50 protein-coding genes and 1 tRNA gene (2 of these 51 cut by a window edge) are annotated in these 57,671 nt (G+C 38.5%); 9 read left to right on the forward strand and 42 right to left on the reverse strand.

All coding sequences use genetic code 11. The features are described from left to right. Positions 1 to 2,435 carry the 5' portion of a DNA polymerase I gene (gene polA / locus H8S40_RS09215; protein ID WP_186865105.1) on the reverse strand. The gene continues 181 nt to the left of window position 1, outside the view, so the window shows 2,435 of its 2,616 coding nt (coding positions 1-2,435); it begins with the start codon at positions 2,433 to 2,435; its stop codon lies beyond the left edge, outside the window. Positions 2,436 to 2,672: 237 nt separating this feature from the next. Here polA and H8S40_RS09220 point away from each other — a divergent pair, with 237 nt between their 5' ends. Then, positions 2,673 to 3,290: an HAD family hydrolase gene (locus H8S40_RS09220; protein WP_186865106.1), complete on the forward strand. Its 618-nt coding sequence runs from the start codon at positions 2,673 to 2,675 to the stop codon at positions 3,288 to 3,290. A 66-nt stretch (positions 3,291 to 3,356) separates the two neighbouring features. Here H8S40_RS09220 and trpA read toward each other — a convergent pair whose 3' ends face one another. The 8 genes from trpA to H8S40_RS09260 form a co-directional block, all read right to left on the reverse strand. Beyond that, positions 3,357 to 4,136 carry a tryptophan synthase subunit alpha gene (gene trpA / locus H8S40_RS09225; RefSeq protein ID WP_186865107.1) on the reverse strand — a complete coding sequence of 260 codons (780 nt, stop codon included), beginning with the start codon at positions 4,134 to 4,136 and terminating at the stop codon, positions 3,357 to 3,359. Continuing rightward, positions 4,129 to 5,313 carry a tryptophan synthase subunit beta gene (trpB, locus tag H8S40_RS09230; protein WP_186865108.1) on the reverse strand — a complete coding sequence of 395 codons (1,185 nt, stop codon included), beginning with the start codon at positions 5,311 to 5,313 and terminating at the stop codon, positions 4,129 to 4,131. The genes trpA and trpB overlap by 8 nt, the downstream gene beginning before the upstream one ends. A gap of 29 nt (positions 5,314 to 5,342) precedes the next feature. Further along, positions 5,343 to 5,969: a phosphoribosylanthranilate isomerase gene (locus H8S40_RS09235; RefSeq protein ID WP_186865109.1), complete on the reverse strand. Its 627-nt coding sequence runs from the start codon at positions 5,967 to 5,969 to the stop codon at positions 5,343 to 5,345. Continuing rightward, complete coding sequence (gene trpC / locus H8S40_RS09240; RefSeq protein WP_186865110.1) at positions 5,966 to 6,769, reverse strand: indole-3-glycerol phosphate synthase TrpC; 804 nt, start codon at positions 6,767 to 6,769, stop codon at positions 5,966 to 5,968. The genes H8S40_RS09235 and trpC overlap by 4 nt, the downstream gene beginning before the upstream one ends. A gap of 5 nt (positions 6,770 to 6,774) precedes the next feature. Further along, the gene (trpD, locus tag H8S40_RS09245) at positions 6,775 to 7,788 is read right to left on the reverse strand and encodes an anthranilate phosphoribosyltransferase (protein ID WP_186865111.1); all 1,014 of its coding nucleotides are present in this window, start codon (positions 7,786 to 7,788) and stop codon (positions 6,775 to 6,777) included. 17 nt (positions 7,789 to 7,805) lie between these two features. Next, complete coding sequence (locus H8S40_RS09250) at positions 7,806 to 8,372, reverse strand: anthranilate synthase component II (RefSeq protein WP_186865112.1); 567 nt, start codon at positions 8,370 to 8,372, stop codon at positions 7,806 to 7,808. Further along, positions 8,369 to 9,877 carry an anthranilate synthase component I gene (gene trpE, locus H8S40_RS09255; protein ID WP_186865113.1) on the reverse strand — a complete coding sequence of 503 codons (1,509 nt, stop codon included), beginning with the start codon at positions 9,875 to 9,877 and terminating at the stop codon, positions 8,369 to 8,371. The genes H8S40_RS09250 and trpE overlap by 4 nt, the downstream gene beginning before the upstream one ends. Positions 9,878 to 10,327: 450 nt before the next feature. Further along, a complete protein-coding gene (locus tag H8S40_RS09260) occupies positions 10,328 to 12,316 on the reverse strand; it encodes a glycoside hydrolase family 31 protein (RefSeq protein ID WP_186865114.1) in 1,989 nt (662 codons plus the stop codon). Positions 12,317 to 12,488: 172 nt separating this feature from the next. Here H8S40_RS09260 and H8S40_RS09265 point away from each other — a divergent pair, with 172 nt between their 5' ends. The 3 genes from H8S40_RS09265 to H8S40_RS09275 all read left to right on the forward strand — a co-directional run bounded on the left by H8S40_RS09265 (position 12,489) and on the right by H8S40_RS09275 (position 14,765). Continuing rightward, positions 12,489 to 13,394, forward strand: coding sequence for a helix-turn-helix transcriptional regulator (locus tag H8S40_RS09265; protein WP_186865115.1), 906 nt, complete (start codon positions 12,489 to 12,491; stop codon positions 13,392 to 13,394). A 118-nt stretch (positions 13,395 to 13,512) separates the two neighbouring features. Continuing rightward, positions 13,513 to 14,553: an SPFH domain-containing protein gene (locus tag H8S40_RS09270; protein WP_118723848.1), complete on the forward strand. Its 1,041-nt coding sequence runs from the start codon at positions 13,513 to 13,515 to the stop codon at positions 14,551 to 14,553. 2 nt (positions 14,554 to 14,555) lie between these two features. After that, the gene (locus tag H8S40_RS09275; RefSeq protein ID WP_117989646.1) at positions 14,556 to 14,765 is read left to right on the forward strand and encodes a type II toxin-antitoxin system antitoxin; all 210 of its coding nucleotides are present in this window, start codon (positions 14,556 to 14,558) and stop codon (positions 14,763 to 14,765) included. Positions 14,766 to 15,050: 285 nt separating this feature from the next. Here the strand turns inward: H8S40_RS09275 and H8S40_RS09280 are convergent. The 3 genes from H8S40_RS09280 to H8S40_RS09290 form a co-directional block, all read right to left on the reverse strand. Next, positions 15,051 to 15,133 (reverse strand) — tRNA-Leu (locus H8S40_RS09280). Between the two features lie 115 nt (positions 15,134 to 15,248). Then, positions 15,249 to 17,195 (reverse strand): oxidoreductase, encoded by a 1,947-nt coding sequence (locus H8S40_RS09285; RefSeq protein ID WP_186865116.1) that lies wholly within the window; start codon positions 17,193 to 17,195, stop codon positions 15,249 to 15,251. Between the two features lie 131 nt (positions 17,196 to 17,326). Continuing rightward, positions 17,327 to 18,187, reverse strand: a complete 861-nt coding sequence (locus H8S40_RS09290) for a LysR family transcriptional regulator (protein WP_118737109.1) — start codon at positions 18,185 to 18,187, stop codon at positions 17,327 to 17,329. A 92-nt stretch (positions 18,188 to 18,279) separates the two neighbouring features. Here H8S40_RS09290 and H8S40_RS09295 point away from each other — a divergent pair, with 92 nt between their 5' ends. Next, positions 18,280 to 19,053 carry a sulfite exporter TauE/SafE family protein gene (locus tag H8S40_RS09295; RefSeq protein ID WP_186865117.1) on the forward strand — a complete coding sequence of 258 codons (774 nt, stop codon included), beginning with the start codon at positions 18,280 to 18,282 and terminating at the stop codon, positions 19,051 to 19,053. A 210-nt stretch (positions 19,054 to 19,263) separates the two neighbouring features. Further along, on the forward strand, positions 19,264 to 19,440 hold the full coding sequence (locus H8S40_RS09300; protein ID WP_186865118.1) for a hypothetical protein: 177 nt from the start codon (positions 19,264 to 19,266) through the stop codon (positions 19,438 to 19,440). 91 nt (positions 19,441 to 19,531) lie between these two features. On the opposite strand, the gene gpmI is transcribed toward H8S40_RS09300, so the two are convergent. The 9 genes from gpmI to H8S40_RS09345 all read right to left on the reverse strand — a co-directional run bounded on the left by gpmI (position 19,532) and on the right by H8S40_RS09345 (position 28,573). Continuing rightward, a complete protein-coding gene (gene gpmI / locus H8S40_RS09305; protein ID WP_186865119.1) occupies positions 19,532 to 21,070 on the reverse strand; it encodes a 2,3-bisphosphoglycerate-independent phosphoglycerate mutase in 1,539 nt (512 codons plus the stop codon). Positions 21,071 to 21,149: 79 nt separating this feature from the next. Then, complete coding sequence (tpiA, locus tag H8S40_RS09310) at positions 21,150 to 21,899, reverse strand: triose-phosphate isomerase (protein WP_117989620.1); 750 nt, start codon at positions 21,897 to 21,899, stop codon at positions 21,150 to 21,152. A 73-nt stretch (positions 21,900 to 21,972) separates the two neighbouring features. Continuing rightward, on the reverse strand, positions 21,973 to 23,166 hold the full coding sequence (locus H8S40_RS09315; protein WP_186865120.1) for a phosphoglycerate kinase: 1,194 nt from the start codon (positions 23,164 to 23,166) through the stop codon (positions 21,973 to 21,975). Positions 23,167 to 23,313: 147 nt separating this feature from the next. Then, a complete protein-coding gene (gene gap / locus H8S40_RS09320; protein ID WP_118723862.1) occupies positions 23,314 to 24,327 on the reverse strand; it encodes a type I glyceraldehyde-3-phosphate dehydrogenase in 1,014 nt (337 codons plus the stop codon). Positions 24,328 to 24,491: 164 nt separating this feature from the next. After that, entirely contained in the window at positions 24,492 to 25,310 is an 819-nt protein-coding gene (locus tag H8S40_RS09325; protein WP_186865121.1) for a histidinol-phosphatase HisJ family protein, read from the reverse strand. Next, positions 25,307 to 26,377: a tRNA 2-thiouridine(34) synthase MnmA gene (mnmA, locus tag H8S40_RS09330; RefSeq protein WP_186865122.1), complete on the reverse strand. Its 1,071-nt coding sequence runs from the start codon at positions 26,375 to 26,377 to the stop codon at positions 25,307 to 25,309. Before mnmA ends, H8S40_RS09325 begins: the two co-directional genes overlap by 4 nt. Further along, positions 26,377 to 26,820 carry a Fe-S cluster assembly scaffold protein NifU gene (gene nifU, locus H8S40_RS09335; protein WP_118737107.1) on the reverse strand — a complete coding sequence of 148 codons (444 nt, stop codon included), beginning with the start codon at positions 26,818 to 26,820 and terminating at the stop codon, positions 26,377 to 26,379. The genes mnmA and nifU overlap by 1 nt, the downstream gene beginning before the upstream one ends. Before the next feature lie 35 nt (positions 26,821 to 26,855). Next, positions 26,856 to 28,040 (reverse strand): cysteine desulfurase NifS, encoded by a 1,185-nt coding sequence (gene nifS / locus H8S40_RS09340; RefSeq protein WP_186865123.1) that lies wholly within the window; start codon positions 28,038 to 28,040, stop codon positions 26,856 to 26,858. Between the two features lie 44 nt (positions 28,041 to 28,084). Further along, positions 28,085 to 28,573: an RrF2 family transcriptional regulator gene (locus tag H8S40_RS09345; RefSeq protein WP_371297190.1), complete on the reverse strand. Its 489-nt coding sequence runs from the start codon at positions 28,571 to 28,573 to the stop codon at positions 28,085 to 28,087. Between the two features lie 179 nt (positions 28,574 to 28,752). On the opposite strand from H8S40_RS09345, the gene H8S40_RS09350 reads away from it, so the two are divergent. After that, positions 28,753 to 30,078, forward strand: coding sequence for a polysaccharide biosynthesis protein (locus tag H8S40_RS09350; RefSeq protein WP_186865124.1), 1,326 nt, complete (start codon positions 28,753 to 28,755; stop codon positions 30,076 to 30,078). Between the two features lie 50 nt (positions 30,079 to 30,128). Here the strand turns inward: H8S40_RS09350 and H8S40_RS09355 are convergent, their stop codons facing one another. From H8S40_RS09355 to H8S40_RS09405, 11 genes are all read right to left on the reverse strand, one after another. Then, positions 30,129 to 30,668 (reverse strand): stage II sporulation protein M, encoded by a 540-nt coding sequence (locus H8S40_RS09355; RefSeq protein WP_186865125.1) that lies wholly within the window; start codon positions 30,666 to 30,668, stop codon positions 30,129 to 30,131. Positions 30,669 to 30,738: 70 nt separating this feature from the next. Continuing rightward, complete coding sequence (locus H8S40_RS09360; protein ID WP_186865126.1) at positions 30,739 to 31,278, reverse strand: NUDIX hydrolase; 540 nt, start codon at positions 31,276 to 31,278, stop codon at positions 30,739 to 30,741. Positions 31,279 to 31,385: 107 nt separating this feature from the next. Next, positions 31,386 to 32,936, reverse strand: a complete 1,551-nt coding sequence (rny, locus tag H8S40_RS09365) for a ribonuclease Y (RefSeq protein ID WP_022075790.1) — start codon at positions 32,934 to 32,936, stop codon at positions 31,386 to 31,388. Positions 32,937 to 33,020: 84 nt separating this feature from the next. Then, positions 33,021 to 33,635 (reverse strand): regulatory protein RecX, encoded by a 615-nt coding sequence (locus H8S40_RS09370; RefSeq protein WP_118723868.1) that lies wholly within the window; start codon positions 33,633 to 33,635, stop codon positions 33,021 to 33,023. 1 nt (position 33,636) lies between these two features. Next, complete coding sequence (gene recA / locus H8S40_RS09375) at positions 33,637 to 34,725, reverse strand: recombinase RecA (protein ID WP_186865127.1); 1,089 nt, start codon at positions 34,723 to 34,725, stop codon at positions 33,637 to 33,639. A gap of 434 nt (positions 34,726 to 35,159) precedes the next feature. Further along, on the reverse strand, positions 35,160 to 35,636 hold the full coding sequence (locus H8S40_RS09380; RefSeq protein ID WP_022076407.1) for a methylglyoxal synthase: 477 nt from the start codon (positions 35,634 to 35,636) through the stop codon (positions 35,160 to 35,162). A 198-nt stretch (positions 35,637 to 35,834) separates the two neighbouring features. Then, a complete protein-coding gene (locus tag H8S40_RS09385) occupies positions 35,835 to 36,506 on the reverse strand; it encodes an acyltransferase (protein WP_186865128.1) in 672 nt (223 codons plus the stop codon). 15 nt (positions 36,507 to 36,521) lie between these two features. Continuing rightward, on the reverse strand, positions 36,522 to 38,549 hold the full coding sequence (locus H8S40_RS09390) for a DNA topoisomerase (RefSeq protein ID WP_118737106.1): 2,028 nt from the start codon (positions 38,547 to 38,549) through the stop codon (positions 36,522 to 36,524). 23 nt (positions 38,550 to 38,572) lie between these two features. Next, the gene (locus H8S40_RS09395) at positions 38,573 to 39,619 is read right to left on the reverse strand and encodes an aldose epimerase family protein (protein WP_186865129.1); all 1,047 of its coding nucleotides are present in this window, start codon (positions 39,617 to 39,619) and stop codon (positions 38,573 to 38,575) included. Between the two features lie 21 nt (positions 39,620 to 39,640). Then, positions 39,641 to 41,758 carry a polyphosphate kinase 1 gene (ppk1, locus tag H8S40_RS09400; RefSeq protein WP_186865130.1) on the reverse strand — a complete coding sequence of 706 codons (2,118 nt, stop codon included), beginning with the start codon at positions 41,756 to 41,758 and terminating at the stop codon, positions 39,641 to 39,643. Positions 41,759 to 41,770: 12 nt separating this feature from the next. Beyond that, a complete protein-coding gene (locus H8S40_RS09405; RefSeq protein WP_186865131.1) occupies positions 41,771 to 42,628 on the reverse strand; it encodes a patatin-like phospholipase family protein in 858 nt (285 codons plus the stop codon). 285 nt (positions 42,629 to 42,913) lie between these two features. Here H8S40_RS09405 and H8S40_RS09410 point away from each other — a divergent pair, with 285 nt between their 5' ends. Further along, a complete protein-coding gene (locus H8S40_RS09410; RefSeq protein WP_186865132.1) occupies positions 42,914 to 44,551 on the forward strand; it encodes an ABC-F family ATP-binding cassette domain-containing protein in 1,638 nt (545 codons plus the stop codon). 232 nt (positions 44,552 to 44,783) lie between these two features. On the opposite strand, the gene H8S40_RS09415 is transcribed toward H8S40_RS09410, so the two are convergent. Genes H8S40_RS09415 through H8S40_RS09430 form a run of 4 tightly spaced genes read right to left on the reverse strand, consistent with a single transcriptional unit; the run spans position 44,784 to position 48,744 of the window. Next, positions 44,784 to 45,431, reverse strand: a complete 648-nt coding sequence (locus tag H8S40_RS09415; protein WP_118737104.1) for a histidine phosphatase family protein — start codon at positions 45,429 to 45,431, stop codon at positions 44,784 to 44,786. 19 nt (positions 45,432 to 45,450) lie between these two features. Then, positions 45,451 to 45,999: a DUF5662 family protein gene (locus H8S40_RS09420; protein WP_118723876.1), complete on the reverse strand. Its 549-nt coding sequence runs from the start codon at positions 45,997 to 45,999 to the stop codon at positions 45,451 to 45,453. An 18-nt stretch (positions 46,000 to 46,017) separates the two neighbouring features. Further along, a complete protein-coding gene (locus tag H8S40_RS09425) occupies positions 46,018 to 47,715 on the reverse strand; it encodes an alpha-amylase family glycosyl hydrolase (RefSeq protein ID WP_118723877.1) in 1,698 nt (565 codons plus the stop codon). 12 nt (positions 47,716 to 47,727) lie between these two features. Further along, positions 47,728 to 48,744 carry a substrate-binding domain-containing protein gene (locus tag H8S40_RS09430; protein ID WP_118723878.1) on the reverse strand — a complete coding sequence of 339 codons (1,017 nt, stop codon included), beginning with the start codon at positions 48,742 to 48,744 and terminating at the stop codon, positions 47,728 to 47,730. 158 nt (positions 48,745 to 48,902) lie between these two features. On the opposite strand from H8S40_RS09430, the gene H8S40_RS09435 reads away from it, so the two are divergent. Continuing rightward, a complete protein-coding gene (locus H8S40_RS09435; protein ID WP_118723879.1) occupies positions 48,903 to 49,217 on the forward strand; it encodes a DUF1292 domain-containing protein in 315 nt (104 codons plus the stop codon). Here the strand turns inward: H8S40_RS09435 and H8S40_RS09440 are convergent. The 6 genes from H8S40_RS09440 to H8S40_RS09465 all read right to left on the reverse strand — a co-directional run. Beyond that, positions 49,200 to 51,116, reverse strand: a complete 1,917-nt coding sequence (locus H8S40_RS09440; RefSeq protein WP_366482418.1) for an ATP-dependent helicase — start codon at positions 51,114 to 51,116, stop codon at positions 49,200 to 49,202. The genes H8S40_RS09435 and H8S40_RS09440 overlap by 18 nt on opposite strands. 43 nt (positions 51,117 to 51,159) lie before the next feature. After that, complete coding sequence (gene gltX, locus H8S40_RS09445) at positions 51,160 to 52,614, reverse strand: glutamate--tRNA ligase (RefSeq protein WP_022076394.1); 1,455 nt, start codon at positions 52,612 to 52,614, stop codon at positions 51,160 to 51,162. 123 nt (positions 52,615 to 52,737) lie between these two features. Further along, positions 52,738 to 53,667, reverse strand: a complete 930-nt coding sequence (locus H8S40_RS09450; RefSeq protein WP_186865133.1) for a leucine-rich repeat domain-containing protein — start codon at positions 53,665 to 53,667, stop codon at positions 52,738 to 52,740. Positions 53,668 to 53,857: 190 nt separating this feature from the next. Then, positions 53,858 to 55,291 (reverse strand): adenylosuccinate lyase, encoded by a 1,434-nt coding sequence (gene purB, locus H8S40_RS09455; protein ID WP_118687622.1) that lies wholly within the window; start codon positions 55,289 to 55,291, stop codon positions 53,858 to 53,860. Positions 55,292 to 55,363: 72 nt separating this feature from the next. Then, the gene (gene purF, locus H8S40_RS09460; protein ID WP_186865134.1) at positions 55,364 to 56,791 is read right to left on the reverse strand and encodes an amidophosphoribosyltransferase; all 1,428 of its coding nucleotides are present in this window, start codon (positions 56,789 to 56,791) and stop codon (positions 55,364 to 55,366) included. A gap of 194 nt (positions 56,792 to 56,985) precedes the next feature. Continuing rightward, positions 56,986 to 57,671, reverse strand: partial view of an amino acid ABC transporter ATP-binding protein gene (locus H8S40_RS09465; RefSeq protein WP_117989591.1) — the 3' portion only. Its footprint extends 73 nt past the window's final position; only the last 686 of its 759 coding nucleotides appear in the window; the start codon falls outside the window, past its right edge — the gene reads right to left on this strand; the stop codon is at positions 56,986 to 56,988.

A 57,671-nucleotide genomic window follows, 5' to 3' on the forward strand; every position in this document is an offset into this window, starting at 1 on the left:
TTCTTTAATTCCCTGTTCACTCCAATCATTGCTATTTTCATAATATCGGCAGCAGTTCCCTGGATTGGTGCATTCATTGCTACTCGTTCTCCAAAACTCCTCTGCATAAAATTGCTTGATTTCAACTCCGGTACCGGTCGTCTTCTTCCATATAATGTCACTGCATATCCATGCTCTTTTGCATTTTCCACAGATTCATCCAAAAATGTTTTGATTCCCGGATAAGTTTGAAAATAATTCTCTATATATTGTGCTGCTTCTTTTCTTGTAATGCTCAAATCCTGACTTAACCCAAATGAGCTGATTCCGTATACTATTCCAAAGTTTACAGCCTTTGCATTTCTTCTCTGCAGATCTGTCACTTCATCAAATGGAATATGGAATACCTGAGATGCCGTAATCCTGTGAATATCTCTTGCCTCTCGGTATGCCTGAATCAACTGTTCATCCCCTGAACAGTGTGCCAATATACGCAATTCAATCTGAGAATAATCCGCATCTACAAAAACATATCCTTCTTCCGGAACAAACACCTTTCGAAGCAGTCGTCCAAGTTCTGTCCTGATTGGAATATTCTGCAAGTTCGGTTCTGTACTGCTAATACGTCCGGTAGCCGTGATCGTCTGATTAAAGGTTCCATGTATTCTTCCGTCTGTCTGAATAAAACCTGCAAGTCCGTCTGCATAAGTAGATTTCAGTTTTGTTAGCTGACGATATTCTAAGATCTCTGATACAATTGGATAATCCGGTGCCAGTTTATCTAATACATCTGCTGCTGTTGAATATCCGGTCTTTGTTTTTTTTCCGTTCGGCAGCCCCATTTTCTCAAACAAAATCACACCCAACTGTTTCGGTGAATTAATATTAAATACCTCTCCTGCTTTGTCATAAATATTCTTTTCAAGCTCCACAATTTTACTTCCGAGCTGCTCACCATAAGTTTTCAAAGCGTCTGCCTCTATTTTCACCCCTGCATGCTCCATATCATACAAGGTAAATAATAATGGCATCTCGATCTCATCAAACAATTTTTTCATCTTTGTCTCATCGAGCTTTTTCTTTAATATTTCTACAGATGCAAATGCTGTGTACGCTTCATAACAAGATTTTGTTTTTTCATCTGCTTTTTCATCAATTATCAAATTTAACTGTTCTCTGGCAATATCTTCAAAATCATAATCATTTTTCAAAGGATTCAACAAATATGCTGCCAAAATCGGATCAAAACAATGTTCTTCTTTTTCCACAGAAATCAATGATAAATATTTTTTCAGATTACATAATACAAATGTGTCTACCTTCTTTGCAAGTTCTGTAAGCTTTCCAAACAGATAATCCATTGTCACTTCCATGTCTGCCGGAATTGTATAAATTTTTTCTCTATCATAAGCCAGAGAAATTCTTCCGTATCCGGACTCGTGTGCAAATAATGGCAGAACATTCCCCGCATCTTCTGAAATTCCGACTCCCACAAGCTTTGCTTTCATTGCTTCCGCAAATACCTGTTCAATCTCTGCTTTTTCTGTGATTTCTTTAAAATATTCTTCTACATCGTTCGAATCTGCCTCTACATCAAATCGTCCGAGAAGATTTTTAAACTGTAATCTCTGGAAATAATCATGTGCTTCCTTTGTATACATGTTGCCATGTCTGGCAGCCTCCAGATCAAATGGCACATCTGCATGGATATCAATTGTAGCAAGTGTTTTACTCAGCACTGCCTGATCCCAGAATTCATCCAGATTTTTGCTTGCTCTTGGCGGTTTTAACTCTGACACATGTTCGTGTGCATTTTCAATATTCCCATATTCTACAATAATCTTTGTTGCAGTCTTCTCTCCGATTCCCGGAACGCCAGGAATATTATCCGCGGTATCTCCCATCAATGCCTTTACATCAATAAATTCAGTTGGAGTCACGCCATATTTTTCCTTTACATCCGAAGCAAAGTAATCCTCTATCTCTGTACGTCCCTGCTTCGTCTTTGGAATCCTGATTTTGACATGTTCTGTTGCCAGCTGCAAAGTATCCCGATCCCCCGAGATAATCGCCACATCCATCCCTTTTTCTTCGCAGGAATGTGATATTGTTCCAAGCAGGTCATCTGCCTCTAAACCTGCTTTCTCGATCGTTGCAATATTCATTGCCTGCAGTACTTCTTTAATAACAGGAACCTGCTGTCTTAGTTCTTCTGCCATTGGTTTTCTTGTACCCTTATACTCCGGATACATCTCATGGCGAAATGTCGGCGCATGTACATCAAATGTAACAGTAAGATATTCCGGCTGTTCTTCATCTAATATTTTAAACAAAATATTCAAAAATCCATATATCGCATTGGTATGCAGTCCTTCCGCATTTGTCAAATCCGGAACACCGTAAAATGCTCTGTTCAAAATACTGTGTCCGTCTATCAAAACAATTTTTTCACGCATATCATCTTCTCCATTCAATGGCCTTTTAAATTCAAAAAGGCAATTCTTTCGCTTTTATGAGTATACACTAAATCCGCTTGTTTTTAAAGGGGAAGTTCTAACAGAAAGTACTCTAAAACTTGAAGATTTTTAGTCCTTCTGCTATATTATATTGCGTAATAATTGCAGTCTCTTACTCTTATAACTGCAATCCACAAATTTAGATTATTTTACCACAATAAAAGGAGACTCTTATAAATGGATGGAATTATTTTTGATGTAGACGGAACGCTTTGGAACTCAACTGATGCTGTCGCAAAAGCGTGGACAAAAGCGATTCAGGAGAATTCAGATTTAGACTTGATTGTAGATGCTCCACTGTTAAACAGAATATTCGGAAAGACAATGGATGAAATCTGCGATATTGTTTTCCCTATGCTTCCCTTAGAGGAACGCACTCACCTTGGCGACTTATGTTTTGAATACGAAAACCAACTGCTTGCCGAAGAACCTTGCCCGGTATTTGACGGAGTTAAAGAAACATTTCAAAAACTCTCCAAAAAGCACAAACTTTTTATTGTCAGTAACTGTGCCTGTGGTTATATAGAAGTTATGCTTTCTACTTCCGGTCTGGATAAATATGTTACAGACACGCTTTGTTTTGGTCAGACAAACACATCCAAAGGCAAAACAATCCGTACCTTAATGGAACGTAACAATCTAAAAGATGTTGTTTATGTCGGTGACACACAAGGCGATGCCGATGCATGCAAAGAAGCTGATGTTCCCTTCATTTTTGCAGAATATGGATTTGGTGATGTTCCTGATGCAAAGACAAGAATTAAAGACATCACTGACCTGACAACACTTTTTTAATTCTGCCGGATAATTTAAGGTGCAACAAATATTACCTTTCATTTGTTGCACCTTTTATGTATTTCCCTATTCCAATGTTTTCAATGCATCTTTCATACTCTTCACATATTCTCTGACTGCTTCATCTGCCTTGTCACCATATTTTTCAATAATCTTCACAATTGCACTTCCAACGATAGCACCATCAGATGCCGCTGCCATTTTCACTGCTTGTTCTGGCGTACTGATTCCAAAACCTACCGCCGCCGGAACATCTGTCACTTCACGTATGGATGCTACAATGGCATCAATATCTGTCTCAATATTTGTACGTACACCGGTCACTCCCATGGATGATACTACATAAATAAATCCTCTTGCTTCTTTTGCAATCATCTGGATTCGTTGTCTTGAAGTCGGCGCGATCATTGAAATCACATCCACTCCATGACTCCTGGCAATCTCATCCAGCTCTCCTTTTTCCTCATATGGCATATCCGGTATAATAATTCCGCTAATTCCAAGCTGCTCGCAACGTGTAAAGAATTTCTCATATCCATAATGAAATACTGGATTTAAATACGTCATAAACACTAATGGAATCTGACTTTTTTCTCTTACTTTCTCTACAATTCCAAAGGCCTTATCTGTTGTCATTCCTGCATGCAATGCACGGATACTTGCCTCCTGAATCACAATACCTTCTGCTGTTGGGTCTGAAAACGGAATACCGATTTCCACCAGATCCGCCCCTGCCTCTTCCATTGCAAGAATATAATCTACCGTTTTGTCTGCATAAGGGTCACCCGCTGTCAAAAATGCAATAAATGCTTTTCCATTTTCAAATACTTGTTTTAAATTACTCATAAATCTCCACTCCTCTGTATCTTGCGATTGCTGCTACATCCTTGTCTCCACGTCCTGAAAGACAGATGATTATATTTTCATCTTTCCTCATCTGTGGTGCGATTTTCATTGCGTGCGCCACTGCATGTGCACTCTCGATCGCACAGATAATCCCTTCTGTTTTTGCCAGATATTCAAATGCTTCTACTGCTTCATCATCGGTAACCGGAACATATTGGGCACGTCCGCTGTCATGTAAGTATGCATGTTCCGGTCCGATTCCCGGATAATCCAGACCTGCTGAAATTGAGTAAACCGGTGCGATCTGACCATATTCATCCTGACAGAAATAGGATTTCATCCCATGAAATACACCAAGTGTTCCTTTTGTGATAGTTGCCGCATGTTTATCTGTATCAATTCCATGTCCTGCTGCCTCACATCCGATAAGCTTTACCTCTTTATCATCGATAAAATTATAGAACATTCCCATCGCATTACTTCCGCCGCCAACACATGCAAGTACTGCCGATGGAAGTTTTCCTTCTGCGTTAAGTATCTGTTCTCTTGCTTCCTTACTGATTACACTCTGGAAATCACGCACGATAGTTGGAAATGGATGCGGCCCCATTACTGAACCAAGTACATAATGTGTGTCATTCACACGACAAGACCATTCTCGCATTGTCTCATTTACCGCATCTTTCAAAGTCTGTGTTCCACTCGTAACTGCATGTACTTTTGCTCCGAGTAATTCCATACGATATACATTTAACGCCTGTCTGTCAGTATCTTCCTTTCCCATAAACACTTCACATTCCAATCCAAGAAGGGCTGCTGCCGTAGCTGTTGCCACGCCGTGCTGTCCGGCACCGGTTTCTGCAATCACACGTGTTTTTCCCATTTTTTTTGCCATTAATACCTGACCCAAAACATTATTGATTTTGTGAGAGCCTGTATGATTTAAATCTTCTCTTTTTAAATAAATCTTTGCTCCGCCTAAATCCTTTGTCATTTTATCTGCATAATATAAAAGCGACGGACGATTCGCATACTCCTTTAACAACTGATTCAACTCCGCATTAAACTGCGGATCATTTTTATAAAATTCATACTGTTTTTCCAAATTAATCAATTCGTTCATCAGTGTTTCAGTAATGTACTGACCGCCAAATTGTCCAAATCTTCCTTTCGACATCTTAAGTTCCTCCTCGTTGTTTACTGTCACTATATTCTTCTTGCAGCTTCCACTGCTTTTTTTATCTTATCCAAATCTTTTATTCCATTTGTCTCGATACCACTGCTCAAATCCAGTGCGTAAGGTTGATTGTTCTGCAGCTGTTGAACTGCATTTTCCAGGTTATCTGGATGTAAGCCTCCTGCAAGAAAATATGGCTTTTTCAAATTTCCAATTTCTTGTAATAATTTATAATTAAACTGCTCTCCTGTTCCACCATTTCCACTGTCTAATAGTAAATAATCAACATCTGATATTTCCCACATACTAATCTGTTGCCTGGCATCCGGTTTTGTCATTGAAATTGCTTTTATGATTGGCACATCAACCGCTTTTTTCAGATCTTTCACATATGCAACATCTTCTTCTCCGTGAAGCTGGATTACATCGATTACCTGCTTTTTTGCCTGTTCGATCACCTTGTCTATATCCGTATTTACAAATACTCCAACTGCCTCTATATCGGGATTTAAATGTTGTTTCAGTCGTTCTGCCGTTTCTGGCGAAACATATCTGCGGCTCTTTTTAGCAAAAATAAATCCAATATAATCTGGTTTTGCCTCATTGACAGCCTCGATATCTTCTATTCTTTTGAGCCCACATAATTTTATTTTCATTCAACTTCACCTGCCAGCCATCTAAGTGCTGTTTTCTTATCTTCACTCCGCATAAATGTCTCGCCGATTAACACCGCATCCGTTCCATTTTCACGAAGCCGTCTGATATCTTCCGGTGTCTTAATTCCACTCTCTGATACATACACAATGTCTTGCGGAACTTGTCTGCGAAGCCGCTCACTTGTATGGATATCTACAGTAAATGTTTTCAAATCCCGGTTGTTCACACCGATAATTCTCGCTTTGCTGTTCAGTGCCCGCTGCACTTCCTCTTCCGTGTGTGCCTCAACAAGTGCCGACAAGCCAAGTTCTTGTGCAATCTTAGCATATCGTTTCAACTCTTCATCTGAAAGGATTGCACAAATGAGCAATACCGCCGAAGCTCCCAGCACTTTTGCTTCATATATCATATACTCATCAACTGTAAAATCTTTTCTCAAAACCGGTATCTGTACCTGATTTGCGATTTCTTTCAGATATGTATCATTTCCCATAAAATAGTATGGTTCTGTCAACACAGACAGTGCCGAAGCTCCTGCCGCTTCATACTCCTTTGCGATTGCCAGATATGGGAAATCTTCTGCGATCACGCCTTTGGATGGAGAAGCTTTTTTCACTTCGCAGATAAATGAAATTCCATTCTTTTTCAATGCCTGTTCAAAGGGAAATGTAAATCCCCCTTGTTTTTTTTCCTTCTCTGCGATTTTCTCTGCCTGAGCTTTTATTGTTTCCGGTGCAATCTCCTGTTTTCTTTTTTCAATTCTCTCCCTTGTTTTTGCTGCAATTTCATCCAATATCATCCTGACTACTCCTCATTTGAACACTTTCTAAACTCTTCTAGTTTTGCAAGTGCTTTTTTGCTGTCAATCAATTCTGCCGCCAACTTAATTCCATCTGCAATGCTCTGGACCTTTCCTGCCACATAAAGTGCAGCCCCTGCATTCATCAACACTGCCCTCCTCTTTGCTCCTGTCTCTTCCCCATTTAAAATGTTTCTCGTGATCACTGCATTTTCTTCCGGGGTTCCGCCTGCCAGCTCCGATTTATCTGCACTTTTGAATCCAAAATCTTCCGGTTTAATCACATATGTTTTGAACTCTCCATTTTTCACTTCACAAACTGTTGTCGGGGCACAGCTTGAAATTTCATCCAACTGATCTTGTCCATATACAACCAACGCATTTTTCACTCCGAGATTTTCAAGCACTCTTGCAAGAGGTTCTACCAATGCTTCTTCATATACTCCCATCACCTGCATATTCGCTCCTGCCGGATTTGCAAGTGGTCCTAAAATATTGAAAATAGTTCGGATTCCCAATTCTTTCCTAATTGGTGCAACATATTTCATTGCAATGTGGTAATTTTGTGCAAATAGAAAACAAATATTAATTTTTTCCAGAAGCTCTGCACTTTTCTCTGGTGGAATTGTTATCTTAACACCAAGAGCTTCCAGCACATCTGCTGCTCCGCATTTACTTGATGCTGCACGATTTCCGTGTTTTGCAACCGGAATCCCGGCTGCTGCTACCACGATTGAAGATGTTGTTGAAATGTTAAATGAATTTGCTCCGTCACCACCGGTTCCAACGATTTCCAATGCATCTACATTGTGAAGTAACTTGACGCAATGTGCTCGCATAGCTGCTGCAGATGCTGTGATTTCATCAATCGTTTCACCTTTCATACTAAGCGCCGTCAGATAAGCACTTTTTTGCACATCACTTGCTTCCCCTCCCATAATTTCATCCATTACAGTATATGCCTCGTCATAAGTCAGGTTTTCTTTTTTTGCCAGTTTCATAATTGCTTCTCGGATCATGTCGTATCCCTCTCTTTCTATTTCTTCAAAAAATTATGTATCATCTGTTTTCCATCCGGTGTCAGTATAGATTCCGGATGAAACTGTAACCCATAAACAGGATATCTTTTATGTTCCACTGCCATCACTTCACCGTCTCTGGTCTGTGCTGTGATCAGAAGTTCATCCGGCAATGTTTCTTTTTTTGCCGCCAGAGAATGATATCTTGCAACCGGAATCTGTTGCGGTATATCCTGAAATATTTTGCTTTTCGTATCTATTTTTGTAAGCGAAGTTTTTCCATGCATCAATTCTTTTGCATAAGATACGGTTGCCCCGAACGCTTCACAAATTGCCTGATGTCCAAGACATACCCCCAGAATTGGGATTTCTCCGGCAAATGTTTTCACAACATCGATACAGCATCCTGCATCTTTTGGCTTTCCCGGTCCCGGAGATAACACAATATAGTCTGGGGACATTTCCCGGATTTCTTCGATTGTTTTCTCGTCATTTCGAATCACCTTGATATCTGGATTTTCTGAACCAATCAGCTGATACAAATTATATGAAAAGCTGTCGTAATTATCAATTAGTAAAATCATGCTTCCATCCCCTTTCCTGCCTGTTCGATTGCCTTTGTCACTGCTTTTGCTTTGTTGATACATTCCTGATATTCATTTTCCGGAATGCTGTCAGCAACAATTCCTGCACCGGAACACACATAAACTACATTTTCTTTTGCATATGCCATGCGGATTGCAATACACGTATCTACATTTCCTGTAAAATCAATATATCCGACTGCGCCTCCGTAAATACCTCGCTTGCAATCCTCTAATTCATTGATAATCTCGCATGCCCGAATCTTTGGAGCCCCGGACAACGTTCCTGCCGGAAGGATGGCATCGATTGTGTCTCCGAAATCTTTGTCTTCTCGAATCTGTCCTTTCACGGTTGAACCGATATGCATTACATGCGAGAACCGTTCAATCTGCATATATTTCTCCACTTCGACCGTTCCAATCTGACTGATTTTTCCAATGTCATTTCTCCCTAAATCTACAAGCATGTTGTGTTCTGCAAGTTCTTTCTCATCTGCAAGAAGTTCTTTCTCCAATTCCTGGTCTTCTTCGTAAGTGTTACCTCTTTTTCTCGTCCCTGCCAATGGGAATGTATGTAACGTGCCGCCCTCTAATTTAGCAAGTGTCTCCGGAGATGCTCCTGCAATCTCGATGTCATTGCTTGAGAAATAAAACATATATGGTGACGGATTTGTCGTTCGAAGTACCCGGTACACATCCAAAATACTTCCTTCTATTTTTGCCTTCAAACGATTGGCAAGCACTACCTGAAAGATATCCCCCTCATAAATATAACGCTTTGCTTTTTCCACCATTTCGCAATATTTTTCTTTCGAAAAGCGAGGCGTAAATTCACTCTTTAGCTTAAGTGGAACATGTGGTGCATAATCATGGGCTTCAATCAGTTCTTTTATTTTGACAAGTCGTTGTTTTGCCTCTTCATATGCCATATCTAACGCTTCTTTTGACTTTACGTTTCCGTCCTCTTCTGTCAGTGGCATATTTACGATTAAAATGATCTTCTGCTGCAAATGGTCAAATGCAATGACCTGGTCAAATAACATCAAATCCATATCACGAAAATGTGCGTCATCCTGTGCATCCAGATTCAAAGTTGGCTCTACATATTTGATATAGTCATATGAAAAATATCCGATCAGGCCGCCTGTAAATGTAGGTAATCCTTCGATTTGTGGAGCTTTATGCTTTTCTATCACTTCACGAATGTATTTCCCCGGATGATTTGCCTGTGCTTCTGTCACCGTTTTATTTTTTATTCGAATCTGTCCATTTCTGCAACTGATTTCCATCGTTGGTTCAAACCCAAGAAAACTATATCTGCCCCATTGCTTCGCATCCTCTGCGCTTTCAAACATATAACAATGGTCACTTACTTTTTTCAACACCCTAAGAACCCCTATTGGCGTATACATGTCTGAGTACATCTCAATGCTGACCGGAATTGTTCTGTATTTTCCGGTTTGTGCGTATTGTTTGATTGTCTGTAAATCTGGATAAGTATTCATATAAACTCCTTCCTACAAGGAAATCCGCCCTTGACAGCATACACATTCTATCTGTATATACTGTCAAGGGCGGATTAAAATTCTAATTCGCGGTGCCACCTTGATTCACTGAAAAAATCTTGTCTGTCGAATATAACAAATTTTATTATCTACTTCGTTTTAATTCTTTCAGTGCACTTAGCAAGATACTAACATATCTCCGACAACTAACGTGTGTCTTCACGTCATACCATACTCGAATCGAAAGATTCTTTCCCGTATGCCCTCTGCGGTCCATTTAACACTCTGCGTTTTACCCGGCTCTCACCTTCCCGGACTCTCTGTGAATGCACGATGTGCTGTTATCTCCGCTTCAACGGTTTACTCTGTTAAATTGTTTTTATTATAAACATAGTGATTGAGTATGTCAATCATTTTTTTATTTTTTTATAAATTTTTTCAGTATGATTTTTACATCGTTAGTTTCCGATAATTTTCTACATTACCGTAATCTTTATGAATTCCATCATCTTCATATAGTGTATATTGTGCACCTTCGAATCCAATCATTTTCAAATTTTCTGTATCCAGCTCTGCCACAGATTCAGCTGTTTCTGCCAATGGAATGCATTTTCCACTTCGGATAAATAATGGCACTTCATTTAATGCAACCTCAACATAATGATTGCCTTTTTCCAAAATTTCTTCCAAAATTGTTCCGTCTGGTAAGAATTTGACAAACTTCATTGTCTCTGGAAGATAAACATAACGGCCTCGTGCATTCTGTTCGTAAACCGGTGCAATCATAATCTCATTTCCAAGCATTAACTGATCTTCTACACGAACAGCCCTCTTATCCTTTGGATATTCAAACGCCAATGGCTTAAAATACATATCGTCATTCAATGCAGCTTTCATATATTCACTGTACAAATATGGAATCAGACGATATCTGACACCTATTACATGCTGAAAATCTTCAATCTGCTCAAATTGATAACATTCCTGCTCTCTTGTGCCCTTTGCCGCATGATCGCGCATCAATGGTGTAAAGACACCTAATGCAAGGTGACGTAACAGCAAATCTCTTGTTGTATCTGCTCCAAATCCACCGAGGTCTGCTCCTGTATACAAGAAACCACACATATTCAAGGACGGCATCATTTTCAAATTTAACAAAATGTGTGACCACCAGGATTTGTTATCTCCTGTCCATATTCCACCATAGCGATGCATGCCCACATACGAAGAACGCGAGAACATAAGAAAACGTTTCTCAGGATCAATCCGTTCAAATGCTTCTCCTGCTGCTCTAGTCATATTATACCCAAACAGATTGTGCACTTTGTCATGACGCACTTTCTTTCCATTTACAAGATGATAAAATCTACGGTAATCCTCATGATTATTTGCAAGTCCAAATAATTTTCCACCTACTTCCCACAAGTTCACCTTGCCTTCTTCATCATCTGCAAATCGTCTTGCAACCTCCTTTGCTTCGGCAAGCCCTTCTTTTGAGTAGAAAATAGACGGCTCATTCATATCATTCCAAAAACCTTCAATTCCCTGCTCTGTCAAAAAACGATACTGGTCTCCAAACCATTTTCTTGCATCTGCATTCAATACATCTGGGAAATGTGTATCTCCCGGCCAAACTGCTGCCACAAAATCACTTCCGTCTTCGCGTTTGCAGAAGTATTGTTTTTCCACACCTTCTTCATAAATCGAATATCCATCTTCGACTTTAACACCTGCATCAATAATCGGTATCAAGCGAATATTTTTATCTTTCATTTCCTGTACAAATCCCGGGAAATCTTTAAAGTTTTCCTCATTTAATGTAAAATCTTTAAAATCCTGCATGTAATCAATATCCATATATATCATATCCAATGGAATATGATTCTCACGATATTTTGCTGCCACTTCACAAAAATCTTCTTTTGTCTCATATCCCCATCTGCTCTGTCCGAATCCAAACGCAAATTTAGGTGGGATATAACTACGTCCGATTGCTTTGCGGAACTGTTTTACAATATCGTATGCATTTTCTCCTTCAAATACATACAAATTCAAATCCGCATTTTCACAGGATACTTTCATTGTATCCATTCGTGTATATCCAATATCAAATGTCAATGTTGACGGATAATCAAAGAACATTCCAAATGTCTGCTTGCCGCTCACAATAATAAAATTATGTGCCGCATATAAAGAACGTTTATCTTCTGTATGTTCCGGGTCATCTGAACAGTCACTGATATAACAATATCCTCTCTTATTAATTCCTCGATTTGCCTCACCAAGACCATAAACGATATCATCTTCATCCATAATATAAGTAAATACAAATCCTTCTTTCTGTGAAATAGTTCCGTACTTTGGATTTCCTTTTGTTGCATCAACCTTCTCTACGATTGCTTCTGTGTCAAATGGATTTCCATATTCATAACGCTTCATTTTGATTCCTCCCTGTTTTTTTCGTCACTTATCTGATAAATACCTGTTTCATAATCACAGTATATCGTTATGAATTTGATATTTCTTGCAATATCCGCTATAATTATAACACAATATTGACTTTTTATAGATGTTATAAATTTAATTGATACATTTGAAAGGACTTTGATTTATGTATAATAAAACTTATCTCGATACTTCCTTAAAGGAACATGCAACTCACGGAACCAAAAAGCATCCTATGATCGGACTCCACTTTGAATCAGGAAACAACTCATTTTATCCAAATCATTTCTTTGTGGAGCGCCACTGGCATCACACAATAGAAATCATCTTAATCCTCAAAGGAAGTTATGAATTTGAAATCAATCTGGAGCAATATATATTAAACGAAGGTGATATTGCTTTTTTAAATAGTGGGGATTTACATCAAATCACCGGGTTAAAAAAAGGCACCATACACGACGTATTCATTTTCAATCCTGAGCTTTTGGCTTTTCAATATTCTGATGCATTGCAAACAGATATCCTGCAGCCATTTATAAACCACGATAATATTTTTCCTCACGTATTACACCCAAATGATGCTCTTTATCCTGTGCTTTATCCACGGATTCAAAAAATTTTGCATGATTCTCTCTTGCAAACTGAGAATTGGTATATCTCCTGTAAATTGCAGTTATTGGAATTGATGAGCACGATGTATTTGCATCATTTTTTTCTTCAGAAAAATGATACACTTTCATCCTCTGACCGCCAGAAAATTGCACGCTACAAAAAACTTGTTTCCTATATGGAGTTGCATTATCCTGAACATATTTCTTTAGATAACCTTGCTGAAATCGCAGAATGTAACAGCCAATACCTATGCCGTTTTTTCAAAGATATCACCGGTATGCCGCCAATGAAATACCTGATTCAATACCGTATCGAACAAGCTTGTGAAATGTTGCGAGATACTACTAAGAGCGTACTGGAGATTAGTTTGGACTGCGGATTTGAAAATGTAAGTTATTTTATTCGAAAATTTAAAGAGCTGAAAGGATCTACGCCTCAAAAGTATCGACAACTTCAATGACTCCTATCCATTACCATTAATTATATATCAATTATTTTTAGTATATTGACTTTTTCGCAATAGGTGATATCATAATGATATCAAATAAATTTCATTCTATTTCAAAGGAGGAATCAACATGAATGAGAAAATATTGTCAACTAAAAAGAATGGAATGGGAATGCTTCTGCTTTTTTCTTTCCTTTATATGATTGCAATTGCCGGATGTATTTTTTCTGCTATATCCATGGGATTTTCAGTTACTGCACCTGCTATTACTGTATTGATTATCAGTATTATCTGGCTTAGTATTGGATGGGTTCCATTCCTCGGTCTGAAAGTTCTTAAACCACAGGAAGCTCTCGTACTTACTCTTTTCGGTAATTATGTGGGTACACTCAAAGAGGCTGGATTCTATTTTGTGAATCCTTTCTGTACAAGTGTAAATCCTGCTTCCAAAACAAAATTAAGCCAGAGTGGTGATGTTGATAATAACGCAAAGAAAAATGCAAATCTCTCTAACATTTTAGGAATTTCTACAACCGGAACAGCAGAAGAATCTTCAAGCAAAAAGATTTCTCTCAAGGTTATGACACTCAATAATTCCCGTCAGAAAATTAATGACTGTCTGGGAAATCCAATTGAAATCGGGATTGCTGTCACATGGCGCGTAGTGGACACAGCGAAAGCTGTTTTCAATGTAGATAATTACAAAGAATACCTTTCCCTGCAATGTGATGGTGCTCTTCGTAATATTGTCCGCATCTATCCATATGATACTGCACCTGATGTAGATACAACGGGGGATGGTCAGGCAGATGAAGGAAGTCTGCGTGGCTCCAGTGAGATTGTTGCCGCGAGAATCCGCGAAGAAATTCAGAATAAAGTGTCCGATGCAGGTCTTGAGATTATTGAAGCACGGATCACTTATCTTGCTTACGCTCCTGAAATTGCCGCTGTTATGCTTCAACGTCAGCAAGCCTCTGCAATCATTGATGCAAGAAAAATGATTGTTGACGGTGCTGTCGGAATGGTTGAAATGGCTCTTAATCAATTAAATGAAAAAGATGTTGTAGAACTGGATGAAGAACGTAAGGCTGCTATGGTATCTAATCTACTGGTTGTTCTGTGTGGTAACCATGACACCCAACCAATTATTAATTCTGGAAGCCTGTATTAATTATGGCTGAAAAGGATAATAAAAAGAAACAAGTTCCTCTGCGTCTCTCCAACAAATTGTATGACGCAATTGCAGCCTGGGCAGAAGATGATTTTCGTTCTGTAAATGGTCAGATTGAATATCTTCTGACCGAATGCGTCCGACAACGAAAGAAAAATGGGAAATATGTTTCTGAACATCTGGATGAGCCGATTGATTTAGATATTTCTTAAAAAGATAGTTTATCTCAGTCGAGAAGACTCCCACCTCTTCAGGTGGTGAGTAATAACAAATTTATCTCAGTGGGAGTCCAATCTCCGACTGAGATAAACGCTCCGCGAGGATGCGCAGTGATTCTGATAGGAATATGTCAGCTTCGCTGACCAGAATCACGCGCCAAGTCTCACGAACGTTCGACTTGAATGATATGCAAAATAAAAAAGGTCCATTGGACCTTTTTTTCGTATACATAACAATAAAAAGCCTGAGAACAATTACTGCTCTCAGGTCTTGATTCATGCGGATGGCGGGACTTGAACCCGCACGTAGTCACCTACGCAAGATTTTGAGTCTTGTGCGTCTGCCATTCCGCCACATCCGCTCGCGGTTCGTATTAACTCCGAACCGAGATTTATATTATCATATGATTTTTACTTTTGCAATAGTTTTTTTGCAAATTTTTCAAATTTTTTCAAAAAATATAAAATTTGTGGATTTTATATATCCAATGCTGCATGATACCCTTCATAAACCGCATTTGTAATCGTAGATACTTTTCCGGCATCTCCAATTACTGCCACATATGGTGCACAATCACGCAATGTATCTACTATATCTGTTCTGGAGTGCTGCCCCAATGCACAGATTACACTTGTACCCGGTACAAGAATCTGCTCTTTTTTTTCTGTTTCACAGATGATTCCTTCTTTTGTCACTTCCATACCTCTGCATCCGGTATGTACCGTCACATATTTATCGATTTCTTTTAATAACAGAGGACGATGACGTACATTTGCATCCGGTGCCAGTTCATTTCGCATCTCTACCAGATGTACTTCTTTTCCTTCCATACCAAGATGAATCGCACACTCGCATCCTGCAAGACCGCCACCAAATACAACGACTTTGTCTGTTACCTTTTCTTTCTGTTTGTAATAATCATTTACAATAACAACATTCTCACCATCCAGTCCCGGAATCGGAGGTACAAGCGGCGTGGAACCGACTGCTACAATCAGTGCATCTGCATTTTCCTTCTCGGCAAGTTCTGGTGTCACTTCTGTATTTAAATGAATCTCTACGCCTGCATTACGTGCAAACTTCTCATATGTTCCTATCAGTTCGTACATTTCATGCTTAAACGGAAGTGCCTGCTCACTTTTTAATATTCCACCTAATTCCGCTTCTTTTTCACAGAGAATTACCTGATGTCCTCTTCTCGCAGCAGTATACGCCGCATACAATCCTCCCGGACCGCCACCTGCAACGAGCACCTTTTTCTTAACCACTGCTGGCCTCACTTCGTTACCTTCTATTTCTCTTCCAATCAATGGATTCACCGTACATCTTCTTGTCGATGTTGCAGCACGTTCTGCCATACAAGTGAAGCAACGCAGACATTTTACAATCTCATCATCTCGGTTTTCCATTATTTTTCTTGGGAGAAATGGATCTGCCAAAAGTGCACGTGCCATGTATACCACATCCGCTTTACCGGAAGCGATAATTTCTTCCATCTGTTCCGGATCATTCAATGCCCCAATTGTAGCAACCGGAATAGATACATGTTTTTTGATTTCTGCTGCAAGATATACATTACAGCCATGCTCTTTAAACATGGATGGATGTGTATCTCCGAATCCTCTCTGATATGTTCCTGCGGATACATGAAGCAAGTCAATATATGGCTCTAATTGCTGCGCGATGCGCACACCTTCTTCCAGAGCATAACCACCTTCAAACAGCTCTGACCCGCTCATACGAAATTCAATTGGGAATCCCGGTCCTACTGCTTCACGAACAGATTGGAGCACTTCCATTGCAAGACGACATCGATTTTCCAGACTTCCACCATATTTGTCTGTACGTTTATTAAAATATGGCGATAAAAACTGATTCAACAGCCATCCATGACCGCCATGAATCATAATCATTCCAAATCCGGCACGTTTGGCAAGTGCCGCTGTCTGACCATAAGCTTCGACAATTTCCCGAATCATCTCTTCTGACAATGCTTTTACTTTGACTCCGTCCGCACGGACTGTATCACATGCGCCCCACTGATGCATCTCATGCTGTTTTGTTTTATCGGTCATATATGTTCCTGCATACATACCGGAATGTGATAATTCCAGACTCGGTACTGCTCCATGTCTGTGAATTGCATCCGCCGTATAGGTTGCTGCTGCCAACGAGTTTAAAATGGTAGTATCCAGATGATATGCATGTGAACCATCTGTTTTCGGATGTACCATACATTCACTTACTGTAACCGCTGCCGCTCCTCCTTTTCCTCTCAACTCGTAAAATGCCGTAGATTTCGGTCCAATACATCCATCATTTGTAATATCTGTTCCACCCATCGGTGCTGAAAACATACGATTACGGAAAGTTACTCTTCCAATTGTAATCGGACTGGATAAATGTGGAAATTTTCGTTTCATATTTTTCCTCCTTGTGTTTTTCCAAACATATTTCTTTGTTAACCTTATAATATCAAAAACAGGTACTCCATTCCTATCAATAGAAATGGAGTACCTGTCAATAAAATGTTGATACCACTATTTTGCCCTTTTTACATAATCTGTGCTAATCGTTCCACTAAGAATCTCACCTGTTCATTCTTCCGATATATCATAGATACCTTCCATGGTATGGCGTCCTGCAATTCAATTCTTCGAATATCAGGATATAACCGGTCTGTCTTATGAATATCTGCATCAATCCCAAGTCCCAATTTCTCATTACAGAAACGATAAATAAGCTGACTTTCCATTGTATTGATAATGATATTCGGCACAAATCCAAAATCACCACACCGCTGCATAAAACTATGATAACTGAAATACTTTTGATTTAATGAAATCAACGGCTGTTCTTTCAACTCTTCTATACTTAGCCTTTCTTTCTCATAAAACGGATGCCCCGGATATACCAGAACATTCATTTTGCCTTCGTATACGACACAACTTTCGATCTCATTTCCCGGAATTGTTCCGATAATAAATCCGATATCTAACAATCCCCTGTTTACTTGTTCTGCTACCTCCTGATTTTCCAGTTCTTCCCACTGCACAGACACATCTGGCATCTCACTTTGAATCGCATTTAACTTTTTTAGTGATACAAGATTCAATACACCACACGCAAATCCGATTTTTATTTTTCGCTGTCTGCTATTCATTTTCTGCAAATGATACTTCATGTCTTCTAATTGATATAGTAACTCCTGACTCTGTGCATAAAAATAATCCCCACATTCCGTAGGTACCATCCCGCCCTTTGTCCGTTCAAATAATGCAATCTGCAACTCTTCTTCCAGTTTGTGAATAATCCGACTCAATCCCTGTGGTGTAATAAAAAGCTGTTTTGCAGCCTGATTGATACTCCGCTCCTCATAGACAAGTCGAAAGCTTCTGATATCTTTTGTGTCCATATTTACACTTTATCCCTCTTTATGCTATACTTTGACATGTTCATCTATTCAGATTATGACACTAAATCTATTTTACTACAAGGAGAATTTTCATGAATACCATTATTACAATCGAACCGACGATTTCTATGTTTCTGATTGTCTGTCCGTTTTTATTTCTCGCTGGGTTGGTTGACGCAATCGGCGGCGGAGGCGGTCTGATCTCGCTTCCAGCCTATCTGATTGCCGGACTTCCTACCCATACTGCGATTGCAACTAACAAACTTTCATCAACCTGCGGGACTACCCTTGCAACCGCCCGCTTTATCAAGAATGGCCTGGTAAATTTTAAATTAGCAGTTCCATCCGTTATTATGGCAATTATCGGCTCTGCCATCGGAGCTCATATTTCTCTGATTATTCCCGAAAAAATAATGATGCATGTACTGATTGTCATTCTGCCGATTGCTGCGTTTTTTGTACTAAACAAAAAGCTGTTCCATGATAATGAAAACGATGTTATTACACTTGATAAACGTACTTATCTCACTGCTTCCATTGCTGCTTTTGTGATTGGAATGTATGATGGATTTTATGGTCCGGGAACCGGTACATTTTTAATTATCGCCTTTACTGTATTTGCTAAACTTAGTATTAAAACAGCCAATGCACAGGCAAAAGTTATTAATCTTACAACCAATATCACTTCTTTAGTCATATTCTTTTTAAACGGGCAGGTACTTATCCCTCTTGGAATTGCTGCTGCCCTTTGTAATATGCTTGGAGGTTATCTTGGCGCAGGAATGGTAATGAAAAGTGGAGCTAAAATTGTTCGTCCTAGTATTTTACTTGTACTATTTCTGCTCCTGCTGAAAATCATCATATAGGGACGGAGTTTTCCGGCTCTTTTCCGATGGAAAAAGCCGGAAAACCCCGTCCCTATTCTGTCTATTCGGATTTTCAATGTCAATAATGACCTATTTTTTACACAAAAACATATCTAAACAATTTATTTGAGTAATGCTATTATAATACACGTAGCAAGGGAAAAGAAATTTTCCAAAACAATTATGTAAGATAAGAAAAGGAGATATATTATGTTTGATTTTGCATTAACACCAGAAATGTCAAAAGAATTTTTTAACTATCAGGAAGAATTATTAAATAAAGTAGTTTCTTCAATCAAAAAATATTTTTCAGAAAATTGTGAGACAATTGTCAAGGGGTTTGCATGTATGAATGGTAATTTTTCTGGATATATGTACAGAAAGTAAGATGCCATGGCTGAAAATATTTTAATACTCAACAAATAAGGAGTAGAATTCCATTATAAGAATTCTGCTCCTTTTATTTTTTGTCTATTTATTATTTTACAAGTAAAGATTTACCTGTCATCTCAGCTGGCTGTTCCATTCCCATCAATTCGATTAATGTAGGAGCGATATCTGCCAGACATCCACCTTCTCTTAATTTGTATGCAGGATCTGCATTTACAAGAATAAATGGAACCGGATTTGTTGTGTGAGCTGTAAATGGCTCTCCCGTTTCATCATCGATCAGCTGCTCTGCATTTCCGTGGTCTGCACAAATAAACATCTGTCCATCGACTTCTTTAATGGCATCTACTGCTTTGCCAACGCACTCATCAACAGCTTCAATCGCTTTGATTGCTGCATCTTCTACACCAGTATGTCCAACCATATCCGGATTAGCAAAGTTGATGATGATTACATCATACTTATCAGATTTGATTGCATCTACTAATTTATCGCACACTTCATATGCACTCATCTCAGGTTTCAAGTCATATGTTGCTACCTTTGGAGATTTTACAAGAATTCTGTCTTCTCCTTCATTTGGCTCTTCTACTCCACCATTAAAGAAGAATGTTACATGTGCATATTTTTCTGTTTCTGCAATACGAGCCTGTTTCAGACCATTTTTTGCAAGGAATTCTCCAAATGTATTTGTAATTTCATCTTTTACAAATGCAACCTGTTTGTTTGCGATTGTAACATCATACTCTGTAAAGCAAACAAATGTTGTTTTTACTCTTTCTCCTCTTTCGAATCCTGTAAATTCATCATCGCAAAGAGTTCTTGTGATCTCTCTTGCTCTGTCAGGACGGAAGTTAAAGAAGATAACAGAGTCATTTTCTTTGATTGTTGCGAGTGGTGCACCATCTTTTACAATGACTGTTGGAAGTACAAATTCATCTGTCACATCATTGTCATAAGATGCCTGAATTCCTGCTGTAGCAGACTCAGCTGTCTCGCCTTCCCCTTTAACGATTGCATTGTAAGCTTTTTCCACACGATCCCAACGATTATCACGATCCATTGCATAATAACGTCCTGATACGCTTGCAACTGCTCCAACACCAAGTTCTTTCATCTTAGCTTCTAACTGCTCTACATATTCTTTTCCTGATGCCGGAGGTGTGTCACGGCCATCAAGGAAGCAATGTACATATACTTTTTCAATGCCTTGTTTTTTAGCGAGTTCAAGAAGTCCAAATACATGTTCAATATGGCTGTGTACTCCACCATCAGACATCAATCCCATTAAATGCAGTGCAGAATCATTGCTTTTTACATTTTCGCAAGCTGCAATAAGTGCTTTATTCTCAAAGAACTCTCCATCCTGGATTGCTTTTGTGATCTTTGTAAGATCCTGATATACAATTCTTCCTGCTCCCATGTTCAGATGTCCTACTTCTGAGTTACCCATCTGTCCATCTGGAAGTCCTACAGCCATTCCACTTGCATATCCTTTTACAAATGGATATTCTGCCATAAGCTTATCCATAACCGGAGTTTTACCTTCAGCAACAGCATTGCCTTTTTCTTTATCATTCAATCCATATCCATCAAGAATCATCAATACGGTTGGTTTTTTACTCATTATATGTGTTTCCTTTCTATCTTTAAGGTAACAGCAATTGTGGAGAGCCTGTTCGACTCCCCACGCCAATGCTTTTTAATTATTTGTAGTTAACAATTTTTCCAAAATCAGCTTTGAGGGAAGCTCCTCCAACAAGACCTCCATCGATATCTGCCTGAGCAAATAACTCTGCTGCATTACCAGCATTTACAGATCCGCCGTACTGAATACGAATTGCCTCAGCTGTAGCTTCATCATAAACTTCAGCGATGCAAGCACGAATTCCTGCACAAACTTCTTCAGCCTGCTCTGTTGTAGCTGTTTTTCCTGTTCCGATAGCCCAGATTGGCTCGTAAGCGATAACTGCTTCTTTAGCCTGATCTGCTGTTACATTCTGGAATCCAACTTTAACCTGCTGGCGGATAAAGTCCATTGTAACACCCTGTTCTCTCTGCTCAAGAGTTTCTCCACAGCACATGATTGGTGTAAGACCATGCTCAAATGCTTTAAGAACTTTTTTATTTACATCTTCGTTTGTCTCTCCGAAGTAATCTCTTCTCTCAGAATGTCCAAGAACAACATATTTTACTCCTGCATCTACAAGCATTGCTGGAGAAATCTCTCCTGTGTAAGCTCCGCTCTCTTCGAAATACATGTTCTCAGCACCAACCTGGATGTTTGTTCCTTTTGTTGCTTCCACAACAGGAACGATGTCGATTGCTGGTACACAGAATACAACATCAACTTCTTCATTTGCTACTAATGGTTTTAATTCTTCTACAAGTGCTACTGCCTCACTTGGAGTTTTGTTCATTTTCCAGTTTCCTGCTACAATTTTCTTTCTTGCCATTTTATTGGCCTCCTCATCTATTTTTTGTTAAAACAATTTTATTGTTCAAAATCATTTGCTGAATAACAGATAATTAACGATCATTTGCTGCTGCAACACCTGGTAATTCTTTTCCTTCAAGGAATTCCAGAGAAGCTCCACCACCTGTTGAGATATGTGTCATCTTGTCACCATATCCAAGCTGGTTAACTGCTGCTGCTGAATCTCCACCACCAATGATTGTAACTGCATCAGTATCAGCAAGTGCTTTTGCAACTGTCTCTGTTCCTGCAGCGAATTTAGGCATCTCGAAACATCCCATTGGTCCGTTCCATACAACTGTCTTCGCATCTTTTACAGCGTCAGCATATAACTTAGCTGTCTCTGGACCTACATCAAGTCCCATCCATCCTTCTGGAATCTCTCCCATAGGAACTACTTTTGTATTTGCATCATTAGAGAATTCATCTGCAATGATTGCATCTACAGGAAGAAGAAGTTTTACACCTTTTTCTTCAGCTTTTTTGATCATATCCAATGCATACTGGCAGTAATCCTCTTCAAGAAGAGAATTTCCTACTTTTCCACCCTGGGCTTTACTGAATGTGAAGCACATTCCACCACCGATGATCAATGTATCTACTTTATCAAGTAAGTTCTCGATTACAGAGATTTTGCTTGAAACTTTAGAACCACCAAGGATTGCTACGAATGGTCTCTCTGGATTGTTTACTGCATTACCAAGGAAATCAATCTCTTTCTGCATTAAGTATCCAACAACTGCTGTATCAACGAACTGTGTTACACCAACGTTAGAGCAGTGTGCTCTATGAGCTGTTCCGAATGCATCGTTAACGAATACATCACACAGAGATGCAAGATCTTTACTGAATGCCTCTCCGTTCTTTGTCTCTTCAGCTCTGTAACGAGTGTTCTCAAGAAGGATGATATCTCCATCTTTCATAGCTTCTACTGCAGCTCTTGCGTTTGGTCCTACTACTTCTGGATCAGCAGCAAATTTTACTTCCTGTCCAAGTAATTCTGATAAACGAACTGCTACTGGAGCAAGTGATAATTCTGGCTTTGGCTCTCCCTTTGGTTTTCCAAGGTGAGAACAAAGAATAATCTTTCCTCCATCTGCAACTAATTTTTTGATTGTTGGAAGAGCTGCTACAAGACGGTTTTCATCTGTAATTTTTCCATCGATCAATGGAACGTTGAAGTCGCATCTTACAAGAACTCTTTTGCCCTTTACGTTGATATCATCTACTGATTTTTTGTTAAGCATAGTTGTAATTCTCCTTTTTTATAAAGCATTTTTAAATTTATAGAAAATCGTTCCTTATAAATTTAAAAAGAGTCCGGCCCCAATAAGACCGGACCCTTTGTGAGTCTATTTCCGGACATACATCCGTTTCATATTCCCAATTTCGGCTTACAGTAATGTTCCGAAATGTTTGATTGTTCTTACCATCTGGCTTGTGTAAGAGTTCTCGTTGTCATACCAAGATACAACCTGAACCTCTGTATTTCCATCACCTGTTGGAAGAGCCATTGTCTGTGTAGCATCGAACAGAGAACCAAATTTCATTCCTACGATATCGCTAGATACGATCTGATCTGTGTTGTATCCGAATGATTCGTTAGAAGCTGCTTTCATAGCTTCGTTGATCTGGTCAACTGTAACTTCACCTTTAACTACTGCTGTAAGGATTGTTGTTGATCCTGTTGGAGTAGGAACACGCTGAGCAGAACCAATCAGTTTTCCGTTCAGTTCTGGGATAACCAGACCGATTGCTTTTGCTGCACCTGTGCTGTTAGGTACGATATTAACTGCTGCTGCACGAGATCTTCTGAGGTCACCTTTTCTCTGTGGTCCATCAAGAGTCATCTGATCTCCTGTATATGCATGGATTGTGCACATGATACCAGACTGAATTTCTGCAAGATCATTCAATGCTTTAGCCATTGGAGCTAAACAGTTTGTTGTACAAGAAGCTGCTGAGATGATTGTATCATCTTTTGTAAGCTGCTCGTGGTTTACATTGTAAACGATTGTAGGAAGGTCATTTCCTGCTGGTGCAGAAATAATAACGTGTTTAGCACCTGCATCGATATGAGCCTGAGCTTTTGCTTTAGATGTGTAGAATCCTGTACACTCCAGAACAACGTCAACACCAATCTCTCCCCATGGAAGTTCAGCTGCGTTAGCTTTTGCGTAAATTTTGATTTCTTTTCCGTCAACTGTGATAGAGTCTTCTCCTGCCTCTACTTTGTCAGCCAGTGCATATCTTCCCTGTGTTGAATCATATTTCAACAGGTGAGCAAGCATGCTTGGAGATGTTAAATCGTTGATTGCTACAATTTCAAATCCCTCTGCTCCGAACATCTGTCTGAATGCAAGACGTCCAATACGTCCAAAACCATTAATCGCTACTTTTACTGCCATGATTAATTCCTCCTAAAGTTATATAAATTGTTAACTGTAATACAGTCTATCATGGTGATATCCATTTAACAAAGCTCAATTACTTTGTTAAAGATTCATCAACTGAGATTATTGTACTAAAACAAAAACAAAAATTCAAGTCCTAAATCCATTTTGTTTGTTTTTTATGTAAGTTGTTTAAAAATCGGTTTTCTTTCTTCAAATTCTGTATAATATTTAAACCCACAAGCCTTTAAGACATCATTTACCTTTCCGAAATCATATGCAATATGTTCCGGCTTATGTCCGTCCGCTCCAATCGTTATGATTTCTCCTCCAAGCTCCCGGTATCTTTTCAACACATCCGGGTGCGGATTACAAAACGGAAGTCCATATTTCCATCCTGCGGTATTTAACTCAATGCCTTTTCCAAGCTCAATAACGCGTTTTAGAATTTCATCAATAATATCTGAAAACTCTGTCTGTGAATATTCTTTTTCCTTGTAAGTCCCATAACGCACTACATAGTCCAAATGTCCCAGCACATCGAATGCTGTTACATGTTGCAGATTTTCTAAAGTATTCTCAAATCCTTTTCTATATAATTCGCGGTCCGACAATTCAGCGAACCCCTCTCTGTAGTACGGATCTTTCCCATCTACCAGATGCACAGAACCAATTACAAAATCAAATGGATACTGTTGTGTCAGTTTTTGATAGAATTCTTGCAAATGAGTCTGCAGTCCAAGCTCTATTCCAATTCGAATATGTATCTTATCTTCATATTCTTTCTGTATTTTTTTCATAGTATGCATATATTCATCCAAATCGAATTGAAAAGCATCTTTCCCAAATTCTGTATCAGAAGGAAAATCTTTATCAAAATGATCTGTAATGCAAATTGATCTTAATCCTTTTGCTATTGCACCATCTATCATTTTTTCCACCGACGTATCACTGTCTGTAGAAAAAATGGTGTGCATATGGCTGTCGCTTAATATCATATGATTGTTCCGCCTCCAAGTACATATTCTCCATCATACAATACAACTGCCTGTCCCGGGGTCACTGCTCTTTGCGGTTCTTCAAATGTACAGGTAATCTCATCTTCACCTGTTTTTTCTACCGTACACCAAGCACCTTTATGATTATATCTGATTTTTGCAAAAACTCTTTTTGGTTCCGGCAAATCTTCAACCGACATAAAATTCACCCTGTTTGCCTTTAATGTGGTTGTCATTGAATCTTCATTTGTTCCAATCACAACTTCATTTGTCTCCGGACGAATTTCCAATACAAAAGCCGGGTATCCCAATGACAGACCAAGACCTTTTCGTTGCCCCACTGTATAATGAATGATTCCTTTATGTTTTCCTAAAACCTTCCCATCTAATGTTACAAAATTACCTTCCGGAATTTTTACACCTGCATTTTCTTCTATATAAGCAGCATAGTCTCCATCCGGCACAAAACATATATCCTGACTGTCTGGCTTATTTGCAACCAATAATCCTATCTTCTCTGCTATCTTGCGAATCTCATCTTTTGAATACTGTCCGACTGGCATCAACGTTCTTTTCAGTTGTTCTTGTGTCAAATTGTACAGTGCATAAGTCTGATCCTTTGCCAGTGTAGCAGAACGCCGAATCGCATATCTGCCATTCTCAAGCTGATCAATTCTCGCATAATGTCCTGTCGCAATATAATCTGCTCCAATTGAAAGACTTCTTGTCAGCAAGGACTCCCATTTTACATATCGATTGCATGCAATACACGGATTTGGAGTTCTTCCATGAAGATATTCATCCACAAAATAATCTATCACATTTTCTTTGAATTCCTGTTTGAAATTCATTACATAATATGGAATTTCCAAATTTGCTGCTACGCGGCGTGCATCTTCTACTGCACTCAACCCGCAGCATCCACCATTTTCTTCTTGTACAGCCTGTTCTTCATCCTGCCAGATCTGCATTGTCACTCCTACTACATCATATCCTTGTTCTTTCAACAGATATGCTGCAACAGAAGAATCCACACCTCCGGACATTCCTACTACTACTGTGCTCATTAATATTCCTCTTCTTCCTCTTCTTCACCTTCATGGATATCTGATTTTGGTTTTTCAAGTCCTTCAATCTTAATACCATTTTTTTCTGCATAATCCCAAAGTGCTGCATGGATGGCTTCTTCGGCAAGCAGTGAGCAATGTACTTTTACCGGTGGAAGTCCATCAAGAGCCTCCATAACTGCTTTGTTTGTAATCTGCATTGCCTCCTGGATATTTTTACCTTTTACAAGTTCTGTTGCCATACTGCTTGTTGCAACTGCTGCACCGCATCCAAATGTTTTAAACTTTACATCACGGATGATCTGATTTTCATCAATATCAAGATAAATTCTCATGATATCTCCACATTTCGCATTACCTACTGTACCTACTCCACTTGCGTTTTCGATTTCTCCTACATTTCTTGGATGTTGAAAATGATCCATAACTTTTTCTGAATACATATTATATTTCCTCCTGGTTTTCTTTCGCTTATCTTTTATTTATTTTGTTTTTTCACAAAATCCTCATATAATGGAGACATCTTTCTTAAATTCTCCACAATTGCTTTTAAGTTGTCTACTACATAATTCAAATCTTCTTTTGACACTTCTTCACTCAATGTCATTCTCAAAGAACCATGTGCGATTTCATGTGGAAGTCCGATTGCCAAAAGTACATGGGATGGATCTAATGAACCTGATGTACATGCTGAACCACTTGAAGCACAAATACCTTTCATATCAAGCATAATCAAAAGGGATTCTCCTTCTACAAAGCGGAAACTGAAATTCACATTATTTGGTAAACGTTTTTTTCTATCTCCGTTAAGGCGGCAATACGGAATTTCATTTTCAATTCTTTCGATCAGATAATCTCTCAATTCTATTTCTTTTGCAGTACGTTCTTTCATTGTGCTGATTGCACGCTCTGTTGCTTTTCCTATTCCGACGATTCCAGGAACATTCTCTGTACCCGCACGACGTTTTCTTTCCTGTGCACCGCCATGAACAAACGAACGTATTTTAACACCTGTTCTAATATATAAGAAACCGATTCCCTTTGGTCCATTCAACTTATGTCCACTTGCACTAAGCATATCAATATGACATTCATCTACATTAATTGGAACCTGTCCAAATGCCTGAACCGCATCTGTATGGAAGAGAATTCCATGTTCATGTGCAATCTCACCAATCTCTTTGATTGGCTGAATTGTGCCAATCTCATTATTTGCAAACATAACTGAAATTAAAATTGTATCCGGACGGATTGCAGCTTTGAGTTCCTCCAAATCCACGACACCATTCTCATCTACATTAAGGTAGGTCACTTCATAGCCACGCTTCTCAAGATATTCACATGTATGCAGAATCGCATGGTGTTCGATTTTACTTGTGATAATATGTTTTCCTTTTTTCTCGTAAGCTTCCGCTGTTGCTTTCAGTGCCCAGTTGTCGGATTCCGAACCACCTGCTGTGAAATAAATTTCATTTGTTTTTGCACCCAATGCATTTGCAATTGTTTCTCTTTGCTTTGTAATCACTTCTTTGTTCGCAGCAGCAAATCCATAAATACTAGATGGATTTCCATAATGTTCTGTAAAATATGGAAGCATTGCTTCTACAACTTCCGGTGCAGTTTTTGTTGTTGCTGCATTATCTAAATAAATTAATCTGCTCATTGTATTTCCTCCGCCAGTTCTATTATCTTGTCTTATTTTTTATCTTAATTCTTACATTTCCCAGACTGTGTCATACCTGCATCACAGCATTTCTGTTTACTTTCTTCTACAAGTTGATCTAACATAATACTGTCTACCGTCTGATTGATACTGTCATTAATCTTTTGCCATACATATTTGGTAACGCAATTTTCCGAGGCTGAACAGCCTTCTTCAGCACTGAGCCCTGAACATTCTACCGGATCTAAACTTCCCTCCAATGCTCTTAATACATCTCCTACTGAAATCTCATGCATATCTTTTCCTAATATATACCCGCCTCCGGCGCCTCGTATACTTTTTACGATTTCTGCTTTCTTAAGCTTTGCCATAAGCTGTTCTAAATAACGTTCTGAGATTCCCTGTCTGTTGGAAATGCTTGTTATAGAAACAGGCTCCTCCTCACTATATTGTGCCAGATCGATCAGCGCACGCAGTCCATATCTTCCTTTTGTAGATAATTTCAATTTATCACCTTCTGACTTTTTATGCATCTATTTCCTAGTGTTTTATTTCCTACTGTTTTAATTCCTATTATTCTGCTAGGATTTTACATTGGTAGAATATCATTTTTCTATTGTTCTGTCAAGGAAGGGAATTGAATATTTTATAGAAATAGCATTTTGAAATCACAGTTTTTTCTTTTTATAATTGTGATTATATAAGGTTTTCTATGTCTAAAAAGCAATCAATTATTCTCGGAACAGTTATTTTAACATTAACTGGTTTTCTAAGCCGGTTTATAGGATTTTTTTATCGTATTTTTTTGAGTCGTGTTTTTGGTGAAGAAGGCATCGGTCTTTATCAGCTTATTTTCCCTGTATATGCACTTTGCATCTCATTTTCCATTTCTGGTATAGAAACCGCTCTTTCTCGTACCGTTGCCCGCAAACAGGCTCTTGGCAAACCCGATGAAGCCAAAGAAGTTTTATTATCAGGATTAACTTTCGCTTTCTTTCTTTCCCTTTTTTGTACTTTCTTTATTCAAAAAAACGCATTCTTTATCGCCGATAGGCTTTTACATGATTCCCGCTGTAAAAACATGCTAATCATCTTGTCCTATGCTTTCCCTTTCTGTGCTATTCACAGTTGTATCTGTGGATATTATTATGGTCTTAAGGAAACTAAGATTCCTGCTATTTCGCAGCTTATAGAACAAAGTACTCGTATTTTATCCGTTTACATTTTTTTCTTCCTTCTAATCCGAAAAGGACATACCGTATCTATTTCCATAGCCGTCAGTGGTCTTGTTATAGGTGAATTATTTTCAACCGCATATGCCGCACAAATTTTTAATTATTTTTCTTGTACTTTGACTACAATAACTAATCTATGCAAAAATTTTCCCCGTCACTTACGCGAGTTATTATCTTTGTCCATTCCACTCACTGCCAATCGCGTATTAATTAATCTCTTACAGAGTATAGAAGCAATTTCCATCCCTGTGCAATTAAGACGTTTTCAGTATTCCGCTTCGGAGTCTCTTCGGATTTACGGTGTATTAAACGGAATGGCTTTGCCATGCATTCTTTTCCCTACGGCTGTCACTAGTTCATTGTCTATTATGTTGATGCCCGCTGTTGCTGAGATTCAGGCAGCTCAAGATCCTTCTTCTTTACTACGAATTATAAAAAAAGTAAGCAGATTTTGTTTTTCTCTTGGTTTATTCTCCTGTTTATGCTTTCTGCTTTTTGGTCATTTACTCGGAAATATTCTTTTTCATAGTGATTCAGCCGGAAATTTTATTGTAACGCTTTCCTGGATTTGCCCTTTCTTGTATGTAAATTCTTCTTTTTTAAGTATTATAAATGGTCTGGGTAAAACAGGATGGACATTTCTAATTAATACATTCGGCTTGTCTGTAAGAATTCTCAGTGTTTTTTATATCATCCCGCTCTTTGGAATACAAGGTTATTTATGGGGACTGCTCAGCAGTCAATTACTTGTCAGTCTTCTTTGCATTCTTCTTATCTATCACTGGTTTTCTATAAACCAATAAAAAATATGGTAGTTTCATGCATTTTAATTTACATGAAGCTACCATACTTTTTAGTACTGCCTTAAAATACTTCTTATTATTACCGGTGTCAGATATGCCTCTATCATCATCCCTATCATCAACATGCCAAAGACAAAAACTGTTTTCTGTCGGCTCCACTGTCCGCTCGGATATTGCATACAGTATATCAATAAAACTAAATATGCCGGCACATAACATATCGTTTGAGGAATTACGGATACAATACAAAGTAAAACTCCTTTCATTCCCGTTTTTATAACTGCAACTGTCAGTAATATTCCAATCGAAAACGCACTGCCACTGACCACAATCGGCATTAACAGCTTCTTTATTTTTGTAAATGCCAATGCCATTAATAACGCAAACGGAATTAGACGGATTTGGACAATATAGAGGAAATAAATGTTTCCAAATGAGTTTATTTCTGTATACTTCTTTAAAATTTCAATATCAAAAAGATTCGTATCTACTATTGTCTGTTTCAAAAAGCAATTGGCATATAAAATACCAATTAAAAAGCCCGGCATAAAAAAAGCTAAAAGTTGCTTTTTCACCTGAAGTGATCTCACAGATATTCCTCCTGTTTTTCATAATTGATACTCCATTATATGCCGGGCATTTTAACTACATACTTTATTCTTATTGATGAAATTTTACTGCATACGCCATCAAAGCAGATACTGTTTTTGAATCTTCGATTTCTCCTGAAAAGATTTTTTCTTTCAATTCATCCAATGTATACTCTTTCAAATCGATAAATTCATCTTCATCCAGATGTTGATGTGATGGAATCAAATCTCTTGCTACAAATACTTCTATTTTTTCATTACAAAATGCTACTGTTGTTCTAAGAGTGATAAGCCATTCTAAATTGTTACTCTTATATCCCGTCTCTTCTTCCAGTTCTCTTGACGCACATTCGATTCCCGGTTCATCTACTGTATCCAATGCACCTGCAGGTATTTCCAATGTGTATCGATCTAAAGCATTACGATATTGTCTTACCATCAGAATTTTCCCTTCTTTCGTAACAGGAACGACCGCTGCAGCTCCTTTGTGGTTAATAAAATCCCAGGTTGCTGTATGATTCTCATCAATCTCCATCGTATCCTGATAAAAATCAATAATCGCGCCTTTAAATTTTAATTCTCTTTTTAATCTTTTAAAATGTTCACTCATTTTATCTCCTTTTCTTGTACCGGGCAAATATTCTACATACCGGATATACAAAGAAACCCTTGTCTTACGACAAGGGTCATACTTTTATAAAACAGTCCGATTATCTGTTATTTTGCATAATCTGTAACACGTGATTCACGAATTACATTTACTTTAATCTGACCCGGATATTCTAATTCAAATTCAATCTGTTTTGCAATATCTCTAGCCATAAGTACCATATCATCATCGGTTACCTGTTCTGGAACTACCATTACTCGAATCTCTCTACCTGCCTGAATAGCAAAAGATTTATCAACCCCTTTAAACTGGTTTGTAATCTCTTCTAATTGTTTTAATCTGTTTGTATATGTTTCAATTGTCTCTCTTCTTGCTCCCGGTCTCGCTGCAGAAATTGTGTCTGCTGCCTGAACCACACATGCAATCAAAGTTTGTGGTTCTGTATCTCCATGATGAGACTCTACTGTATTGATAACAGTTGCGGATTCTTTGTATTTTCTACAAAGATCAGCACCGATCTGAATATGAGATCCTTCTACATCATGATCAATTGATTTACCGATATCATGTAATAGACCTGCACGTTTTGCCATACGAACATCCAGGCCAATCTCCCCGGCTAATAAACCTGAAAGCTGTGCTACTTCTACAGAATGTTTTAATGCATTCTGTCCGTAACTTGTTCTGAACTTCATACGTCCAAGTAAGCGAATCAATTCCGGATGGATACCTGTTACACCAACTTCCAGTGCTGCAGCCTCTCCTTCTTCTCGGATCATTGTTTCTACTTCTCTTTGTGCTTTTTCCACCATCTCCTCAATTCTTGCCGGATGGATACGTCCATCTACGATCAATCTTTCCAGAGCAATTCTTGCAATTTCACGACGAATTGGATCAAATCCGGACAATACAACCGCTTCCGGTGTATCATCAATAATCAGTTCAACACCTGTCAACGTCTCAAGGGTACGGATATTACGTCCCTCACGTCCGATAATTCTTCCTTTCATTTCATCGCTTGGAAGCTGTACAACAGAAATTGTTGTCTCAGCTACATGATCTGCTGCACAACGCTGAATGGCACTGACAACATATTCTTTTGCTTTCTTGTCAGCATCCGCTTTTGCCTGTGTCTCCAGGTCTTTGATCATCTTAGCTGTATCATGCTTCACATCATCTTCCACAGTTTTTAACAGATATTCTTTTGCTTGTTCGGAGGTAAGTCCTGAGATTCGTTCCAGTTCCTGTACTCTTTTTTGATTCAGCTCTTCCACTTTCAGTTCTTTCTGTCTGAGCTGTTCTTCCTTCGCTGTAAACCTTGCTTCGCGCTGTCCGATTGCCTCTGTTCTTTTGTCAACTGACGCTTCTTTTGCAAGCACACGTTTTTCATAAGACTGCAATTCGGCTCTTCTTTCCTTTGTCTCTTTCTCAAGTTCATTCTTTGTCTTTATAGACTCTTCCTTCACTTCCAAAAGAGCTTCTTTTTTCGTTGTTTCAGCAGTTTTAACGGCATCATCGATTATCTCTCTTGCCTTTGATTCTGCATTTCCAATTTTAGAATCTGCATCCTTCTTTAAATTGGAAATCGTAACAAAGTGAGTAACAATCCCAACTATCAACGCGAGGGCTATAGCAATAATTATACTTATTAATTGCACAGGAGCACCTCCTTATTAAATTTTCATTGTACATTTTTTCTCATAAATACAACATATAAATTTTATACTGTTTTCACAATTCTGTCAAGCATTGTCCTTATAGTTTTGTATCACTTGACGGATATCATCATATTGAAATCCTTTTCGTGCAAGATAACCATATAATTTGTGTAATTCTTGCTCGGAAGCATGCAAAATATCCACATTTCTTTTTCGGATCAGGCGCGAAATTGCCTCTTGCTCTGTGTTTTTTTCATAACATTGTTCAAACACCAGGTCAATTTGTTCTGATGACACTCCTTTTCCAAGTAACAATGCATAAATCTCTTTTCTGCTTTTTGTTTCTCGTTTGCTTTGTATAAAATTTTCAATATATGCTTCATCATTGATATAACCAAATGATTTTACATATGCGATTGCTTGTGATATCACATCTTCCGGATACATATTTCTTTTTAGTTTATCCCTCAATTGTGATTCTGTCCTTGCCATATCTGTCAGCAAATGCATCGCCCGCAATTTTGCCCTTTTTAACACGACATTCTTCTTAATCTGTTCATACAATTCTTCACTGAGTTCTCCATTCACTTCAATTCCAAATCGTGATATTTCTTTCTTATACAAAACGAAGGCGAACTGGCCATCCAGTTCCACCTTCCACTTTGTCTTTGTCAGTGCTTCTACTTTTGTTACCTGCATCTTATTTTTCTTCCGGACTTTCCACTTTTTCTACATCAGCAGGAGCTTTTTTTAACTTCAGATCCTCTGAAGCATCTTCTGCATATTCTGCCCCAAGATGATAGTGTGTTCTTACCTTTTTCTCGATTTCATCCATAATCTCTGGGTTTGCTTCCAGGAAAGATTTTGCGTTTTCACGTCCCTGTCCGATTTTCTCTCCTTCATAAGCATACCATGCACCACTCTTCTTCACAACATCACAGTTTGCTGCAAGGTCCAGAATATCCCCTGATTTAGAAATTCCTTTTCCGAACATAATATCAAATTCTGCCTCTTTAAACGGAGGTGCAATCTTATTCTTCACAATCTTGATTCGGGTACGGTTACCTACCATCTCACCGCTTTGCTTTAATGTCTCAATACGACGCACATCCATACGCACAGAAGCATAAAACTTCAACGCACGACCACCTGTTGTTGTCTCTGGATTACCGAACATAACTCCAACTTTTTCTCGCAACTGATTGATAAAAATAACAACGCAATTAGACTTACTGATAACCGGTGTCAGTTTTCTCAACGCCTGTGACATTAATCTTGCCTGCAGACCGACATGACTGTCACCCATATCCCCTTCAATCTCCTGTCTCGGAACCAATGCTGCTACAGAGTCAATAACAATAATATCCATCGCTCCTGAACGCACCATCGTCTCAGCGATCTCAAGTGCCTGATCTCCGCTGTCCGGCTGCGAAATATATAACTCGTCGATATCAACACCTATATTCTTTGCATAAACAGGATCCAATGCATGCTCTGCATCTACAAATCCGGCAATTCCGCCTCTCTTCTGTACTTCTGCGATCATATGTAATGCAACTGTTGTCTTACCGCTTGACTCTGGTCCGTACACTTCAATAATTCTTCCCTTTGGCACTCCGCCAAGTCCCAATGCCAGATCAAGACTCAAACAACCTGTAGGAACCGTCTCCACATTCACATGAGCTCCGGAATCTCCCAGCTTCATCACTGCCCCTTTACCAAAATCTTTCTCTAATTTTGCAATCGCTGCATCCAGCGCTTTCTTCTTCTCTTCATTTGCGTTCGCCATAGCTTGACTCTCCTTTTAAATTCGAACAGTTGTTCGTCCTTCTGTTAATATAGTAGTATAATTATTTCAAAAAGTCAATAAATATTTTTATCCACTTTACCACCTCGCTTTTTTCAGGCTCTATTCAATTTTTATATTTTTCTTTGGAAATAGTAAGAATCAAAAGATATTCTGACTCTTTATGCGATTTGAATCCTCGCACATTGATTCCACAGATTTTGTGGATAAATTTATTATAATATGGTTGTTTCATTTTTTGCAAGCAGTTTTTCAAATTTCTCATTACGGTAACTTCTGCGTTGCTGGTTACAAGTACTGTGAACAGCAACATTTCTGCTGCATAAAAAGGGCTTCCAGACCTTTTTGTCATATGCATGGCAACAAAAAAGGGCAGTCCCTGTCATAAAACAACGTTCTGCCCTCTTCTATCTAATCTATTTCATTCGGTTCACACGATCCTGAATTGTCTTACCAAAATTCTCAATCTTTCTCTCGTATGGTTTATCCATAAATTCAGAATGCAATATAAAGTCTGCTGTCGCCAGATTATTCGCTACCGGAATATCATATACGACTGCAATTCTAAGCAATGCTTTTACATCAGGATCATGTGGCTGCGCCTCCAACGGATCCCACAGGAAAATCATAAAATCAATCTGTCCTTCTACAATCTTAGCTCCAATCTGCTGGTCTCCTCCTAATGGTCCACTGCAATATCCTTTTACCGGAAGTCCCGTCTTCTCTGAAATTAATTTTGCTGTTGTACCTGTACCACAAAGAAAATGTCCTTTTAAAATTTCTTTGTTTTTATCGCACCATTCTACCAATTCTTTCTTCTTTCCATCATGGGCTACAAGTGCTATATGTTTTGCTTTCCCTATTTCTAATGTTACAAAATTCTCATCCAACATAATGTCGTCCTCCTGTCTTCTTTCTCCTGTTATATAATTCATGACGGCGCCTTGTATTCAAGTCGAGCAGTTACTCACCACCTGAAAGAGGTGGGAGTCTTCTCGACTGAGATAAATTCTGTCAAGGACATCGAATTGTATTTATTGTACCATAAATCTAGGCTTAACAGCAGTTTTTTTATTTATTTTACCAATTTTTTACAAATTCTGTTTTTCTACTACTTCACCCTGTTTTTTGTAAATACTTCCTGCCGGAACAAATCCTCTCACTGAAGACAATGGATAAATATTTGTGTGGCTTCCCACTACTGTTCCCGGATTCAAAATACTTCCGCATCCAACTTCTACTTCATCTCCAACCATAGCTCCAAACTTCTTCATACCTGTCTCGATATTTCCTTCTTCTGTCTTAACAACAACCAGTTTCTTATCTGATTTTACATTGGATGTAATAGAACCTGCTCCCATGTGTGATTTATATCCAAGAATAGAGTCGCCTACATAATTATAATGTGGAACCTGTACTTTATTAAAAAGAACTACATTTTTTAATTCCGTTGAGTTTCCAACGACTGCGCCTTCACCTACGATTGCATTTCCTCTTATAAATGCACAATGTCTTACTTCCGCATTTTTTCCAATGATAGCCGGTCCGTTGATGTAAGCTGTCGGTGCAACTGTAGCGGATTTTGCAACCCAGACATTCTCTCCACGTTTTTCATATTCCTCTTCACTTAATGTTGCTCCCAGCTCCAAGATAAATGCACTGATTTTAGGAAGCACTTCCCATGGATAAGTAACTCCTTCAAATAAATCTTTTGCGATTGTCTCATCTAACGTATAAAGTTCGTTTACTGTTAATTCTTTCATTTTTGAATACTCCTTCTATTTTGATTTTTTCACTTTTGTTGTATTTGTATGATAAAATGTTGCCGCTCTATCATAACAATTTCTTAACTGATATTGATTATTTAAACCGCGCACCCCTTCTGTCCTGCTGACGATAAAGTGTTCGAGTTTCTGCATGTATTCATCTGGCGTGATATCTCCTTCTGCCACATAATTCAGTCCCTTTTCCCAACTTGCTGTCAATTCCGGATTTAATAAAGAGCGGATTGAGTGATTCACCACATCATAAATCATCTCACCTTGTAATGTCGGTGTAATAATCTGCGTTTTTTTATTTAACGATAAATACTTAATATTCACCAGCTTTTTCAAAATCTCAGCCCTCGTAGCACTTGTTCCAATCCCGCTTCCTTTAATCTGGGCACGTAATTCTTCGTCTTCTATAAGCTGTCCTGCATTTTCCATTGCCAGAATCATAGACCCTGAATTATAACGCTTCGGAGGTGATGTTTCACCTTCTTTTATATTTAACGCCTTTACCGGCAAATGCATTCCTTTTTTTAATGCCTGCACAGTCTGAAAAAATGCAGCATCCAGATTCTGTGCATTATCATCTTCATTTTTCGAATCTTGTCCTGTTTTTTTCTGTGGAACACCAACTACTTTTAAATAGCCCTCCTCTGCCAGCACTTTAAAACTCGAAAAAAAGCTTTCCTCTCTGATTTTTGTTGTGATTGAAACTTTTTGATATACTGCCGGCGGATAGAAAATACTTAAGAAACGCCTTACAATACAATCATATACTTTTCCTGCTGTCACCGATACACTCTTTAATGCCGCTATTCCCTGACCGGTTGGAATAATTGCATAGTGATCTGTAATCTGCTTATCATTTACATATCGCGTTTTTGCCAACCCTTTATGTGTTCCAAACTTCACAATTTCCTGTAAATAAGGTACTGCCATCGGATATTTCATTAAACCATTTAAGTTATGTCCGATTTCTTTTGCAACTGCAGTCGACAATACTCTCGCATCTGTTCTTGGATACGTCACCAGTTTCTTCTCGTAAAGCTCCTGCACGATCCGCAATGTCTCATCCGGACTGATTTTAAATCGTTTTGAACAATCATTCTGCAACTCTGCCAGATTATACAACAATGGTGGATTTTTCTTTTCTTTCTTTTTTTCAATGGATACAATTTCGCATTCCATTGGTTGTTTTTCCTTAAGATATGAAATCAACTCTTCTGCTTTTTTTCTTTCTTTAAATCCATTTTCTTTATACAGATCAAATGATTCAAAATAACGTGACCCTTTTACTGCACGCCATTCTCCCTCAAATGTCTGTCCTGATACATCTATCGTACTTAACACACGATAAAATGGTGTTTTTACAAAATCTCGGATTTCTCTCTCTCTTCTTACAACCATTCCAAGTACACAGGTCATTACTCTGCCGACCGAAACAACTGCATATTTTGTATGCAGATAATTTGAAATACTATTTCCATATTTTAATGTCAACAATCGCGAAAAATTAATCCCCATCAAATAGTCTTCTTTTGCCCGCAAGTATGCTGAAGCACTTAAATTATCGTATTCTGACAAATCTTTCGCTTCCTTGATTCCTCTTAAGATTTCTTCTTCTGTCTGAGAATCGATCCAGACACGTTTTCTTTCTTTTCCTTCTACATGTGCCTCTTGCTCTACCAGACGATAAATATATTCTCCTTCACGTCCTGAATCCGTACACACATAAATACAATCCACATCTTCTCGATTTAAAATATTACTCACAATCCGAAACTGCTTTTCCACCCCCGGAATCACTTCATACTTAAAATCCTGTGGGAGAAACGGCAGCGTGTCAAGATTCCATTTCTTCAAAGAAGCATCATAAGCTTCCGGATAACTCATCGTCACAAGGTGTCCCACACACCAGGTAACAATTGCTTCATCTGATTCCAGAAATCCATCCCCGCGTCTTGTTTTTAATTTTAATGCCTTGGCAAACTCCTGTGCCACACTCGGCTTTTCTGCTATATATACCGATTTCCCCATTCTTACCCTATCCGTTTCTTCTACTATTTTGTTTCAAATTTGTAAGATGTCACTGTGTGATATGGCATGCCCTTTTTGCAGATTGGACTGGCAAAATTTTCGTGATGTACTGCATCTGGAAAATACTGCGTCTCGAAACATACTGCATCCCGAATACCGTATACTGCACCATTTTTTCCGTGTTCATTATCAAGGAAATTTGCTGTATACATCTGCATTCCCGGCAAATCTGTCCATACTTCCATAACAATCCCGCTTTTTTCTGAAACTGCTTGTGCTACTTTATCAAATTTTCCATTATTTTTCAATACCCAGTTATGATCGTATCCTTTTCCCAACCGGACTGCTTCATAATCTGCATCAATTGCTTCACCAAGTGCTCTTGGCATTCTAAAGTCCATCGGTGTTCCTGTCACATCCACTAATTCACCTGTTGGAATCGACTGTGCATCTGCTCTTGTAAAATAATCCGCATCTAGTGTTACCAGTTCTTTTAAGACGTTCCCACTGTCATGTCCATCAAGATTAAAATAACTATGATTTGTCATATTGATAATGGTATCCTGATCTGGAACCGCATCATATATAAGTCTCAGCTCATTGTCTTCTGTCAACTCATATGTAACATGCATATCCAGCGTTCCCGGATATCCCTGATCCCCATCCGGACTATGCAAAACAAATTCTATTTTAGAATCTGTTTTTTCACCCACATTCCAGATTCTCTTATTATAATAATTTGTTCCACTGTGAAGATTATTTCCATTATCATTTTTCTCAAGTTCATATGTCTTATCCTGAATTGTAATAACTGCACCTCCGATACGGTTCGCATTACGACCTACCGGTGCGCCAAACGATCCGCCTCCTTTTTCGTATCCGGTCACATCATCATACCCCAAAACTACATCTCTTAATTTTCCTTCTTTATCCGGCACATTCAATTTTACTAATGCTGCACCATAGTTTGTTATAGATGCTGACATTCCATTTTCGTTTGTCAGTGTATATAAAACTGCTTCTTCTTTCTTTGATGTACTTCCAAATGTTTCGACACGAACTGCTTTCATAGTTGTTCTCCTTTTGCTGTCTTATTTTCTTTTTATTTTTAAAAATTTTTTTAATTTTTCAAACGGAGTGATATGTTTTTCTTTCTTTTCAGGACGCTTTGCTGTAATCGCATATTTCATAAATTCATCCTGTGCACAGATTATTCTGTCTCCCCGGTTCTTTTTCCGATAAGTCCCATCGCTCTTCATCTCTCTTGCTTTTACATTATCCGCAAGCATAATCTTCAAATCGCGGAGCAGACGTTTTTTAATATTTGGATCATAAACCGGACACGCAACTTCTACACGTTTTTCCGTATTTCTTGTCATCATATCTGCTGATCCGATATATATCGTAGCATTTTCATCTTTTCCAAACACAAATACTCTTGGATGTTCCAGATATCGTCCGACAATACTTGTCACTTTCAAATTCTCGGTCTCATCTTTAATCCCCGGCAATATACAACAAATTCCGCGAACAATCAGATCCACCTTCACACCTGCTTTGGAAGCTTCTGAAACTTTTCTCATGAAATCCATATCCGTCACCGAATTCATTTTCATCAAAATACGTCCTTCTGCTCCTTTTTTGATTTCTTCATCCATCAGGCTTAACACCTTTGTTTTTAAGCTGGTAGGTGATACGATCAAATGTTTATAAATTCCATCAAGATTACCGATTGACATGTTCTTAAAGAAAAGTGCTGCATCTTCTCCTATTGATTGATTTGAAGTCATCAGAGAATAATCCGTATATAATTTAGCTGTCTTTTCGTTGTAATTTCCTGTTCCAATCTGTGTAATATATTTGATCTCATTTCGGTTTCGATACGTGATCAGGCAGATTTTCGAATGTACTTTATATCCTTCAAACCCGTAAATTACCCTGCATCCTGCCTCTTCCATTCTTTCTGACCAGTCGATATTATTCTGCTCATCAAACCTTGCTCTAAGCTCAATCAATACGGTTACTTCTTTACCATTTTCCGCAGCTGCGCACAAATATTCCGCCAGACGTGTTTTCTTCGCCAGACGGTAAATGGTAATTTTAATTGTTATAACATCCGGGTCTGTAGATGCTTCTTTAATCAACTGCAAAAATGGTTCCATACTCTCATAAGGATAAGCCAGCATGATGTCTCTTTTCTTTATCTGTGTCATCACACTGCTACCTTCCACAAGAGAAACTGACGGCTGTGGTGAAAATGGTTCATCTATCAAGGAGCGCTTCATCGAATCCGGCACTTTATCGATAATCTTAAAAATAAAATCCAGTTTCATCGGCATCTTTGTACGGAAAATGCATTCATGTCCGATTTTAATTTTTTCGCAGAAATATTTTTCCATTTCTTTGCTCAATGGATTTGCCGTTTCGAGTCTTACTGCTGCCATTTTTCTTCTCTTATGTAATGTTTCCTTCATAACAAAACGAAAATCTTCATTATCAGCATAAGCCTCGTCATCTGGTGACACATCCGCATTTCTTGTCACGCAGATATAATTTTTTTCCGATACTTGATATTGTTCAAACACAATATCAAGATATTCCATAATTACTTTCTCCATTCGGATATAACGTATATCATGTCCCGGAAGATATAAAATATCTGAGACAAACTGTGGCACCGGAACGATTCCGATCATTGAGTGATCTTCATATTTCAACATTGCCACAACATAAATCTCTTTATTAAGCAAATGCGGAAACGGATGATTCGCATCGACTATCTGAGGAGACAAAATCGGAAGAATCTGTTCTTTAAAATATTTTTTTACATACTTCTTCTCCTGCTGCTCTAATTCTTTAAAATCAAGACCGCAGATTCCATATGGTGAAAGTTGCTTTTTAATCTCGCTATAGGTTTTATCACGTTCTTTGTAAAGTGGAGCTACCGCTTCATAAATTGCATGAAGTTGTTCCTGCGCTGTCATTCCGGATCTTTTGTCTATTTTTTTTGCATCCGCTTCTGCCATATCATAAAGACTGCCGACTCGGATCATAAAAAACTCATCCAGATTACTTGTGAAAATAGATACGAATTTCATGCGCTCCAACAACGGAACGCTCTCGTCCTGTGCCTCTTCTAATACTCTCTGATCAAAGCGAAGCCAGGATAATTCACGATTCTGTGTATATGTCAAATGTTCTTTCACCATGTTATTCCTCCTCTAAACTTCCAGATATTTTATCAATCTATCATATTCACGTTCCATCAACTGATATCCATGATCGTAAAACGCCTTCAATGTTGCCGCATTACGCTCAATTCTGGACACTGGTTTCACTTCTGGACGAAGTACAAATATTTTTCCTTCTCTCTCAAGACGTTCAATATGATTCATTTCTTTATTATACATAAAACTTCTGGTAAGAATTGTCTTCACCAGATTTGGATATGCTGCATACTGTTTACGATACAGATTAACTATACTGCTTTTCATTGTTTTCTTACGATATCCTTTGTTTCTCGTCAATATAACCACAATTTTTTCGTTTCCCAATTCCTGTGCATGACGAATCGGAATAGAATCTGCCAGCCCGCCATCCAAATATGGAACCTCATCTACATTCACAATTGGACTTACCAGCGGCATACTGCAGGATGCACGACAGATTTTCATCAATCGCTTCTCATCCTTTCCTTCCTCAAGATACTCTGCTTCTCCTGTCAGACAATTCGTTGCCACAATCTCACATTTAGTCTCTGATTTAAAATATGTTTCAAAATCAAACGGAAATGTTTCATGAGGAAATTTATCAAAAATCATATCCATATTCATCAATGATTTTTCTTTAATAAAAGTACGTAAACCATTCACATAATTCAGACTTTTATCTGTCGGAATCATACAGTCTCTCGTCCGTCCCGGCTGTTTTGAAACATAATCTACTGCATTGCACGACCCTGCCGATACCCCAATCACATTTGAAAAATACAAATCTTTTTCCATCAGATAATCCAAAACACCTGATGTAAATACGCCTCTTGTTGCTCCGCCTTCTAGTACAATCGTTGCTTTCTCCATATATGTCATCCTCACTTTCTTGCGACTGGCTCCACAATAAAAATTTTAATAGCTCTATTATATAACGTTTTTTGCCTTTGGAAAATAACAATCTCCACAAATTTCTTAAAACATTTCTACTCTTTTTGAATAGAAAATGAAATTCTTCACAAAAAGCAATTTCCAAGGTCAACACACCTTGCCTTTTGCCTCCAAACCATGTTAATATAAGCGTTGGAGTTCTGATAACAATTGAAGCTTGTTATCCATTAACAAAGTTTTTTATTTTAAAGGAGAAACCAAAACATGATTAGTGCAAACAACGTAACACTGCGCGTCGGGAAGAAAGCGCTGTTTGAAGATGTTAATATCAAATTTACTGAAGGAAACTGTTATGGAATGATTGGTGCCAACGGTGCCGGAAAATCTACATTCTTAAAAATTCTTTCCGGACAGATTGAACCAACAAACGGAGAAATCGTAATCACTCCGGGACAGAGACTTTCTTTCCTGCAGCAGGATCATTTCAAATATGACGATTATCTTGTATTAGATACCGTTATTATGGGGAATGCCCGTCTGTATGAAATTATGAAGGAAAAAGAAGAAATTTATGCCAAAGAAGATTTCACAGATGAAGATGGTATCAAAGCCAGCGAACTGGAAGCAGAATTCGCTACTATGGACGGATGGAATGCAGAATCTGATGCTGCTACATTATTGAACGGACTCGGTATTGATACTGATTTACATTATAAATATCTTCGTGACCTGACAGGTGCTGAAAAAGTGAAAGTTCTGCTTGCTCAGGCTTTGTTCGGTAATCCGGATATTCTGCTTCTCGACGAGCCTACTAACCATTTGGACCTGGATGCGATTGCCTGGCTTGAAGAGTTTTTGATCAACTTCGAGAACACAGTTATTGTTGTATCCCATGACCGTTATTTCTTAAATAAAGTCTGTACACAGATTGCCGATATTGATTATGGTAAAATCCAGTTATATGCCGGTAACTATGATTTCTGGTATGAGTCCAGTCAGCTTTTGATCCGTCAGATGAAAGAAGCAAACAAAAAGAAAGAAGAAAAGATTAAAGAATTACAGGATTTCATTTCTCGATTCAGTGCCAATGCTTCTAAATCCAAACAGGCTACTTCAAGAAAACGTGCTCTTGAAAAAATCGAACTGGATGAGATCAAACCTTCCAGCAGAAAATATCCTTATATTGATTTCCGACCAAATCGTGAGATTGGTAATGAAGTATTATCTGTTGAAGGAATTTCAAAAACAATTGATGGTGTAAAAATTTTGGATAACATTTCCTTTACTCTAAATCATGATGACAAAGTTGCCTTTGTCGGAAGCAACGAGCTTGCAAAGACAGTTCTGTTTAAAATTCTGATTGGTGAGATGGAACCGGACGAAGGTGTTTATAAGTGGGGAATCACAACTTCTCAGGCATATTTTCCAAAAGATTTTGGCGGAGAATTCGATAATGATTATACAATCACAGAGTGGCTGACACAGTATTCAGAAAACAAAGATGCTACTTATGTCAGAGGATTCCTTGGTCGTATGCTCTTTGCCGGAGATGATGGTGTAAAACGTCTGAAAGTTTTATCCGGTGGTGAGAAAGTTCGTTGTCTTTTATCTAAGATGATGATTTCCGGTGCTAATGTATTACTCTTAGATGAGCCTACTAACCATTTAGATATGGAGTCTATCACTGCACTCAACAACGGTATGATCAAATTCCCTGGTGTTCTCTTATTTACATCTCGTGACCACCAGATTGTACAGACAACAGCTAATCGTATCATGGAGATTGTTCCTGGCGGAAAACTGATCGATAAGATCACAACTTACGATGAGTATCTTGAAAATGACGAGATGGCAAGAAAGAGACAGACTTATACTGTAGATAAAGAAGACGACGAAGATTAATTTTCTCACTTACTTTTTATCACAGTGCATAATTTGTTACTGTTCACTCCCGTGTCAATCACTACGCTGATTGGCACGGAGGATGCACGTTTTATCTTGAACGGCATCTCGCCCATTGCCAAAGGCAATTTAAAATGGCGAGATGCGTTGCTGGTCACAGGTACTGTGAACAGTAACCATAATTTAAGAGCCTCGGATGATATATTCGTCCGAAGCTCTTTTTATCTGGTTTTTATTTTCCTACTTTCCAGGTGCGAACCTGTTCTTTATAATAAATTACATTTTCTTTTATAATTTCCGGTTTTCCTTCCTTCACATCTACAATTGTAACTGCACAGTTTGCCGGAACTCCATTTTTCCAAAATGCCGCCACATCAAAATTTTCTTTGATATTGTTTAATAATGCCGTCATCGCAGCACCATGTGTAGTAATCAGAACATTCTTCTGAGATAGTTCCTTATTTTCACACAGCTCACGCAAAAACTCTCCTGTCCTTTTCATCAACTGTGGTACAGTTTCTCCGCCATCTATAGGAACATAATTTTCAGTATCCACAAAAAATTTATTAAACTCACCACTTTTCGGATCCATCTTTTCCCCGCCTATGCACATACCTTCATAAGCGCCGAAACAAATTTCCTGTATTCGTTTATCTTCTTTTATTTTTATATTACGTCCTTTCAAAATCACTTCCGCAGTCTTTTTTGCTCTGCTAAGCGGACTGGAATATGCTGCATCAAATCTGATATTCTCCAAGCCGTCCGCCGTCTCTTCTGCGAGATGGATTCCATATTTATTTAACGGAATATCGACAGCCCCCTGTACTTTATGCTCTTTGTTCCAATCTGTCTCTCCATGTCGTACAATATAAATCAGCATTATTTTCTCCTCTTTTTCTCTAATATGAGAAATTTTTATCCTTCAGCACAACTTTTTTGATATATTCAAATGTTTCTGCTTCTCCTTTGTCTGCCAACATCCGAAGCAATTTTTCCAAAAGTGCTTTTGTGTCTTCATGCATCACATATCCATCTGTTCCGCCATGTGTAAAATATTCCAACGGATCAGAATCTTTGTATGCATCTCCTTTATACACCTTGCTTGCTGCAATGCGATCCAGTACCATCTCCACCACATAATTTTTTGGCATCTTCATACCGATCAGAGCTTTCTTCCCATCAAGTCCGTAATCGATCCAATATTCATAATGATGCTTATTTCTTCCTTTATGATGAAGCCAGGCTGAAGAATAACCGAGAGTTTCTCTTTCCGCATTATTCGGACTTCTAGTGCCCTGATAATACTTACATCCTACTCTGAATTCTGTCCAGCCATATTTTGACATATCATGCAATAATCCCTGTCGATATAAGCCTACGCGAAAACACTCTTTCATAACCAATATTTTGTGTTTTGTAATTGTTCGAAAATGTTGCACTGCTTTCAAAATATCTTCCTACTTTCTTTATTTCCCACACAATACTACGATACTTCTCTCATCAAGCCGAACTGCCTTCTGCATTTCTTCCAGTTTTTCATCACACACTTCTGCTGCCGTATCCATAACTCGATACCATTTTTTCCCTTTCGGCAAGGATGGCAATGCGAATGTATGCTTTAACCAGTGCATATTGTAGGCTATATAACAAGTATCCTGCTTTGCTTCATTATCACAATACAATACGCCAAGCTGTCTGCTATAAACAGCTGCCGGTGTCTGCCATGCCAGTTCTCCGTGAAATGAAATGTCAGGAAGCCCACATGCGGTCTTATCCATACCTAGCAATGGCATTTCTTTATGAAGAGAAGTATGTTCTTTTCTAAATTGAATCAATGTTCTCACATATTCAAACAATGCTTCATTCATCTTTTTCTTATTCCAATTCAGCCACGCCGTCTCATTATCCTGACAATACACGTTATTGTTTCCCTTCTGGGTATTGCCAAACTCATCTCCTGCAAGCAGGCATGGTGTCCCCTGAGATAACAATAACAACATCATAGCATTGCGGATTTGTTTTTTTCGTAATTCTACAATTGCCTTTTTCCTGCTTGGACCTTCTGCTCCGCAGTTCCAGCTATAGTTATAATCTGGTCCATCCTGGTTATTTTCTCCATTTTCTTCATTATGTTTTGCATCATATGATACAAGATCCTGAAGAGTAAAGCCTGTCTGGTTCGTCACATAATTATACTTATTATCTTCACTGGAATTGTGTTTGATCGCCCAGATAACATCTGGGATCATCCCCTCATCTCCCTTTAAAAAGCGACGCATCACATTTTGGAATCCATCGTCTTTTTGGATCAGCTTAATTCCTTTTAAAAGAGGATCTTGCTTCATACTTTCCCACGGAGCATTATATGGATTGAGTACAAACCCATCTATATGATATTCCAGCATATAATATTTCAGACATTCAATTGCCATCTGCGGCAGTATCTCCGGTGTAAATGGCATCTCTACCACCACTTCAATACCTGCTTTATGACATGCTTTCACCATATCCTTCAATTCACGACACGCATGCCCTGAAGCACTGTAAGACGGCTTTGGAGCAAAATAATATCCCTTTCCATATCCCCAGTAATTTGTCTTATGTCCGACAATCTCTGAAAACTCATAAATCGGCATACACTGAATTTGATTTACGCCAAGAGACTTCAAATACGGTATCTTCTCGATTACTCCTAAAAATGTACCTTTGTGTTTTACCTTTGATGAGCTGTGTTTTGTAAATCCTCTTATATGTAAACTATATGCTATCACTTCATTCAATGGTAATTTTAAATGATGATCTTGTTCCCAGTCATACGCTGTTTCCGGAACCCGCCCACGGATTTCGTGTTTCTGCGGATTTGGTTTTTCTCCAAAACGTTTTGTTCGCGAAACTTCTCTTACATAAGGATCTATACAAACCTGTTTATCTATTTCAAAATTGTATTCCTGTCTGTCTGCACGAAATCCTTCCAGACCAAGATATCGCACTTCTCCAAGACCCTCTTCTTCCAACATATCAAATGCTTGTACCGGTTCTGCTTTTCCTTTCTGATAGATCAATAAACGACATGTTTTTCCTGTCGGTACTGATACCGCAAAATTTGTATAATCAGGGTACGATGTTGCCCCCAGTGGCTGTGGTGTTCCTTCCACTCTCCTCATTCTGATGTCCTCCTACTGCCAGCCATTTGTTCCATATAGTTCTACATTATCTTTATTAATGATAAATGTTTCCTCTCGTATCTCTTCTTCATAATCTTTATCTTCCAGTACTGCCATAACTGTTTTTGCAGCATCTTTTCCGATATTAATCGGTGACTGTGCTCCTGTTCCCACAAATGCACTTCCTTCTTTTGCAATTTCTTCCTTTGCTTCCGGACAGCCGTCAGCTCCATAAATATAAATATCCTTACGTCCTGCCTCATTCACCGCCTGAAGTACTCCCAATGCAACTTCATCCGTTCCACACATGACTGCATTGATTTCCGGATATTGTTTCAAAAAACTCTTCATCTGTTCATATGCTTTTTTCTTTTCTCCATTCACATCAACACGATTCAACACTTCAAATCCCGCATTGGAAATAGCTTGTTCAAATCCTGTAATTCGTTCATTTACAGAGTTGATACCCTTATTTTCAAAAATCAGGATTTTTCCTCCATCCGGACATTTTTCCTTCAAATCTTTTCCGCACACATATCCTGCATTTTTATTATCTGATCCTATAAATGCTGCCGTAAGATCAGAGTTTTTCACCTGTGTATCCAGATTGATAACCGGAATGCCTGCTTCTTTCAATGCTTCCAGTGCACTCTCAATCTGTTCCCAGTCTACCGGGCTCAAAAATACTGCATCTACTCCCATATCAATCATTTCCTGTATCTGCTGATTCTGTTTCTGAGCATCGTTCTCAGCTCCCATAGACACAATTCGAACATCTTCTCCGATAGATGTCTCTATCGCCTTTTCCAGTGCCTGGAAATATGGATTATCTAAATTGATACAACTATATCCAAACAGAAGCCCTGCTTCTTCCTCTTCTTGTGCTTCTTCCTGAGCTTCTTTTGCCTTTGCCTCTTCTGTCTCTTTTGTTGTATTATCCTGTGGTGTTCCTGCAGTTTTTTTACAACCTGCTAAAAGTAATGTTATCATCATAACTGCCATCAATATCGTAAATATACGTTTCTTCAACTTCAATCTCCTCCTGCAATAATTCAAATTCACTGATTCTATTCTAACTTTTTTTCATCGTTTGTCAATTCGTTTTCATCTTCTTCTTGCGTTTCATCTTTATCTTTGTTAAAGTAAATCTAGATAAATATTGTCAATACTTCAAAAAGGAGACTCTTATGGAACAGAATGAATTGGGTACTGTAACCCTGTATTTAGACAATGATGAAACAATTGAATGTCAGATTTTATGTGTATTGGATGTAAATGAACAGCAATACATTGCACTTCTTCCACCGGATGAAGAAGGCGGCGAAGAAAGCCCTGTATACATCTACCGCTACACACAGGATGCGGACGGAGAACCTGGACTGGAATCCATCGAAGATGATGAAGAATACGAAGCAGTCTGTGATGCATATGATGAATGGCTCGATACTATGGAGTACGAGGCACTCGATCTGGATGCACTTGGATTAGACTCCCTCGAATAATTCTTCAACAAAACGGGAAGGACTGATTTCCTTTCCGTTTTTATTTTTTACATAACTGATCTTTAAGACTTCTTTCGCTCTGGTCATTGCAACATAAAACAGTCTTCTTTCTTCTTCCAGCCCATTCTCTTCTAACGCACGTTTATAAGGAATACACCCTTCATTTGTGTGAATCAGATATACGGTATCAAATTCCAGTCCTTTTGACGCATGCATCGTCATTAAATGAATCCCTCGTCGATTTTCTCCACTCTTTTGCTCTTTCATTTTCAATGCGATACTATATTCTTCAATATGGGTAAACCATTCCTGTAAAGTCTCATATGGTTTTGCTGCTTCTTCAATCTCAGAAAGTACGTCAAACAGATCACTTTTTTGCATCTGATGCTGTGTTGCATATTCTCTTAAGAATTCATCGTATCCGATTCGTTTTCGCAAATATTGAATTGCTGCATAAGGGGCCATCTTTCCAAGCATCTTAATATCCCATTCCATCTGGTCTATACGATCTATCATCCAGGCTTTATCTTTGTAGAATTTCCGTACATCATCATAAAGACTTTTTTCTTTTCCCGAAACACTGTCCCTGCTGATATAACGTTTTGGTCGATTCATGATCTGTAAGAAATCTGCCCTCGTCAATTTACCAAGCGCTATACGAAAATATGCCTGGATATCTTTTGCAATAAAATGCTGATATAAATTTGGCATGTGTTCTTTCATTTGAAAAGGAATCTTACTGTCAATCAACTTTTCCACTAAAGCTCTCGCATCTGTATGTACTCGGTATAACACAGCAATCTGTTCTGCCAAAACACCTTCTGCTATTCTCGATGCGATTTCTTCTGCAATGTATCTGCTCTCTTCTTCAGAATCCCTTACTTCCTGTACATGCAGACTCTTTCCGGCTTTCTTCTTCGTCTTAATTGCCTTATCAAAGCGCACCTCATTATGCTCAATTACTTTCAACGCATTTTTCACAATATTGGCTGTTGACCGGTAATTAATATCCAGTAAAATCTGTTTTGCTTCCGGATAGTCTTTTTGAAATTGAAACATCAGCTTCGCATCCGCACCCCGGAACCCGTAAATGGACTGGTCATCGTCACCTACAGCAAAAAGATTGTTCTGCGGAGCAGCCAGCATTTTAATCACGTCATACTGTACTTGATTGATATCTTGAAATTCATCAATCAATATATACTGAAACTTTTCCTGCCACAGCTTTAACAAATCCGGCCGGCTTGTAAACAACTGATAACACAGAACAAGCATATCATCGAAATCTATTTTTCTTAACTGCTTCCGCTCTCTTTCGTATTCCTGGTAAATATTCCGAAAGATATCCGGCCGGCATCTCTTTGATTCGTATGTATCTATCTGATTACGATTGTTTTTCACAACACCGATCTCGGTAATTACGTCTTTCAAAAAATCTTCTTCATCCATAATCTCCAGTTCGTCCTGATGATTCACAATCTGACGGACCAGTTTATACTTTTCTTCCTCCGATAAAATATTTTCCGGTCCGAACCGATACGCCCATTTCAAAATACCATAATAGATTCCGTGAAACGTGCCCATTGTTACCGGAAGTTTTTTCCCTTCCATACTGGACTGTAATCGCAATTTCATCTCTGTTGCCGCATATTTAGTAAAAGTAATGACCAGAATTTCTTCTGGTCGTACATGTAATTCTTCTATTAGATATTTTATTCTGTTTACAATTGTCATTGTCTTCCCGGAACCGGGACCTGCCAATACAAGACATGGTCCCTTTCCGTGAAGCACGGCACTTTTCTGTGCCTGACTAAGTGAAGTCCGTCTGGCTTTCTGCGTGCCAGTGGCGCCGTTATAAGAAACAGGCATCTGCTTCTCTGTGTGGCTATATGAACTCATCTTTACCTCTTTCAAATCTATCTTTTTACAAGTGCTATTTGAATTATGACAGTTTTTCAATTCCTGCTTTCAGACGACTCAGTGATTCTTCTTTTCCAAGAACCTCCATAAGCTCTGTAGCACCTCCAGGTGTATTCTGCTTTCCTGAAATTGCAGTACGGATTGGCCACATTACATAACCTACCTTGTATTCCTTTTCCGTTGCAAATGCTTTCAATGTCTCAAATAAAGCATCGTTGCTAAAATCATCCTGAGCTTCCAGTACAGGAACAACTTCTTTTAATAATTCCAGTGAATTCTCTGGATTTGTTTTCATTTTCTTATGTGTATACAATGCAACATCGTATTCCGGAACTTCCTCAAAGAAATCTATCTGATCTTTGATGTCAGGCAGAATCTCAATTCTTGACTTAACAAGTGCTGCGATTTTTCTCAGATCAAACTCTTTTGTGACAACTTCTTTGATATATGGTTCTGCCATCTTATAGAAACAATCATCATCCATTGCTTTCAGGTACTCACCATTCATCCATTTTAATTTCACAGTATCAAAGACTGCCGGAGACTTGCTCATATGTCTGTAGTCAAATGCTTCTACCAGCTCTTCTAAGCTAAAGATCTCACGATTGTCTGTTGGACACCATCCAAGAAGTGCCACATAATTCACAACAGCTTCAGAAATAAATCCCTGGTCTATCAAATCCTCATATGAAGAGTGTCCGCAACGCTTGCTTAACTTCTTATGGTTCTCATCCGTGATTAATGGACAGTGCACATATATCGGTACTTCCCATCCAAATGCCTCATATAATCTGTTATATTTTGGTGCAGAAGAAAGGTACTCATTTCCTCTTACAACATGTGTGATCTCCATCAAGTGGTCATCTACTACATTCGCAAAATTGTATGTTGGATATCCGTCTGACTTAATCAGGATCATATCATCTAATTCTGCATTTGGCACTGTAATATCACCATAAATCTCGTCATGGAATGTTGTTGTTCCTTCATTTGGTACATTCAAACGAATAACCCATGGTTTTCCTGCTGCCAGGTTTGCTTCTACTTCTTCTTTTGATAAATTCAGACAATGCTTGTCATATACCACAATCTCTGTTCCATTTTCTGATACAGATGTCTTCAGAGACTCTAAACGTTCTTTATCACAGAAACAATAGTATGCATCTCCCTGCTCAACAAGCTGCTTCGCATATTTTAAATATATTCCCTGTGCGTTACGCTCACTCTGAACATATGGGCCATAGCCTTTATCCTTATCCGGACCTTCATCGTGTACAAGACCTGTCTTGGCAAGTGTACGATAAATAATATCAAGTGCTCCCTCCACAAATCTTTCCTGGTCTGTATCTTCTACACGAAGGATAAAATCCCCTCCCTCATGTTTTGCAATCAAATATGCATAAAGTGCTGTACGTAGATTTCCAACATGCATTCTTCCTGTTGGGCTTGGTGCAAATCTTGTTCTTACCTTACTCATTTTTTCATTCTCCACTTCTTGTTTTTAACATAATTCTATTCAAATATCACTGTTTGTACATTTACAAACAGCAACATTAAAGCCACGCTCTATTATAAAGCAAGTGGGATAAATGTTCAAGTGTTACTGTTCACATCTCACCAATTGTGCTGCCCTGTCATCTTCTATCAAAAGCGTTCCACAGTCACGAATATCAATCACCGACAATCCTGTCTGTGCAAATGCATTTGCTGCAATTCTTTCTGTCTGTGTCGGAACAATATATCCTCCTGTTCTTCCTGCCGGAAATGCTAATAATGTTATTTCTTCTTCATCATATAGCACACCATCAATTGAGGTGTAATTTATATTTCCTTCTTCCACCATAATATCAAATAAATTATCAATCCCATCAAAGGCACCTGTTTCAATCACTGAGATATTAGATGGTATGTAAATCTCATAAATATCAGTAAAGCCATTTATAAATGCATGACTGCGGATTCCGACGCAATTTTCTGATGGAAGTTCCAATACACCACTTCTACAATCCAGCATTTCTTCATTGATTCCATAAAGCATTCCGGCTTCATCAATTAAAAATGGCGTTGCTGTCTCTGCAATATCTGTTTTGGCATCCTCACTTTCTTCCGTATCATTTTTCGGAATATCATTTGATTCATTCACAATCGTATCCTTCGGCTCATCTGTGATAACATCTTTTGCTTCATCCACAACCGTATTCTTTGGTACGTCTACAATATTTACCTTCGATTCAGCCGCAATTATAGCTTCTTCTTTCTCTGCAAGATTGTCTTTCGCCTCTGCCATAACAGTTTTGTCCGGCTCACTTACTATAATCTCCTGAGATTCTGCTGCAACAATTTTCTCCATTTTACTTACTGCAATATCATTTCCTGTTTCTTCTTGCTTTTCTGCACTTAAATATTCTTTTGTTCCTACAGCTTTTCTTGAAAATACAGCACCTGTTAAAATAGCAACACACAACATCCCCACAATTGTACGTTTTATAATCGGTCTGTAAAATCCATAAATTTCCAAACATCCTTCCATAGTTATCCCTCACCATCTCTTATTCTATAGATTCGGCAACATTTTATAGACAAAGCTATTTACATTTTTTGCCAATTGTGAAAAATTCTATAAAAGAAAAAGGAACGCTGCAATCAAATGCAACATTCCTTTGCTTTTTTCTTCAAATCTTAACAGGATGTCCGGTAAAGCTGTATTTTTGTTCTGTACTTTATACGTTAATCTCTGCTTTTACACCAAGCACTTCTTTGTTCTTCTCTAACAATGGACGAATCACACGATTCAAATATGCATCAACCTGCTCTTTTGCACGTCCTACATATCTTGATGGTTCCATTGTCTTCTGAAGGTCTTCCAATGAAAGGTTGAACGCTGAATCTGCTGCAATAAGCTCAAGCAGATTGTTATCCAGACCTTTTTCTTTTACATTTCTTCCTGCTTCCATAGACAATTCACGGATTCTCTCATGTAATTCCTGTCTGTCTCCGCCTGCTTTTACTGCATCCATCATGATATTTTCTGTTGCCATAAATGGAAGCTCTGCCATCAGACGTTTCTCTATTACTTTTGGATATACAACCAGACCATCAACTACGTTCAGGCACAGATCCAAAATACCATCAATTGCAAGAAATCCCTCTGGTACACTGAGACGTTTGTTTGCTGAATCATCCAATGTTCTCTCAAACCACTGTGTAGCTGAAGTGATTGCCGGATTCAAAGCATCGATCATCACATATCTGGAAAGTGATGCGATACGCTCACTTCTCATCGGATTTCTCTTATAAGCCATTGCTGAAGAACCAATCTGCGTCTTCTCAAATGGCTCTTCTACTTCTTTCAAGTGCTGAAGAAGACGGATATCATTTGAGAATTTGTGTGCACTTGCCGCAATACCTGCAAGTACATTGAGCACTCTTGTATCCACTTTACGTGAATATGTCTGACCTGATACCGGATAACAAGCTTTAAATCCAAGTTTTTCAGCAATCATCGGATCAATCTTGTCGATTGTCTCCTGATCTCCGTCAAAAAGTTCCAAAAAGCTTGCCTGTGTTCCTGTTGTTCCCTTTGAACCAAGCAATTTCAAGCTCTCAAGTACATATTCAAGATCTTCTAAATCCATCTCAAATTCCTGCATCCATAAAGTTGCTCTCTTACCAACTGTTGTTGGCTGTGCCGGCTGAAAGTGAGTAAATGCAAGTGTAGGCTGTGCTTTATACTCATCAGCAAATTTTGCCAGCTCAGCAATTACATTAACCAACTTTGTACGAACAAGTTTTAAAGCCTCTGCCATTACGATAATATCTGTGTTATCTCCAACATAACATGATGTTGCACCAAGGTGGATGATACCTTTTGCTTTTGGACACTGTACGCCATATGCATATACATGTGACATTACATCATGACGTACAACTTTTTCACGTTCTCTTGCAACATCATAATTAATATCCTCTGCATGTGCTTTTAATTCTTCAATCTGCTCATCAGTAATATTGAGTCCTAATTCTTTTTCTGTCTCTGCAAGTGCGATCCATAACTTTCTCCATGTTTTGAATTTCTTGTCCTGAGAAAAAATATACTGCATTTCTTTACTTGCGTAACGCTCTGAAAGCGGACTTGTATAACGGTCTGTTGCCATAATTGTATTCTCCTTTGTTGTTATCCTGTTAAAATCTATTATATAAGATATTAAAAAGCCTCGTCAAGTGCTTCAATCGAATGCATGACTGACATCTTCATTCGGAACCTCGATTGGATATTTTCCTGTGAAACATGCATCACAATATTTTAAATCTCCAACCATATCTTTCAGCTTGTCAATTTCCATATATCCAAGTGAATCTGCTCCGATCATTTCACGAATTTGCTCTGTTGTATGTGAGTGTGCGATCAACTGTTCATTAGATGGAACATCTGTTCCAAAATAGCATGGATATAAAAACGGTGGTGAACTGATTCTTACATGAACCTCTGTTGCTCCGGCCTTTTTTAACATCTTAATGATATTTGCACAAGTTGTTCCACGTACAATGGAATCATCTACCATTACAATTCTTTTTCCTTTTACTACTTCTTCTATAACATTCAGCTTAATCTTAACACTGGACTCTCTTTCACTCTGTGTTGGTTTAATGAATGTACGGCCTACATAACTATTTTTATGAAATGCCATTCCATATGGAATACCTGATGCTTCAGAATATCCTTTTGCTGCCACCAGACCGGAATCCGGAACACCTACTACAAGGTCTGCCTCAACCGGGTATGATTCTGCCAATGCTTTTCCTGCTGTGATTCTTGCATGATATACATTCACATTGTCAATTGTACTATCTGTTCTTGCAAAATAAATATACTCAAAAATACATCTTGCCTGCTCTTCCTCTGGAATTGCCATGCTCATATCTGAAGAGATACCATTTTTTGTTATAGTAACAATCTCCCCTGGTTTTACATCACGAACAAATTCTGCACCAACTGCAGCGATTGCACAACTTTCAGATGCCAGCAGATAAGTATTATCTCTTTTTCCTATGCACAATGGTTTAAATCCCCAAGGATCACGTGCTCCGATCATTTTTCTCGGACTGCTGATGACAAGTGCATACGCACCTTTAATCTTCTTCATTGCATTTCTCACTGCGATTTCTGCAGTAGGTGTATTCAAACGTTCTCTTGCAATATGGTATGCAATTACTTCCGAATCAATTGTCGTCTGGAAAATCGCACCAGTGTACTCCAGTTCTTTTCTCAGTTCAACTGCATTTGTCAAGTTACCATTATGTGCTATTGCGAGTGTTCCTTTTACATAATTAATAACCAATGGCTGTGCATTCTCGACGCGTGTCGCACCTGCTGTAGAGTATCGAACATGTCCTACTCCCAGATTTCCTTTTAGCTCTGTCAAAGACTCACGGTCAAATACATCATTGACATGTCCCAATCCTTTTTTGGAAAGGACCTTTCTCTTTCCATATGTATCTGTCACTGCGATTCCACAGCTTTCCTGTCCACGATGCTGCAATGCAAATAGTCCATAATAAACTGTAGAAGCGACATCGCCGCCATCCATATCGTAAGCACCAAAGACACCACACTCTTCACCCAATCCTGTTGTTACTTCTTCAAATTCGCTCATGAATGAAACTCCTTCATCTATTTTTATCCTGTTTTTGCCGAATAACCTGCACGATGATTATAATACAAGGCAGGTTGAAAATCAACATTTCTACCCGCCTTGTCCGTCTTCGCAGTCATTATTTATTTCAAATTTTATATATAAGTCTTCCTAATAATATTGGTTAATTTTTCACTTTTTCTGTCAGGCCTATGCTATTCTTCTGCCAGTTTCCCCAAAAATTCTTTCATTCTGGCATTATCTGAGGCAAAGACTTCTTCCGGAGTTCCTTCCTCTGCAATTACACCTTTATCCATAAAAATAATCTTATCTGCAACTTTCCGTGCAAAATTCATTTCATGTGTAACAATAACCATAGTCATATGCTCTGACGCCAGACTTTTGATAACTTTCAAAATTTCACCGGTAAGTTCCGGATCCAATGCCGATGTCGGTTCATCAAAAAATAACATCTTCGGTTTCATTGCCAGAGCTCTTGCGATCGACACACGCTGCTGCTGTCCACCGGATAACTGATATGGATATGCATCTGCTTTATCCTCCAGTCCCATCTTTTTTAGCAGCTCTTTTGCTTCCTTATATACTTCCTCTTTCTTTCTTTTCTGTACTTTAATCGGCGCATCTGTTATATTTTTCATTACAGAAAAATGTGGAAATAAATTAAAATTCTGGAATACCAGTCCAAAGCAGGACTGTATCTCTTTTCTTTCTTCTTTCTTTGGAAATACTGGTTTTCCATTTTCTATCCAGGCCGCCTTTTTTCCCAGATACAGAATTTCACCATCGCTTATTGTCTCTAACATTGTCGCGCAGCGGAGTAATGTTGATTTTCCAGAACCGGATGGTCCAATAATAGCAAGTATTTCTCCTTGTTCAACGG

The sequence above is a fragment of the Ruminococcus hominis genome, assembly GCF_014287355.1.
GTDB lineage: Bacteria > Bacillota > Clostridia > Lachnospirales > Lachnospiraceae > Schaedlerella > Schaedlerella hominis.

Coding starts and splice junctions, on each gene's coding strand:
- H8S40_RS09450 (WP_186865133.1), bottom strand. CDS start 53,667: ATGGAAGGATGTTTGGAAATTTATGGATTTTACAGACCGATTATAAAA.
- purB (WP_118687622.1), bottom strand. CDS start 55,291: ATGGCAACAGACCGTTATACAAGTCCGCTTTCAGAGCGTTACGCAAGT.
- H8S40_RS09220 (WP_186865106.1), top strand. CDS start 2,673: ATGGATGGAATTATTTTTGATGTAGACGGAACGCTTTGGAACTCAACT.
- H8S40_RS09415 (WP_118737104.1), bottom strand. CDS start 45,431: ATGCTGATTTATATTGTACGACATGGAGAGACAGATTGGAACAAAGAG.
- H8S40_RS09440 (WP_366482418.1), bottom strand. CDS start 51,116: ATGAGTTCATATAGCCACACAGAGAAGCAGATGCCTGTTTCTTATAAC.
- H8S40_RS09435 (WP_118723879.1), top strand. CDS start 48,903: ATGGAACAGAATGAATTGGGTACTGTAACCCTGTATTTAGACAATGAT.
- H8S40_RS09300 (WP_186865118.1), top strand. CDS start 19,264: ATGTTTGATTTTGCATTAACACCAGAAATGTCAAAAGAATTTTTTAAC.
- H8S40_RS09345 (WP_371297190.1), bottom strand. CDS start 28,573: ATGCATAAAAAGTCAGAAGGTGATAAATTGAAATTATCTACAAAAGGA.
- H8S40_RS09370 (WP_118723868.1), bottom strand. CDS start 33,635: ATGCAGGTAACAAAAGTAGAAGCACTGACAAAGACAAAGTGGAAGGTG.
- trpE (WP_186865113.1), bottom strand. CDS start 9,877: ATGAATACTTATCCAGATTTACAGACAATCAAACAATACGCACAAACC.
- trpB (WP_186865108.1), bottom strand. CDS start 5,313: ATGTCGAAAGGAAGATTTGGACAATTTGGCGGTCAGTACATTACTGAA.
- H8S40_RS09410 (WP_186865132.1), top strand. CDS start 42,914: ATGATTAGTGCAAACAACGTAACACTGCGCGTCGGGAAGAAAGCGCTG.
- H8S40_RS09260 (WP_186865114.1), bottom strand. CDS start 12,316: ATGAAGCGTTATGAATATGGAAATCCATTTGACACAGAAGCAATCGTA.
- H8S40_RS09295 (WP_186865117.1), top strand. CDS start 18,280: ATGAATACCATTATTACAATCGAACCGACGATTTCTATGTTTCTGATT.
- H8S40_RS09285 (WP_186865116.1), bottom strand. CDS start 17,195: ATGAAACGAAAATTTCCACATTTATCCAGTCCGATTACAATTGGAAGA.
- trpA (WP_186865107.1), bottom strand. CDS start 4,136: ATGAGTAATTTAAAACAAGTATTTGAAAATGGAAAAGCATTTATTGCA.
- nifU (WP_118737107.1), bottom strand. CDS start 26,820: ATGTATTCAGAAAAAGTTATGGATCATTTTCAACATCCAAGAAATGTA.
- H8S40_RS09350 (WP_186865124.1), top strand. CDS start 28,753: ATGTCTAAAAAGCAATCAATTATTCTCGGAACAGTTATTTTAACATTA.
- H8S40_RS09425 (WP_118723877.1), bottom strand. CDS start 47,715: ATGAGGAGAGTGGAAGGAACACCACAGCCACTGGGGGCAACATCGTAC.
- H8S40_RS09275 (WP_117989646.1), top strand. CDS start 14,556: ATGGCTGAAAAGGATAATAAAAAGAAACAAGTTCCTCTGCGTCTCTCC.
- ppk1 (WP_186865130.1), bottom strand. CDS start 41,758: ATGGTGAAAGAACATTTGACATATACACAGAATCGTGAATTATCCTGG.
- trpD (WP_186865111.1), bottom strand. CDS start 7,788: ATGATCCGAGAAGCAATTATGAAACTGGCAAAAAAAGAAAACCTGACT.
- gltX (WP_022076394.1), bottom strand. CDS start 52,614: ATGAGTAAGGTAAGAACAAGATTTGCACCAAGCCCAACAGGAAGAATG.
- purF (WP_186865134.1), bottom strand. CDS start 56,791: ATGAGCGAATTTGAAGAAGTAACAACAGGATTGGGTGAAGAGTGTGGT.
- H8S40_RS09405 (WP_186865131.1), bottom strand. CDS start 42,628: ATGGAGAAAGCAACGATTGTACTAGAAGGCGGAGCAACAAGAGGCGTA.
- H8S40_RS09270 (WP_118723848.1), top strand. CDS start 13,513: ATGAATGAGAAAATATTGTCAACTAAAAAGAATGGAATGGGAATGCTT.
- H8S40_RS09385 (WP_186865128.1), bottom strand. CDS start 36,506: ATGAAAGAATTAACAGTAAACGAACTTTATACGTTAGATGAGACAATC.
- H8S40_RS09250 (WP_186865112.1), bottom strand. CDS start 8,372: ATGATTTTACTAATTGATAATTACGACAGCTTTTCATATAATTTGTAT.
- nifS (WP_186865123.1), bottom strand. CDS start 28,040: ATGAGCAGATTAATTTATTTAGATAATGCAGCAACAACAAAAACTGCA.
- H8S40_RS09395 (WP_186865129.1), bottom strand. CDS start 39,619: ATGAAAGCAGTTCGTGTCGAAACATTTGGAAGTACATCAAAGAAAGAA.
- H8S40_RS09290 (WP_118737109.1), bottom strand. CDS start 18,187: ATGGACACAAAAGATATCAGAAGCTTTCGACTTGTCTATGAGGAGCGG.
- H8S40_RS09235 (WP_186865109.1), bottom strand. CDS start 5,969: ATGAAAATAAAATTATGTGGGCTCAAAAGAATAGAAGATATCGAGGCT.
- H8S40_RS09380 (WP_022076407.1), bottom strand. CDS start 35,636: ATGTTGGATGAGAATTTTGTAACATTAGAAATAGGGAAAGCAAAACAT.
- tpiA (WP_117989620.1), bottom strand. CDS start 21,899: ATGGCAAGAAAGAAAATTGTAGCAGGAAACTGGAAAATGAACAAAACT.
- recA (WP_186865127.1), bottom strand. CDS start 34,725: ATGGCGAACGCAAATGAAGAGAAGAAGAAAGCGCTGGATGCAGCGATT.
- H8S40_RS09390 (WP_118737106.1), bottom strand. CDS start 38,549: ATGGGGAAATCGGTATATATAGCAGAAAAGCCGAGTGTGGCACAGGAG.
- mnmA (WP_186865122.1), bottom strand. CDS start 26,377: ATGAGCACAGTAGTAGTAGGAATGTCCGGAGGTGTGGATTCTTCTGTT.
- H8S40_RS09360 (WP_186865126.1), bottom strand. CDS start 31,278: ATGAGTGAACATTTTAAAAGATTAAAAAGAGAATTAAAATTTAAAGGC.
- H8S40_RS09265 (WP_186865115.1), top strand. CDS start 12,489: ATGTATAATAAAACTTATCTCGATACTTCCTTAAAGGAACATGCAACT.
- H8S40_RS09325 (WP_186865121.1), bottom strand. CDS start 25,310: ATGATATTAAGCGACAGCCATATGCACACCATTTTTTCTACAGACAGT.
- trpC (WP_186865110.1), bottom strand. CDS start 6,769: ATGATATTGGATGAAATTGCAGCAAAAACAAGGGAGAGAATTGAAAAA.
- gpmI (WP_186865119.1), bottom strand. CDS start 21,070: ATGAGTAAAAAACCAACCGTATTGATGATTCTTGATGGATATGGATTG.
- gap (WP_118723862.1), bottom strand. CDS start 24,327: ATGGCAGTAAAAGTAGCGATTAATGGTTTTGGACGTATTGGACGTCTT.
- H8S40_RS09315 (WP_186865120.1), bottom strand. CDS start 23,166: ATGCTTAACAAAAAATCAGTAGATGATATCAACGTAAAGGGCAAAAGA.